Raw genomic sequence first — 57,671 nt, forward strand, 5'->3', positions numbered from 1 at the left:
GCTCACCAGCTCCTCGGCCGCCAGCTTGAGGTCGCGGGTCATCAGATCCCACACCTCAACCTCGCCAAATTCAGGCGCAAGAACCTGGTCGGTCAAGCTCTATAATTCCCGATTATCTTTCGACCACGGCTCGAACCTAGAGCGTCCCCGGCTTGGAAAGAAGTCGGAAAAGTATCTCCGTTATGGACTGATCGCGGGAGCCGCTTCGGCCCGTCGAATCCGGAGGTCGAGTTGATAGTTACACCCACAAGCACGGCTGCCTATGTGCGACACCTCAAGGCGACGCGCGCGCCTTCTGAGCACACGCTGCGTGCGTACCAATCCGATCTACGCGACTTCGACAAGTTCCTTAGGCGCCGAGAACTGTGTCCCAAGGATTCCGAAACGCTCGTCGCCTATGCCGCGCATCTGGCTGACGAGCGGCTCGCAGCGCCTCAGACCTTGCGACGCAGAATGGCGTGCCTGCGTGGCTTCTATCGAAATCTCGTTCAATCTGGCGTGATCCACAAATCGCCTTTTGCAAACGTCGAAATGCACCTGCCCCGGCCGCGGTCACTGCCTCGAGCGCTCACTCGGGGTGAGGCGCGACGACTGACGGCTGCAGCTGCCAGGGCGTGTTTCCAAACGCGGCGACCCCTGTCGCAACGCGCTTTTCCCGCTGCGGTGCTCCTCTTCGTTTCTGTGGGGCTGCGGGTCAGCGAGCTTGTGAGCCTTCGCTCGAGCGACTTCGATCCGGAGACTGGCGCGCTGCGAGTCCGCGGCAAAGGCCGGCGGGAGCGATGCGTGTTCGTCGTGGATGCTCGATTGCAAGAGATTATGGCGCAACTCGCGGCGAGACCCGGAATGACCTCGCTCCTCGCGCCGTCGCCGAAAGCATGGTCGACGCAATCGGTGCGCCGCGAGCTTGCACGCTTTGCCGCTGAGACGGGTTTGGAACGCAAGGTGACGCCGCACATGTTGCGCCATACGTGCGCGACGTTGCTGCTCGAGGACGGGGTCGACCTGAGGTTCCTGCAACGCCTGCTCGGCCACGAAAATATCGCCACGACGACCATTTATGCACATGTCGGGGACGCCGGCTTGAGGCGCGCGCTCGAGAGCGCAGGACTTCTGTCTAGGCTCGAAGCAGATGTCGGCCCGAGGAGTGGGCCGGCGCGACACAGGCGCTAGAGCACTTGAACGCGAATCCCGGGTTCGAGCGCGATGTTCATCGCGTCGTCGGCTCAGGGCTCACGTCGAGACCGACTGCACGCGTACGAGATGGCCGGCGTGAGGGTTTCCTCAGACGCGAGCCGCCAGAGTGTCTCACCAGCAACCGTAAAAGGCGGGCTCCGCGCGCGGGACGAGTGTGGGGGTCGGGGGAACGCTAAGTCGTCCTCAGCAGGCATTCTCGATGTCAAGCAGGAGCGCGTCCCTGCGGAGCGGCTCGACGAGCTTCAGTGCCAAGTGACGCCATCGGTATCGCCAGCGAGCTGGACGTCTGGGCGGGCGGCCATAAGCTTGTCCCATTTCGGAAGGCAGTTTTGTGCACTTGGAGCCGCCCGGGACCATCAGGCTCTCAGAGCTGTCGTTGAAAGATCGCAGTGAGGCGGTCTTTCCTCTCGGACCATGGCGCCTCGATTAGCTCATCCAGCTCTCCGCGGTGCAAGGTGAGCATCTTCGTGTCCGCCGGGTGAGTTTGCTGCAGAATCCTGAATCCGCTGCTCGCCCGCACCCAGGAAACCATGATTCCGACCCGGCACCCGTTCTTGGCCTGCACCTTGGTCATGAAGACCGAGAAGTCGCTGGTTTCGGGCGGTGCCTTTCGGTTCTTGCACTCGACGATGATGTGAAACGAGCCCAGCTCTCTCCAGAAAGGAAGATCGACGGCGTTTTCGAAGATCAGATCGATCTCCCCGAGGGGCTTGTTCAGGTTGTTCCCGACGAGCGTCATCCCGTCCACGGAGGACAGGATGTTGGCGACCAGCATCTCGAACAGCTGGCCCTTCTTCTGCTCATCCGCTTCTTCAAGGCGCAGCCTAAGCTCGCGGATCGTCTCTTCACGCGCCCGGTGCGGATCGCCGAGATCGCCATAAACGCGGGCAGCGATGAGCAGCTGCTCCGGTTCCGTGAACTTCGGGATAAGACCTAGCGCGCCGAGCTGGACGCATCTTATGCAATCCTCCACGGAAATGTCGCCGTGGGTGAAGATCAGAATCTTTGCCGAGGGGGTATAGGTCCGTGCCACCGGCATCAGATCAACCGCGGTGGTTATCGTCCCATCCGGCCGTTTCTCCAGGTTCATGTCGAAGAACATAACTTTGACTTTTCGAAATTCGTCCGCGCGCGCTCGCTGAACAAAGTCTTTCGCGCTGGTAGAGCCGATCGCCGAAATGCCGGCGCGCTTCAATCGCTCGACGATCAGGTTGACGAACGACTCTGCGTCGTCAAGCACCAGGATGGTCACCAACTCTCTCCTACCACGTGAGCGGGCGGCCGCATCAGCCGCCGCCGAAATTCTTTCGAAGACAGCCAGCTTGCTCGACCACGGCCAGGGTAAGTCCCCCCTTCGTTCGCTCATAAAGGACGGGCGCCGTCTCGACCCCACGATGTTGAGTGATTTCCGAATTGCTTCCGCACAGGGCCATCCGGACGGCGCACCCTTGCCCTTTGGACCAGTAGAGTCCCGTCAAGCAGTCCGGTGAGGCCGGTTTGAGTCCGCGATTCGACTCGTCATTGGACGGCACCAGAGGAGCCAACCACTTGCAGGCGTCGAGCAGGAGATCGCGTAGAACCGTGAAGCCGCCGCTGAAGGTGGTGCCCTCCAGGATTTGGTGGACGAAGCCGGATTCCGTCTTGTCGGGCGCCAGCGCCGCCGCAAGGGAATGCCAGTCCCGCCCTTGGAGCGGGGGGCGGCTGGCGGCGAGCGTGTCCTTGACCGTCGTCAAAAAATAAGCAGACTCTCGTTCTGCCCGCTCTTTGCTAATATAGCCGTCCGCGCCGTGCTCTCGCAAGATTTCCGCGACGAGGTCGGGATCCGACTGGCCGCTGAGCACGAGGGTCTTTGTTCCTTCGCGAGCAGCGTTGATTTGCTTCAGCACGTCAATTCCGTCGCGGTTGGCCCGGTCCTGTGGTCCAGAAAGCATGATGTCGATCAGCGCCAGGTCGAAACGCAGAGCGCCGATCGCGGCGGTGGCGTCTCGCAGACTGCCGCACGTCTCCACCCGAACGCCCAGCCGCTTCAGAAAGGCGGCATAGATCAAGCGCGGCGGCTCCTCGTCCTCCACCACCAATATCTTCTGGCGCCTGTCCATCAGTCGCTTCCTTCGCTCATGGGCCGAACCTCATTGTGAATCCTTGGTTTATACGCTGCGAAGTGAAGCGCCACTTCGAAATACTCCTGCCCTACCGAATCGAGCTCCACCCGACCTCCGATAGAGGCGATGTAACGCTGTGCCGCAACCAGCCCATAGCCGCTCCCGCCGGCCTTGAAGGTTACGCCAGGATCGAATTTCCTCAGAGCAACGAGTTGCTCCTGGGTGACGCCGTGGCCGTTGTCCCGTATCCGTACGATCCACCCTTCGTTCAGCTCCTGTTCCTGACCCTTCGGGATCACCTCCTCGCTAAGCGTAACAGTGATCCGCCCTGGTCGGCCATCCTCCTTCATGCGTGCCACGGTCGCTTCTACTGCGTTGTCGAAAACCGTATAAAGATGCTGCTTGATCAGCGTAGAGCAATAAATATTCGCCGAGTCAGCTTCCTCGCTAGCGACGATATCAATCGTTATATATTTGGCATCGCCAGCAAGGAGGCAATTGTAGGCAAGATGCACCGCTGATTCCACGACGGTTCGCAAAGCGAGTTGAGTTTCTACGGCATATCCAGATATATCGTCAATGAATCCACGAGAGTAGCTCGCGATCGTTTCGTGGACAGCCAAGACTTGAACTTGAGTGTGCCGTAAGTCCTCGATATTTACCGCGATCTCCGCCGCCGCATTCCCAGCTAGATCTTGCTGCGCAACCCACCGGCTGACATCCTCTATCTGTTGCTCAAGTAATTCAGCACCTAGTTTTTGCGCCGAAAGCGGTGTCCTGATGCCGTGCCGGTAGGTCTTCGCGAGTGCGTCTAGATATTTCTGTGTCGAAGTCGAGATGGAATTCTGCATCGCGGTATTCATCCGCATTCGATCCTCGAAGACGGCGGCGAGGCGACCGAACGTATCCGCCAGCTCAAGCAGTGTTTGGCGATGGAGGAAGGAGAAGGCGTCGGGATAGCGCGACTCGATGTTGATGATGCCCACGGACGAGTTATCGACGTTCATGCGGACCGCCAATTCGGTTCGGGCCTCGTGCTCCGGGTCGTCGAAATAGTTCTTATACCGTTCACTATACTGGGGATAGGTCGGATCGCCGCAGAAGAAGGGAAGATCTGGATACTCGATTAGCAGACCCGAAATAGACCGCCTAACGGCGACCCGCGTGGAGGACTGCATCGAACCCGTCATAGCACGAATGACGAGATAATCCGGCGGCACGCCAACCGCCGTTTCCGGGACCATCAATATTTGGCTGCTCGGCGTGCGATCGACGGCACCGAGCGGACCGAAAGTGGGCAAGAATTCAGGGATCCGCCGGGCGAGGCTTCGAAAGCAGGCGGAGGGAGAGAGGTCGTTGGCGACGAACTCGCCCCACAGAGCCTGCATACGCGCATGACGCCCGGCACGCTCGAACTGGCGGTAGGCGATCGAGAGCTGCGCGGCGATGTCGGCAACCGCTTCCTGGAAGGCCGGGCGGCGGAGCTGGCGCCGATCCGTCTCCGTTTCGGCCGCTGCAACCAGCAGGCAGAGCAGGTCTCCGGCCGGTGTGTGGATCGGCGCGAGCAGACATGAGCTCGCGCCCACAAAGACTTCGAACAGGCGGGTATCGTCGGCCGCCTCGACGAGGCGGCTCGGCCCCGAGCCGCCATTGGTCACGAATGTGGCGAGGGTCGGAGTAACGGGAACCGGCTCGAAGGGCGGCGGGTCACCCGACCTCACCAGCGGCTGGAACTCGCTCTCCATATAGACCAAGAACCCCGCCGGGCCGGCAAATGCGTGGACAGATCGCAGGTCTGCTGCAATCTCGACGAACAGCTCTTCCACCTCCTGAACCGGGGTATCGTCATTGAATCCCAGGATCCTATGGTCGATCTTCCGCAAGAGCGCGCGTTCTCCCGCGGCTATGACCGCGTCTGCCGCTACGGCGCTCAACCGATCCTCTGTTTCCATTTCTTGGCCTTTATTTCACCATACAATGCATCACAGATGCGACGGCTACTGGCAATCCCGAAGTCGGCCGGCACTGGGAACGCCAACATTCGTCTCGGCAAGGAAGGCGGCTGTGCCTCGTGCTGAAGCCCGTTCAAGGACCGATCGAGCTCTGGGATACTGACGAGTTGATTGGGGCGATCAACACCTGCTTGCGGGGTAAATTGCGCCTCAGCCGTTGCCCGTCCGGATTACACGAATATGCTCAAGTCGTGACGCCGATCGATGTCCTCCACTTCGCCCGAGGCAGACTCAACGCCCAACGCGCGGCAAAGGCTGTCTATGGAGGGCGGCTCGCGCCCGATTTCCCGATGTTCGACTTCGTCGGTACCGCGGAGGGCGGGCTGTCGCGTGTGATCGCCTGGCTCCTCGACCCGGGCGGCACCCACGCACAAGGCGCGAGGTTCCTCGCAGCCTTTCTCGAAAGGCTTGGTCTCGATGACGAATGGATGAGCAGTGCCCCTAAAGCGCGGGTCTGGACGGAGATGTCGACTGGGACCCTCGCCGACGTGGGTTACTTGGACATCCTCATCCGCCTCGGCAGCCGTTCCCTCGCGATCGAGAATAAGCCCTCCGCACCAGACCAGCCAAGGCAGGTGGATCGGTATCTCAATTCCCTGGCCGAGAATTGCCCAGCGGGTCATTGCCTCCTCTACGTCTCCGGATCGGGTGATGGTCCTTCCGCATTGAGCATCGATGAGGAGCGGGCCGAGACGGAGATCGCCCGCGGGACGCTGATCGTGCGCGGGTACTCGGCGCTGATCCCTTGGCTGGATGTTTGCGTCTCGGTCTGCCGTGCGCCGAGCGTGGCGGTGGCTGTCGAAGGACTGATCGGCCACATCAGAGAGGAGTTTATTGGCGTGAGCGACGTCTACGAAGCCTTGGACTTGGCGACGGCCGTATGTGCCGATCCTGCAATGCTCGACGCCACGCTGGCCCTTCTTGAAGCCGAGCAGCCGATCCGGGGGCGCATTCTGGCGCGCTTTCAGCAAACCGTCCGAGACAGGATTGCCGATCGTAATCACTGGCACGTGATCCGCAGTGACTTCGGTCCGGAACGGCACTCCGCATTCCTCATCGGTTTTGCACCTGCGACAGAGGTCGGCTTCGGCTTTCAGTTCGACAAGCCGCGCTATAGTTCGCTCTTCTACGGTGTCGCCAGTGAACAAGGTCGGCCCATTCCTGCGCGCCCAAAGACAGCCCTTAAACGGTTCTTGGAATCGGCATCAGGGACCGACTACTGGCCGGTCTGGAAGAGCGTGGGACCGAACGACCGCTACTTCACGCTTGCCAGACATGCCGACCGCGAGTTCTGGCTCGCCGCATACGATGGTCGGCTAGCCGAGATGCTGATCTCGTTTGTCGCGGACGCGGAAGCGGCGTTGCGCCGCGCCGGGCTTTGGGACGCGATCCGATCATTGTGAAGCGCGGCCGCTAGCGAATACGGTTGGGCAAGCGTGCAGACAGGACTTGCCGCCTTTGCGGCACTGCCTCCGGGTCGGCCGTGACTATGGAGCGACGGTGCTCGATCCGTACTGGCGTCACGGCACGTCTCACCGCCGGATCGTTGAAGAAGGGACGTAGCGCTTCGATGTCGCGGTCGCTTACTTTCGGCTCTAGACCCGCCATGGCACGATAGAGTGCCTGCACGGGGACCGTGACCGTCCCGACGACTTGGTCCACGTCCCTTTCGAACCCGACGGGAAGTACCGACAGGCAGTCATGATGTAATTGCCGCACATCCATCTGCACGACCTGACCGCTTTCCCGCTGTTCGATCCTCCACGAGCGCAGCATGGTCCATAACGCCCGAGCCACTTCGCAACGTGGCTCTCGAGATCCTCGCCACTCTGCGTCTCCGGCCTCACGTAATACCGGTCCAGCTGAGACGTCTCATGGGCCAACACTAAGTCGCGGAGGTACGCGTCGAGAAGGAGGAGGCGGCGCTGCAACTCAGTGAATGTGAGGATCTGCATCCCTCGTTGTCCCACTGCCACGTCACGTCCAGCGGTCGAAATAGGGCCTCGCGAGATGAGCCATGCCTGATCGACCTCACCTCTCGCAAGAAGAGGCCCATAATCGCTAGCGAACTGAGTAGCCTCCTTCAGCGGGAGCGTGCCCGCGAAGTCCTTCATCTCGAATACATAGCGTTGTGGGCCCGCTATCTCATCACGGGTCCAGATAGCTGCCACGTCAACGTTCTTATAGACGACGTGCGCCTCGCTCCTCGTGTGAAAGCCGGCGGCCGAGAGCACCCCCTCGACCAAGTCCCTGAACGCATTCCCCCTCGCCGAGCTGTTGCTGCTTGTCATTCTGTCACCATAGCAAGGCGCCGCCACCGGGGCGATGGGACGCCTCCGCCTCAGGACAGCTTCGGGCTCTTCGCCCGAACTGCGTTTCGCGCTCCGATCAAAGGCCGTGCTCGGCGCGGGCAGGACACGGTGCTGAAGCCAGCCGGACTACCTTTTCGCGCCAGGACGACGCGGGACTGTGGGTCCCCGCGTCTCGTGCCCGCATAGGGCAGGGCCCGCGGGGCATAGCGTTATCGCCGGTCCAGCCGCGGGCGGCACGGTCTTCGCCACGGGCAGCGTCGCCAGCGGAGGCTTCGCGGTTGCGCTGCGTCTGCCACCGGTCGGCACGGACGAATCCACTTGCACATTAACGCTTTAGCGGTTCACAGACCGCTCCGCAGGGGGGACTAGGGGGAGGGCTCTTGACACTGCACACCTGCTCGCCGCCGAAAGCGGCGTTGAAACGCTGGCTGAAGGACTTTCCCAGCGAGACTGGATCCTATGGGCATCTGCTGCTTGAGCAGCAAAGCCCATGCGACGACCAGCTGATTGCGGAACTCGTTCCCTACTTCGAATCCGCTCATGGAGACGCTCGCGCCTTTTTCCACGAGCAGATGGGGATCGATCTTCATCCCGACGCCGACGCGCCGGGCGCGCATGCGACCTATCCCTCGTGCCTGCCCCCCATCTCCCGCCGCGGTCTCTTCGGCGAGGTCATGGCAGGGCTCGTGACGGAGAGTTTCGCTTTTGTGGGCGGCCACGAGTGGCGGATTCCGGTCTTCCTGTTCCGCTTTCATGAGGATGCCGAGCAATACCTGTTCGCCCTCGCCCGCGAAGAGGGGCGCAAGCGCCAGGTTTACGGCCGGCGCGGGTCAGACTTCCTGGGCGTCGCTCTCAACGATGAAGGAGAGGTCGTCCGAATCATCGTCGGGGAGGCGAAGTGGCGCAAGGCCCTGCAGAAGGCCATCGTGCACGAGCTGATGTACGGAAAGGACGTCACAAACAAGAAGACGGGGATAACCAAAAACGACGGGCATGGGATATGGGCCCAGATCAATAAGGATGTTCCCGTGCCCCACGGTCTGAGGCAGCTGCAGCGGCTCATACGCGAGCTTGATCCAGAAACCTTCTCCGCGGCGATCCTGTCGCTCGACCGGGTGCTGATCGTTCGCGACGCGGAACCGCTCCCGCGAACGAACCTGATCTTCATTTCGGGGAACGACGTGCCGAGCCGCGGCGCGGCCGTCTCGCTGATCCCCTGGCAGGAAATGCCTGAAGATTATACCGCCGGGCACGACCTGCAGGTCGTCGAAATGATCCTGACCGACGGGGAGGAGGTTATCGACGGCGTCTACGACGCCCTTTGGCCGGCGTCCTGATGCCCGCTCACGATCAGGGGCGACTTGACGTCGCCAACGGCGCCCGCATCGGCCTTGCGCTGGAGAACGAGCTCTCCGCCGGCCAAGCCCGCTCCTATGTTCGCTGCCTGCAGATCGGCTGGAACGTCCCGACCATCGCGTGGAGGCCCGGGGACTCCCGGGCGCAGCTGGCGGATGCCCGCCGCTTGTTGCTAGCGGCTGAGATCTTTGTAGAAATCGAGGGCGCCAACTCTCCGAAGGCGCTCGACTGTTATCGCCGCGCCGGCGAGATTCTCGAATGGTTGGCGAGGGCCGCCGACGACACGCGGCGGCTCGCCCCCATCGAGCTACTGGCAGGAGCCGCCTTTCAGCTCGGTGGCTTGCCCGCGATGGCGTCGGGCCTCCTCGCCCAGGTCGGACCGGAGGGCGATGGAAACGCTCTATTCGCGAATTTCCTTCGGGCGGATTTCGATGAAGTGCTCGTCCACGTAGCTGCTTTCTGGCGGGACAATCCAAGTCTCACCGAAGTGGACGCCGCGCGTCGCCTTCTCACCGAGGACAGCGACGATCGTCTCGCTTGGTACTTCACGGTGGAATTGGTGCGTGCCCTGGGCCTGTTCGCGGATTCGTTGCGCCGCGGAGAAGAAGGGCGCCTGGAAAAGGCATTCGTCAAGCTGAAGGCGCTCGACGATACGGCCGTTCGCACCTTCAGCGACGATGTCTCGCTCTTGGTTACGCTGTTGCGGCAGGTGGCCCAAAGCTACCTCGCCGCAAGCATCTACGGCCCGATGCGCGAGCTCGGGCGCCTCAACCCCGAGCGGATGCCGCGCATGCTCGCATTTGCGCGGGATCAGTTTGCCCGCGGCCGAGGCATCCTCTGGTCGTCGCAACGCGCGGGCCTTCGCCGTCTGCTCCAAAATTCCTCCTTCGCGCTTTGTACCCCGACCGGGTCCGGCAAGACTCTGGTGGCAAATCTAGGCCTCGTGAAGGAACTGCTACTGCGCGACCATGGCGGGATCGCGCCGCTCGCACTCTATCTCGTCCCGTCCCGGGCGTTAGCCGGTGAAGTCGAGGCAAAGCTGACCGCGGAGTTGGGACGGGATCTCGTCATCACCGGGCTTTACGGTGGGTCCGACTGGGGTATCACCGACTACTGGCTCAACGCCGATCGGCCGACCGTCCTTATTGCGACGGTCGAAAAGGCGGACGCGTTGATGCGCTATCTCGCCCCGCTGCTGCTGGGCCGGCTTCGGTTGCTCATCGTGGACGAGGCGCATCAGGTTCTCCCGGAAGACAATGACAACGGGCGGGTCGCTTTTGCCGATCACAGCAGCCGCGCGCTTCGTCTCGAGGGCTTCGTCTCTCGCCTCATCGCTCAATCTCCCGACATCGTGCGGATCGCCCTGACCGCAGTTGCCGGCGGCGCGGCCGGGCCGGTTGCGCGCTGGATCGAAGGCCGCGAGGACTCCGAGGCGATCGGCACCCGGTATCGGAGCACGCGGCAGGTCATCGGTGTGCTTGAAACGGCGCCGCAACGACGGTCTACGATGCTTCTGGAGCTGATGAACGGCCGTCCGCTTTACGTGCAGGACCGGCCGGAGCCGGTCTATCTCAACCTGCAAATTCCAGCGATGCCGCAACTGCCGGCGGGGATGCGCTCGAGCCTCAACCGATTCAACCAGGTGACCGTGTTGTGGACGGCGCTCCATCTCGCCGAGGCCGATCGCCGTATTCTCATCTCCCTCGCACAGGAACCGGAACAGACGATGCGCTGGTATGCCGAAGCGCTCGCCTTGCCGACCTGGACCGGCTTCCCCGCTTTCCAAGTGCCGGAAGGATGGCGGGGCGAGCTCTTCGCCGAGGCGCGGGAGACGTGCCTCGACTATTGCGGAGAGGACTCCTACGAAACCCGCCTGCTTGATCGAGGCATCGCTACGAGCCACGGCCAGATGCCACAGCGGCTCCGCCGCCTTATGACCGCGCTCATCGAATCGAAGGTGTGCCCCATAACCGTGGCGACGGCCACGTTGACTGAAGGGGTCAACCTGCCGTTCGACATCATATTCGTCACATCGCTCAAGCGAAGCGCTTACGACAATGCGCAGCAGCGCCCAGTGATCACGCCCTTCACGTCTGCCGAATTCCGCAACCTCGCCGGTAGGGCCGGGCGGCCGGGCGCGACAAAGGGGATGGAGGGCCTAACGTTGGTCGCACTTCCGACCTCCATCGCGACCACTGCTGCCGGCCAGAAAGCGACGCAACGCGATCAAATGGCGGGCCTGCGCGACGACTACGACAAATTGCGCGAAGCGCTTCGCCTCGACGAACTCGGCGGCGACGCATCGCTCAGCCCGCTCGCTATGCTGCTGGGCGAGCTGCGGGCAAAGGCCCGGATCTATTTCCGACAGTTCTCCGACGAAGCCTTTCTCGACTGGCTGGAGCGGGTGGAGCCGGAGGATGTGAGCGCCGAGGCCGGCACGGGCTCGAGCGACGGTTATTCGCGGCTGGCGGACACAGTCGACGAACTTGACGCCTTTTTGGTGACCGCGCTTCAAGAATTGACCTTGCTGGATGAGGAGCTTGACGGCGCGCAGGCGGAGGCGCAGCTCGCGCGCCTTTGGCGAAAGACGTTCACGGTCGCGGCCGCCGCCCAGGAGGCATGGCTCGAACAGGCCGTGCTGCGCCGCGGGCGAGCCATCGTCGAGACGATCTATCCGGACGTGGAGGAGCGCCGTCGGCTCTATCAATACGGCTTTTCGCCCTATGTCGGCCGACGCTTCGAGGCTATCGCCCCTGCGATATTGAAGCAGCTGGAGGCCGCTGGCGACTATGGAAGCGAGGATGCGCAGGAGCGGGTTGCCCATTTCGTCGCGATCGGGGATCTTCTGAAGGGCGACCGGGGCTTCGGTTTCCGGGTACGCGAGACCCAGACGGACGAGCGAATGCTGCGGGATTGGATCGGAATTCTTGATTGGTGGATGCGGGTTCCGGGCGCCCACCAGCCGGCTGCCGGCGATCTGCGGGCGCGCCAGCGCTTCGTTTCTGACAATCTGGAGTTTCGCCTCGGCGTGGCAGTCGGAGCAGTTGTCGCGCAGAGATGGTCGGCCGGCGCGGGCGATCCGCTGACGATTCCCTCGCTTGCCGATTGGAAGTCCACAACGGGATTGCCGTGGTTCGGCTTCTGGGCCCGAGAGCTGCTGCGGTGGGGGACGCTGGATCCGTTTGTCGCCTTCGCTCTCGCCCAGGGGCGCGCGAAAACGCGCGAGGAGGCCGAGGGCCTCCGTAGGCATTTCGAGAGTTGGCTGGAGGATGAGCTTGGAGCCCCGGAGTCAGAGGATTTGATCGACCCCCAGCATTTCTTGGCCTGGGAACGCTCGTTGCCGCGGCGAGTCCGGGATCAGGCGGAAGTCTCGCCAGATGAGGCTCGTCTCACCGGGACCACGGGCGCCCGCCCGCGCTACAATGTGCTGCCGATCCCCAGTGACGATGAGGTGATTTGGATCGACGCTGCTGGTTATGAGCTCGCGCGGTCGCCGGACGAACTCGGCCTTTACAGCGTCCGCGAATCCGCAAACGACTACATTCTGGACGCGGCAGGCGCACCCGTTGTTCGCCGCGTCTTCCAGAAGGCCGCGCGCAGAGGATAATAGTCCCGGTTACTCCACGGCCGAGGCGGGCGCACCGGGAGCCGGGCACTACAGGAACTTGGCTATGTCTCGGATCTGGCCTTCACGTCGCCCCTTGACGGCTGGAGGGGGTAGGTGGACCATCATGAAGTGGGGACCTGCGTGGGGGGGACAGTGGCAGCGACGCAAGGGCGAAATCTCGTCGTCTGCTGCGACGGCACCAACAACGAAATCGGGCGGCTCCTCTCGAACGTCCTGAAGCTCTATCGGATCTCGGAAAAGAGTGACCGGCAGGTGGTCTATTACAACCCCGGGATCGGGACCGTCGGGATGAGGCGAACCTGGGGGAGGAGCCGTCAGGACCTCTCATCGCTCTTCGAAATGGCGACAGGGCATGGACTCGATCGAGACGCTCTCAATGCCTACTGCTTCCTGTGCCGGCACTACAAAGCGGGCGACAGCATCTACCTCTTCGGCTTCTCGCGAGGAGCCTACACAGTCCGGGTCGTAGCGGGGCTGGTTTACCTGATCGGCCTTCTGCGCGAACATCAAGTCGGCTTCGCCGATTATGCCCTAAAGGCGTATAAGGGGGCCAAGGCGGGGGACGATTATGCGCTGGCTCGCCAGTTCCAGCGGGTTGTGACCCCGCAATGTGTACCGATCCGTTTCCTGGGCTTGTGGGACACCGTCTCCTCCGTGATCGTCCCCAGGCACTTCCCGTTCATACGGTTTCGGCTGGAAGAACTTCCGTTCACCTCGGAGAATCCCGCGGTTCAGGTGGTGCGACACGCCATCGCGATTGACGAGTTCCGCCGCATGTTCCGGCCGAGACTCTGGGTGGAAGGGCAGGAATTTCGGCACAATCCATTTTCGCAACGACAAGCGGTCATTGCGCAGGACTGTCGGCAGGTCTGGTTCGCCGGCTGTCATTCCGACGTGGGCGGGGGATTTGTCGAGGAGGAGAGCGGCCTCTCCAAGTACCCGCTGATTTGGATGCTGGAGCAAGCAAGAGCGAATGGCTTGCTGGTGCGGACGCAGATGATCAACCATATCGCGCGAGGTCAGCCGCGGGTGGGCGCGCGGGATTACGCGAAACCGGATCCTACCGCGACGCTTCACCGTTCGATGAACTTGGGCTGGGGTCTCCTCGAGGTGTTCCCGAAGTCAACCGCATACCAGGAGTGGCCGGCTCGCCGGCGGCTCGCCGGACTTTACCTGCCGCGGGCAGAGCCGAGGTACATACCCCCGCGCAGCCTCCTTCACACGTCGGTTGTCGAAAGAATCCGCAAAATCCCGCAGTATGCGCCGGTGAACGTCACCGCCGACTACCTCACTGAATCGATGAGTGGACCACTCCCGAAGCCAAAGCCGAAGGGAAGGCGGGCGCCATAGGAGATTCTCAGATCAATCGAGGGTGTCGCCCTTCCCCCCTCAGACATGGCTGGCGGGCAATGTGATCAGGATGGTCGGACGTCGGGATCAGCAAGCAGCCGCAGCGAGGATCTGACCAAATCGGCGGCGTGGCCTGGCAGGTGGCTCCGGCGCACTTGCCGACGATCGACTCTGCTGGTGGAGATACAGGTCGCTCAATACTCCACGCGACAGCTGGATAGATGATCCGCTTCGACATTCTGCCATCGAACCGATGGTCCTTGTTCGTGATTACCTAGGGCACTATCACTCGCGGCTGCCCAGCACGAACCCAGGCAGCGATTTCCAATCCAAGAGAATTCTTGAGCGTTGGCCACACCGCAAATTCGAACATGGAAGCTTGGTGGATAGCGCCCAAAAAGTAAGGTGACGAGCACGTCAGCTTACGGCAAGCTCTAGAGGAGGTGGGGTAAACGGTGGGCCGCAAGCTCGACAATCTGCTTTTCGAACTCGGCCGTTCGGTACGGCGGCTAGTCGGTGGCGATTCCGCGAGCGACGCAAGGCTGGACCCTCGTCCCGCCAGGCGCGATTCGGGCTGCCTTCCGGGGGCGTCGCGGCCCAGGAGCGGTGATGATGTCGAGCCGACCCGTGACGGCCGATTCCGAGCTGGCGGCTACATTTTCACGTCGGAGGGTCAGGCTCGCCAGTTCCTGGAGCGATCACCGGTTCCAAAGGCTTCTCGTCCGGTTTCACCTCCACCTCCACCTCCACCTCCACCCCCCGCCTCTCGCCCGGCGCCGTGCTCATCGCCCCGGTCGGAAGTGCCTCTCACCGCCTCGGAGCGGGAGTTGATGGCGGTCTACGGTGTTTCTGCGAAGGATGGCGGCTTCAGTGTTCGCGGCTTCGTCTTCAAGACGCTCGATCAAGCTGTGAGTTGGGCCAAGAGGAGCGCCCGACCTGTGCCGCCTGGCCCGAGGTTGCCGATCGGCGCGGACGCCAGGTTTCGCTGGCCGGTCCGTGAATCGCCTGCGCCTGCCCGGGCGCCCGTCCCGCGGCCAGCAGTTCGCCGAGCGTCTTCCTGGGCTGCGTCGCCTCCACTCGCGCCGAAGTCGAGCGACAAGCCGAAGTGGATTGGGTCCCCGACTCAGCTTGAGATCGGGGGCGTCTCATTCACTGCCGAGATGGTCTACGTCGGGGCGGCGCATCCTTACGAATATCCGCGCAACAATTCCTTGATCGATTCCGCGCTGCCCGTCGCACAGTGCGGCGACCCGGAAGGGTCAACGCTGTCGTATTGGGGATGCTATCAGAACCTTCACCCATCCGCCCGCCGCACCTATCTGGAGTGGCTCCGCGCCGGGCGAAGCGATCCTTCGGTGCCGATCGGTTATGTGTTCATCTTCTTCTATGGACTGGAGTGGCGGCTTCTTCGCGAGGAAAAGCGTGACGAAGCGGCCGTCCTTGGCGCCGAGGTTCGCCGGTTGCTTGGGGTCTACGGCGCCAATCACTCTTTCCGCGGCTACGCGGAACGCTTCCTTGATGTCGCCACTTTGCTCGCCGAAGGCACCATGGAGCCCATCGAGCCGACGCTGGCGCTGGCGAGGCACTGGGAGATGCCGCTCCGCGTCCGAGTCTACCTGGGTTCACTCGTCGGGCAGGGCAAACCGCTCGACGCCGACGCGGCTCTTCTGTGGCTGCTCGGCACGCCGGGCGCCTCGTTGAGGACCCCTGCCACCCGGTGTTTTGCGGAGCTGCGCGAGCTCTGGGCGATCCGTTTTCGCGAGACCTATCCTCAGGGGCTGGCAGTGAGGCAGCCAAAGGCGCGCATCAAGCACGCCTATCGGGCGGCCAGCGGCGCTTTCACCAACAGCGTCTCGATCGATGAATTGCCGGACATTACAACGGTCTCGGCACCGCTCGGGCGACTGCGGGCTTTGCTCGAGGCGTGCACCGACGAACTCGATCCGCTCAGCCGCCTGCTCGGCCGTCAGCCGGAAGCACGGGGCAGCATTGCGGCCGCTGCAGCGGCGCCCCAAGCTTTGTTGAACGGACCGCTCGGGGAGGGACTGCGTGCCTGCGGGCGAGCGATCGCGAAACACGTGGGGGACCGAGCGGCTGCGATACCCGTCCGGGAGGTCTTGGACCTCCTTGAGATCGATTGTCCCAGGCTCGAAGGGAGGCTCCCGGCCGGTACGCTTCGCCAGGTGGCAGCGCTTCTCGACAGCATCGGTTTCGGGTTCGAGCCTGACCGTCGCTATGGGTCTGGCCTGGCGGTGACGGGAGCTTCGAAGCTCTTCCTATTCCCCGCCCCTGGCGGAGGACGGGTTGATGCGGAACGGCCGGCGTACGACGCGGCCAGAACGACGGTCGAGATCGCGGCCTTGGCGGCTCTGGCTGACGGGGAGGCCTTGCCGGTGGAGCTTCAGTCGATCTGGAGGGACCTCGCTTCGCTGCCCGATCTCGACGAGGTCGAGCGGTCGCGGCTGAGCGTTTATGCCGAGGCCCTTTTTGCTGATCCTCCAAAGCGGAAGGACGCGATCGCTCGTATGGTGGGGCTGCCGCTCAGGGAGCGACGCCGGGTCATCAGGTCCGTGGTCGCGGCTATCCTGGCAGATGGACGTGTGTTGCCGGCTGAGGTGCGCTTCCTCGAGCATCTTCACGCAGCGCTTGGGCTTCCTCAGGAGGACGTCTATTCCGCCCTCCATCGCGGCTCGGTGGAGGAAGACCTCCTTCGGCCAGTTGGTGACGAGGATGCCCCCAGGGTTCGATCCGGCCCATCGCCCGGTAAAGCTGTCAGGATAGATGCCGCGCGTCTCGAGAGGATACGAGGCGAGACCTCTGCAGTGTCGAGCCTTCTGGCCGGTATCTTTGTCGAGAACGAGGAGGCGGAGGCACCGGCGCCGCCGGCCCCTACAGCCGTGGCTCGGTTTGACGGTCTCGACACGGCTCATGCCGAGCTCTTGTGGGTTCTCCTCCGGCGACCTTTGGCATGGGATGAGTTCGACGAGTTGGCGAGAGCAAGCAGATTGCTGCCAGCCGGCGCGATCGAGACGATCAACGAATGGGGGTTTGAGATGCTCGGAGAGCCGGTCATCGAGGAGGAGGATCCGGTCGCGGTCGCGAGCCACGTGGCTGAGCAGCTTGCGGCCATGGGAGCGGGGGCGTGACCGTGATACCGGCGATCCGCCAGCGCGATCGGGACACGATCCTGCAGGCTCTGGCCGCCGGCGTGGTGCCGCGAGTGGGGCTGCAGCATATTCAGGTCGGGCGCGCTCGGGAGATCGCAGCTCTGGTCCAGGATATTGACCGCGTTGCGGATGGTGGAGCGGCAATCCGTTTCGTCATCGGGGAGTATGGCGCCGGCAAGACCTTTTTCCTGAACCTGGTGAGGTTGATTGCGCTGGAGCGCCGCTGCGTGACGATCCAGGCCGATCTGGCACCGGATCGCCGGATCCACGCGACCGGCGGCCAGGCAAGGGGTCTTTACGCCGAGGCCGTTCGCAACATGGCCACCCGTACCAAGGCGGAAGGTGGCGCGCTGACCAGCATTGTCGAGCGCTTCATCACTGAATGCGTGAAAGCCGCCGAGAGTGGGGGCGGCAGCGTCGAGAAGGCGATCGACGAGCGGCTGCGGCCGCTTCAGGATCATGTAGGTGGCCACGATTATGCGACCGTCCTCAAGACCTACTGGCGTGCGAATGAGGATGGCGACGAGGCGCTCAAGGCCGCGGCCTTGCGATGGCTGCGCGCGGAATATCCCACCAAAACTGAGGCGCGTCAGGCTCTCGGCGTCAGGAGCATCATCGACGACGGTGACGTCTACGACAGCTTAAAGCTGCTGGCCGTTTTCGTGAGGCTGGCAGGATATGCAGGGGTCGTCGTCGTCTTCGATGAGATGGTCAACATCTACAAGCTCCAGAGCTCGCAGGCTCGGAACCAGAATTTCGAGCAGATCCTGCGCATCCTCAACGACGTGCTGCAGGGCGGAGTCGAAGGCCTCGGATTCCTGTTTGGGGGCACCCCGGAATTCCTTATGGATAGCCGGCGGGGGCTCTACAGCTACCAAGCGCTCCAGAGTCGCCTGATCGAAAACAGCTTCGCCACCGGCGGCCTCGTCGACATGACGGGACCCGTCTTGCGGCTTCAGAACTTGACGCCCGAGGAGCTGCTGGTCCTGCTCGGCAACTTGCGCTCGGTGTTCGCCTGCGGTGACGAGACGAAGCACCTGGTGCCTGACGAGGCGCTCACGGCGTTCATGGAGCATTGCAACCGGCGGATCGGCGAAGCTTATTTCCGCACGCCCCGGAACACGATCAAGGCATTCGTGCAGTTCTTGCGGGTGCTCGAGCAGAATCCGGGGGTCCAGTGGCAGGAGCTGCTCGGCGAGGTCCTTCTGGAGCGGGAGGAGCCCGAACCTGTCGATGAACCGGTTGAGGGGGACGATGACCTCGCCACCCTCAAGCTCTGAGGGTCTCGCCACCTTCGATCGGCTGCATCCGGAGGTCCGCCGCTGGATCAGGGACGAAGGCTGGACCGAGCTTCGCGATATCCAGGACCGCGCGATTGCCGAGATCTTGGACCACGAGGACGACGTCATCATCGCCGCGGCGACGGCCGCGGGCAAGACCGAGGCTGCCTTCCTGCCGCTTTTGACGAAGGTGGCGGGGAGGCGGGAGCCGGGCCTCGACATCCTCTACGTGAGCCCTTTGAAGGCGCTGATCAACGACCAATTCCGCCGGCTGGACCTGCTCTGCGAGCGTATGGAAGTTGCCGTGGTGCGCTGGCACGGCGACGCACCGCAAGGCGCAAAGCGCCGGACGATCGCCGACCCCCGCGGCATCGCCCTGATTACGCCGGAGTCGATTGAGGCGCTGTTCATCCGCCGTCCCAGCGATGCCTATCGACTGCTCGGGTCGCTCGACGCGATCGTGATCGACGAGCTGCACGCCTTCCTGCAGGGACCGCGGGGCCTTCACCTGGCGAGTCTCCTCCAGCGGATTGACGCCGCTGCCGGGCGCCGGTGCCGGCGTGTCGCTCTTTCAGCGACCATCGGTGACTTCTCGGCGGCTAAGGCCTGGCTCAACCCGAGATGTCCGGATGACGTCCGTCTGCTTGAGGCAGCGGGGAAAGGTGCTGAGCTGCGCCTTCAGATCCGCGGCTACGTCGAGCCGCCCGAGGAGAGTGGCTCCGATCAGCTGGAGGATGAAGGTACATCCGACGCATTGAGCCGTATCGCGGATCATATGTTCGCGACTCTGCGCGGTTCGAACAATCTCGTCTTCGCCGGATCGAGGCGGACGGTCGAGGCTCTCTCGGATCGTCTCCGGCGACGGTCCGAAAAGGCAGGGGTGCCGGAGGAATTCTTCCCGCATCACGGCAGCCTCTCCAAAGAGCTGCGCGAGGATTTGGAACGGCGCCTCAAGGCGGGAAACCTCCCGACCACCGCTGTCGCGACGACGACGCTTGAGCTCGGCATAGATTTGGGATCGGTCAAATCGGTCGCGCAGGTCGGAGCGCCGCGGTCGCTGGCATCGCTTCGCCAGCGGCTCGGTCGCAGCGGCCGGCGCCGCGGGACGCCGGCGGTTTTGCGGATCTATCAGCGCGAGAAGTATCTGATCGGCGACGACGATGTCTTGGACCGTCTGCGGCTTGGGACCGTCCGGGCGGTCGCGGCGGTTCGCCTGCTGCTTCGTAACTTCGTCGAGCCGCCTGTTGGAGATCCCTCTCTGTTGACGGTCGCGCTCCACCAGGTCCTCTCGATTATCGCTGAGGAAGGGGGCGCTCGAGCCGAGCGACTGTACGCGCTGATTTGCCAGCCGGGACCTTTCGCGGCCCTCGACCGCAGCGACTTCGTGGCCCTCCTACGATGCGCCGCAGCGGAAGAAGCCGAGCTCATCGAGCAGGCGCCGGACGGGACGATCATGCTAGGGCGTATGGGAGAGCGGCTCGTCGCCGGCAAGGACTTCTATGCCGTTTTCGAAACCGACGAAGAATGGCGTCTGGTTGCGGGAGGAACGGCCTTGGGCACGCTCCCGATCGTCAATGTTCTGGGCGTCGGGAGCATTGTCGGATTTGCTGGGAGAAGGTGGCGTGTGACGGGCGTAGACGATTTGGCGAAGGTGCTGGATGTCGTCCCTCATCCCGCCGGGCGCGTGCCCGTCTTCGATCGGCTTTCCTCGGAGCCTCTTCATGATCGGCTCGTGGCCGAGATGTTTGCGACATATCAGAAAGTTGACATCCCGGCCTATCTGGATCCAGTCGCGCGGGAGATGCTGGCAGAGGGGAGGGCGGCCTTTGGCGAGCGCGATCTTGGCCGTCAGCGGGTTATCGAGTCCGGCAGGAACGTCCACGTTCTGCTCTGGCGAGGCACTGCGATCAACTCGATCGCCGCGGTAATCCTGATCTGTGCCGGCTTCGAGTGTGAGGCTCACGACATGGGGCTGACAGTCCTCGACGCGGAGATCGAGACCGTGCGCTCATTCCTCGACGGACTAGCTGGGATACCTCCGCCCGAGGTTGTGGCTCAATTCGCCGAGAATCTGCGGACCGCGAAGTACGACAGCTACCTCTCCGACGACCTTCTGCGGCGCGCCTGGGTAAAGCGAAACGAGGGACTTTGGCCAAACGTCGAGGCGGCGCTGCTCAGTGTGTCGAACCCTTCCCGTGCCGGGCCGCCATCGCCGTGAGAACGCCGTGGGCAATGCCAAGAGCCGCTCCTCGTCCGCGCGGCCGAGCCGGGGGTGCCCTGGGGACCTCTCGTAGTGGTCTTAACGGAGCCGCCGGCATCGGCCCGGCGGGGCTGTGTTTTGTTCGCCGTCGGAGCTAGGGTCGATCCCAATGCGATCCGATCTCGACCATCTCCCCGTCAGCAAGCAGCGCGAGCTTCAGCACGTCGTCAGGGTGTTGTTCGAGGAGTTCGAGGCAGCACTGAAGAACGCGACCCAGCCCTGGAAGAAACAGGGGCGCATCCTGAAGCTGGTCCTCTACGGCTCCTACGCCCGCGGCGACTGGGTGGAGGATCATGCCGGCGGCTATGTGTCGGATTACGACATCCTTGTGGTCGTCAATGATGATCGGCTGACTGACGTTGTCGACTATTGGTCAGCAGCCGAGGATAGGCTCACCCGTGAGACAACCATCACCGGAGCGCTCGGCGCTCCGGTCAGCTTCATAGTGCACTGCCTCACCGACGTGAACCGACAGCTCGAGAAGGGGAGACCGTTCTTCACCGACATCGTTCGTCAGGGGATCGCGCTGTACGAGGCTGACGGTTTCGCGTTCGTTCCGCCTAGGCCCCTTCCGCACGAGGAGGCGAAGGTGGAGGCCCAAGGTTATTTCGATAAATGGCTTCCCAGCAGCCGCGCCTTCCTCAGCATGGGCAGGCACGCCGCAGATGAGGGTCACTCCAATGAAGCTGCGTTCGCACTGCATCAGTCAGCTGAACGCGCTTACCATTGTGCATTGCTCGTCCTCACGCTCTACAGCCCCAAGTCGCACAAGCTGAATTTTCTTCGCTCTCAAGCGGAGCAGATCGCGCCCGAGCTGATCGCCGCGTGGCCTCGCGAGGCAAAGTTCGAGAAGCGCTGCTTCGAGCTACTACGATTGGCATACGTGAACGCCCGCTACTCGCCCGAGTACCGGATCACGACGCAAGAACTGGAATGGCTCAGCGGGCGCCTTTCTGAATTGCAGCGGCTCGTTCAGACAGTCTGCGAGCGGCGGCTCGCGCCGCCCGATCGCTGATCGCGCCGGCTGAGGCTTGATCGGGCGGAACTCGGGCCTTTAGCTTCGCTTCGCTGCACGACCGCGCCCGCGCCCGCGCCAGCGCTCGAGCGGCCTCGGAGCCTGCGGCTACCTTTCGTTTATCGTCGGAATGTCGAAGAGCCTCCGAAACGTCCGGTTAGCGCCAATTACGGTCGCTCTCGATGGCAATCGGTTTGCCCGAAAGCGGACGGCGGTTAGGAGAGACCAAAACGCCAACTGCGCCCGTATCGTGATCAGCCCAGCGCTATCGCCGAGACCCTCTACCAAGCTTGGACTTGTTGTTCACATCCGCAGGCTTCTTGATTGATTCGGTGGGCGCTGGCGCCGGCGCCGGCCCGAACGGTCCGAAGTTCATCGTCGAGAACATCGTCCTGGCGGAGAGCGCCTCGGCCCTGACGAAATAGCCGAAGGCTTCGGGGAAGCCGGTGCTATGCGCACCGGGAAACCAGATCCGGAACATGCCCGACCTGCCGCTCCCGTCTTCGTCGAAATCGATGAACTTGCGCGCTTCGAGCAAGCGCACCTCGGCCATGAAATTGGGCATGCTGCTGCACATCGCTTGCAGATAGTCGGCGTTCATCTCGAGCCCCTGCCCGCCTATGCCCTGGCGCAGGTCAGATTCGTCGATCATCCATCCGAAGAATTCGCGCGTCAGCCGCGGTAACCGCGCCAGCGCATCGATGAACGCATCGAGCGCCGCGCGCGCCTCCTCCGCGTCGTCAAACAGCCCCTCCACATCCGGATGCGCCGCGAGCAGGCTGGCGTCCGAGCGCGTGACGCTCGGTTTCTGCTCGATGAACTGCATCACGCTGGTCGAGTAGCTGCCGTCGGGGAGCTGCGGTTCCAGCTCGATCCGGATCCGCCGCTGCTCGTCGGCGATCTTGCGGTGTACCGCCTGGAGGTCGCCGAGCGGCAGATCGATGATTTCGCGACAGAGCTCAGTCGTGCCGAGAATGCGCGACTCGTCGAACTTACACCTTTGCGCCTGTGCCGGGTCGAGCGCATAGGTCTTCTGGCGCTTGCCAATGATCAAGACAAAGACCTTCGGGTAGCTCGCCAGCTGCGCGGCGCTGATCTTCTCAAGTGTTTCGTTGATCTTCTTTGAGCCGCCCTGCGAGGTGATCTGGAATGCCATGCCGCCGACCGCATCGCCGAGATCGAGCCCCGGCGCGTTCAGCCGGTCCTTGTTGAGGTTCTGCAGATTGATGCCGTAGGTGAGGTTCAGCACTTCCTTGAAGAAGTCCTCGAGCACCCGGTTGAGGTCGGTGTAGCCGAGCGCACAGCGCTGTTCGACCTTGCTAGCGATCGCATCGAGATCGTCCACGACCTGGCCGATGAAATGTCCTCTGCTCGACACCTTCGTCTCCAACTTCTCGCGCTGCTCATCGATGTCGAGCAGGCCGCCGTTCCGCAGCTCCGCGCATCCTCCGCAAGCGGATAGCCAATCGCATGCAACGTTCCACAAGAAAATCAGCGAACACCACTGGCGAGTGCGCGAAGGAGGTTTAAACGTATCCGGGATGAGTGAGCGGGAGGCGATAAGCGAAATAGCGCCGGACGACTTTGCCAGGCGCTTTTCAATGCGTCCCGCGAAGCTGATGTGGTTCCTCGGCGCAGGCGTCTCCGCCGCCGCCGGGATCCAGACCGCGTGGGATATGATCTGGCGCTTCAAGCGCGAGCTCTATGTGAGTCAGCGAAAGGCCTCGCCGCAATCGGTCGCCGACGTGTCACAAGCCGCGGTCCGTGCGGTCCTCGATGCCTTCGTCGCCGAGTCCGACACCTTGCCGCGGCCGGGAGCGCCCGAGGAATACTCGGCATTGTTCGAGGCAACCTACCCCCAGGAACAAGACCGGCGGACCTATATCGACCACATGATCCGCGGCATGAAGCCGACCCAGGGCCATCTGGCGCTGGCGGCATTGCTGCGCGCTCGCCACAGCAACATCGTCTGGACCACTAATTTCGATCATCTTCTCGCCGATGCCTGCGCGCGCACGTTCGAAACCACAGCTGCGCTGAACTCGGCTTCGCTCGACGGGGCTTCTCTCGCGGGCGAGTTCATCTCTGAGCAGCAATGGCCGATCGAGGTCAAGCTGCATGGCGACTTCCGCTCGCGCCGCCTCAAGAATACGAGCGAGGAGCTCCGTCACCAGGACGCCCAGTTCCGGACCCAGCTCGTCGATGCTTGTCGCCGCTTCGGACTGGTCGTCGCGGGTTATAGCGGGCGGGACGATTCGGTCATGGGTGCGCTCGAGGATGCCCTCCAGGAACCCGGTGGGTACCCGAACGGCCTTTTCTGGATGCATCGCGGCGATGATCCGCCGCTTGACCGCGTGACCCGGTTGCTCGAACGCGCCCAGGCCGCGGGCGTCGAGGCCGGCGTCGTCCCCATCGAGAATTTCGACGAGGCGATGATCGACCTGCTGCGGCTACTGCCTGACATCGATATCACGCAGCTTCGCGCCGAGGGCCAGGAGCGGCGCCGATTCTCGCCGGCGCCCGCGCCCTTGGGGAAGAAGTCCTGGCCGGTGCTGCGGATGAATGCGGTCAGCGTCACCCGCCCGGTCAATTGCCGGAAAATCGTCTGTGGGATCGGTGGCGGCAAGGAGGTGCGCGACGCCGTGGCGGCAGCCGAGGGCAAGCTGGTCGTGGCACGCACTCGTGCCGGAGTGCTGGGCTTCGGCAGCGACGACGAATTCCGGCGGGTGTTCGGCTCGTTCGGCATTACCGAGTTCGGCATCGCTACGTTCGAGGATCACCGACTGCGCTACGATTCGCAGGAGCGCGGACTGCTGCGGCGCGCCCTCGTCGCGGCAGTCGCGCGGACGCACGACATGGATGTCCGCTCGCGCGGAACCAGCGACATCCTCGCTCCCAGGACGCCAGCCGACGCGGCGTGGCGGGCGCTCCGCGACATCGTCGGCGCGATCAGTGGCACCGTCCCGAAGAAGCGCGACATCGGCTGGCGGGAAGGGGTGGGCCTGCGGCTTGACTGGGCCAGCGACCAGCTTTGGCTGCTGATCGAGCCGAGGATCATCTTCGATGGCGGCAGCGAGGAAACCAAGGCGATCACATCAGACTTCGCGCGTGAGCGCACCGTGCGCCGCTACAACCAAATGCTCGACAAGCTCATCCATTATTGGTCGGGCGTCGTCGCCGGGAAGGACCTGCGCGCGTTCGCAATCGGGGACGGGCTCGACGCCATCTTCGACATCGATTCCCGCTCGGCGCATTCCTGGGCGGCGAAGCCATGACCGGTCAGCTGCAGCATCATGTCCGGCTGGCCGAGCCGCAGCTCCTGTTCCATCCGGACCGGTTGACCGATCGCGATATGCATCCGTTGCGCGGTCTGGCTAGGTTCGGCCCCTATTCGAGCGGCTTCACGCCATCGCCAATCCGGGTGGCGACGCTCACCGCGGCAGGGGAGTCGCGGCGGCTCTATGACTTCCTGCGGGAGCTCAACCAGCCGGCCAAGCCGCAGGAGCGGGCCGATTATCTGCCGGAGTGGAGCAGCTTCAACAGCGTCTTCCAGACCCACCTTGCCCCTGCCCCGAACCATTGCCGCCGCGAGCTCGACGCGGATCTCGACAGCGCGCTCAAGGACAGTCCCGCGCCCGCCTTGCTGCTGGCCGAGCGGCTGATCCGCGCGATCCAGCTGCTCGACGCCAACCGTGCCGAGTTCGACGTCCTGTTCGTCTATCTACCCGAACGCTGGTCGCACGGCTTCTACGGCGAAGACGATTTCGACCTGCATCATCAACTCAAGGCCTTCACCGCCGGCCGCCAGCTGCCCATCCAGATCGTGCGCGAGGGCAGCGCTCTGTCCTATCGATGCCGCGCCAGCGTGATGTGGCGCATCGGATTGGCGCTCTACGCCAAGGCCGGGGGCGTGCCGTGGAAGCTCGCCGATGTCGAGCCCGACACCGCCTATATCGGCATCTCCTACGCACTGCGTCCGGTGGAGTCCGAGCTGAACCGCTTCGTGACCTGTTGCAGCCAAGTATTCGACGCCGACGGCGCGGGCCTCGAATTCGTCGCCTATGACACCGCCGACGTCAACGTTCAGCGCGAGAACCCGTTTCTCTCCCACACCGAGATGTTTCGCGTGATCACACGCTCGCTGGAGCTGTATCGGCGCCGCCACGCAGGCCGGCCTCCGAGGAGGGTGATGATTCACAAGTCGACCGAGTTCAAGGAGGCCGAGGTTGAAGGCTGCTTTGAGGCGCTCAAGCACATTGAATCTGTCGATCTCGTCCAGGTCGTCGACGACAATGGCTGGCAGGCCGCGCGGTGGGAGCAGGACCGCAACGACCCGACGAAGTCGCAGGCGGACGGCTATCCGGTGAAGCGCGGCACGCTGCTCGGCCTGACCGGCAAGGATGCCCTGCTGTGGATGCATGGCGCGGTGGATGGGCTCGGGCGGCGCCCCTACTTCCAGGGCGGAAAGGGCACCCCGCGGCCGCTTCGCCTGGTTCGCCACGCCGGTCACGGCACGTGGGACGACACCGCGCGCGCGGCGCTGGCGCTGTCGAAGATGAACTGGAACAATGACGGGCTCTACGACCCGCTCCCGGTGACGATGAGCTATGCGAAGACGCTCGCGCAGGTGATCAAGCGCATGCCCGCGATGGGGAAGGGGACCTATCAGTTCCGCTTCTTCATGTAAGAGCGCCAAGGCCGTTTATCCCGTCTCGAATCGTTCTGCGGGAGGCGTCGGCATTGGGATCGAACCTACGATCTAAACCGGCCGAAGCTGCTTACTAATGGCGGCTTCTAAGCTTCAAGTTCCGATATGCCGCCGGTCCGCAACCGGCCAGCCTCTGCCGTTCCGCTGAGCGCCAATCCCGGTCATTCGCCTGTTCGGCTCGCGAACCCCAAAGCCGCCACCCCTTCATAGGTGGCGATCGGCACGCTTTGGCGTAAGCGGCCTATCCGGTTACCGACGGCACGCCGGCGGAAGCGGCCGATCACTCACTTGGGAGGGGAATGGGAAGCCGGAGCGGTCGAAATGAGTTGCGGTGTCGCTCGCGAAGCATAGCTATATCCTCGACCGATGGAGCGGCTTTGCGCTGTTTACATTTCTAGGGACGGGCTGAAGGTGATCGAGCGTTTCAAGGGTGAGCATGGACGCAGGCTGTTGCTCGAGACATTGCGGAGTCATCACGTGCTAGGCGGCGTTGATGCGCTGATCGAAATGGTTGCCGATCGAGGCGAGCTTCTCCCCATCGCTGCGGGTGAGAGTTTCATCGAGCAGGCGAGCGACGCTAACGACGTGTTTCTCATAGTCTCCGGTACCTGCGACGTCGCCGTGAACGGGCGTAAGATCGCCGTCAGGGGGGCTGGAGACCTTGTGGGCGAGATGGCCGATGGCCGCGCTGCAGCCGGCGCAGGCCCGCGCGGCAACGGTGACCGCCGCCGAGCCGATGGTGCTAGTGCGGCTTGACGAGCCCACCTTCGCGGACATCGCGGGACAGTACCCGCAGGTGTACCGTTCCATCGCGCAGGAGCTCGCCAGACGGCTTCTTGAGCGGAACAGATCGGTCGGTGCCTTCCGCGATCAGATCCGCGTCTTCATCATCTGCTCTGTCGAGGCCCTCCCCATCGCGCGTATCATCTCGAACGCTTTCGAATATGACCCATTCGCAGTGGAGATCTGGAACGAGGGCTGCTTCAAGGTAGCGAACTATACCATCCAAGACCTTGAGGCGGCCGTGGACAACTCAGACTTTGCGATCGCCATCGCCCACGCTGACGACGTGAACTCCAGCCGCAACGGGGAATGGCCAGCCCCGCGGGACAACGTCATCTTCGAGCTTGGGCTCTTCATGGGGCGCCTAGGTCGTTCTCGGGCCGTCCTGATGGAGCCTCGGGACAAGGACGTTAAGCTTCCCAGCGACCTGGCAGGCGTCACGACGATCGCCTACCGCTTCCACAGGGGCGGGGAAAACGCGCGGCTCATGGGGCCGGCTTGCAACCGCCTGCGCGATCACATCCTCGAGCTCGGCCCGAATAATGGATAGTGAGCCGAACGCCGCCAAGCTCGGCTGCGAACCACTCGAGCCTAGAGCCGAGTCTCCGCGGCCGACCACATCCGGAGGGCGCTCGGGTCGGCGCGCCAAGCGCCTTATGGCTTCTTCCAGTGGTTTGACTTGTAGACGGTCTCGGTTTTGTTGGCGAACTCGAAGGTAGCGCTCGACCACATGTTCTTCCCGTCCTCCGCGAACTTGGCCACTTCGCTGAGCTTGTTGTAAACTCGACTTGAAACGTAAGTGTGGTTCCCGACGTCACGTACGTCCGAGAGCTTGGCCGAGAAGCTGGCCGCCTTTCCGATCCAGATGAGATCGTTGTTGTCGCGGATGCCCGACCGGACCGCACGGACTTCCCCTGTGTCTATGCCGACGCCATGTCGAATTTCAATCCCGTTGTCCCTGATCGACTTGAAGCGCTCATGGGCCTTGGGGTGAATCACCTTTCGAACTGCCCAATGGATCTCCCGGCCGCAGATGGAGGCGGAGCTGTTCTTGGAGTCACCCATGAAGACGCCCATGACCCGGTCGCCGTCGAAGCTGCGTATGTGGCCGCCATGCTTCACGATGAGCCGCGTTGCGCAATCTAGAAAGGCCCTGATCACCTTAGCGGTGGTTGTCCACGCGCATGAGTCTGAGAGCTTCGCCGAGCCCGCCAGGTCGGCGTATAGGAAGGTGGCGTCAATCTTCACCGCGCCGTTTTTGAGTGCGACATCCGCTGTCGTCGGGACCACGCGACCATCTCGCTGGTCGAAGTTCGTGTCGAACAGCGTGTCGACTCGGTCTGCAAGGAAGGCTTCGTTCACCGTCATTTCACTGGTCCCGTGTTGCCGATGTATTCCGGATGTTTTCTGACGGGCGGCGCGGTCACATCATCTACGGGCCTATGACGGCGCACCTATACCAGATGTGGCAATTGCGTCGCCATCTATTCATCGCCCCTAGCAACCGGCCCCGCGAGCGGAGCAACTGCAGTCGAATAGACCCATGCGCGCGCTAGCTGGTTCGACAGCGGATCACGAAACAGGACCTTGCGCCAGCGACCCTTGATCTCCTCGACCGCGATTTCAGTGCCCTTGGGCGCCTTCAACACCACGGCTCCCTCGCGGGCAGGGGCGTTCCGGAGCGTCGCATCACGCCTCAGATACGCGCGCGCATGCTGCGCCAAATATGCTGCCTCAGTTTCTGCGGCTGTTTCGTGGTAACGACGATGCTCCGCCTGAGCGCTGTCGATTTTCTGATTGAGCGCGGCGAAGGCTGCTTTCTCCTGCTGGGTCATAGTCGGCTGCTGCGGAATCAGCGCATAAGCGCCGAGCACGGTGAGGATGAAACTGACGAACCCCACCAGGCCCATACGCTGCAGCTCGGGCATCGTGTTGGGACCCAGGCTCTGGAAAAAGGTGAGGACCAGACCGAACAACGAGCCTTGCAGGCGAGCGGCCTCTTCATCGCTCTCGGCCGTCGCGATCGCTTCCGCGACCTGCCGCATCTCGATTACTGAACGCGCCGCAAACGCAGTCGCGGTCTCCGCTTCATCGACGCTCGCGCGCAGCGTCATCGTGTCGATCACGAGCATCCGCTCGGCGATGGCACTGAACGTCGAGAACCGCGGCAGAGACTCGGCGATCATGCGTCTGTAGGCATGGCCGGCGCTCGCAGCCTCGATTGCCGATGCCACGAGCGATTTGTTAGCGACGAACGCCCGCGCCGTCTCGAGCAGCGATATCCCCAGATGCCGCTGCTGCTCGACTAACCCCTGGTTCTGTTCGGCAAGCTTGCGCGCGGTTTCGGTTACCGACATTGCCCAAGCATTGGTAGCAAGGCTTTCGAACGCCTTCTTGCTCGCGCGTTCCCGTTCCAGCGTGTCGAGCATGCCGCGATAGGGTGCGTCGAAATCGACCCCGCGCAGCAATTCCCTGGCCGTCGTCGCCTGCTTGACCGCGTCCATGATTACACTGCCGCCAAGCGCGGTGCGATAGAGATCCGCGCGCTGGCGCTCTTCACGCATGAAGCGCTCCGCGGCGCTCTCAGGCAGTCCAAAGGGATTGTTTCTCATGCAGCCATTATTGTCAGATCGGCGCGTTCGCCGCGACCAACATCTTGGGCAACCACTTTGCACCGGGCGCTTGGCTTTCGACACGCCGCATCCCTCCGCGCGGGACCGACCTCTGATCCCGCAGCATTCACCGCTATGGAGAGCATGTACTCTGAACCAGAGTAGTCGACTCACTGGCGGATTGGGCGACCGGCATTCGTCAGGAGCGGCATCGCTGCTTGGCACCGCAGATCGCCAGCCGCGGCGGCTTATGATCGCCGGCGGCGACGGCTGGACGTTCGTCATGCATCCGCTGATGGGGTAGCCACGCTGGTTGAGGATCCTGTTGGTTCCGAATGAACGAGGGTCCCAAGCAGGGGAGCGGGTGAGACGGTCTGAACGACCGGTTGTCTGTCGAAGCTGCCGTGCCGAGTGTGCAGCCGGTCGCATAGCGTGGGCGCAGCCCGGACGAGCAGCGCGAATGAAGGATCCGCTTTGCCGATTTCAGTATGGAGATCAGACTGTCTGCTCACGGCCAGCTTCGGCCGGTCCGCTGAGCGCCAATATCCGTCGTTCCGGAGGGCGAGCGATATGAAGGACGCAGCGCCCGTCCCCATCAGCGGTTCTCGAATGTCTCGCGGAGGCAAAGAGGCTGCCGAGGCCGCGACCCGCATCGGCAGCAAACTCGCGAGGTTACGGCGCCTCAGGCGCTAGAGACCGTCAGGCGCAACCAGGGCCGCCTGAGAAAACCTAGATCAAATCAAAGCTGGTCGAGCAGCGCCGAGGCGGCGCCCCGATGTTTCCGACGTTCCTCCACAAGCGGACGAATCTGAGCCGGAAGGCCGTCATTATAGGCGTCAATCTGCACCCTCTGCTGAGCCAGATATTGGCCAATTTCCTGAATCGTGCGGTCGATGTGTGTCTTGGCCTCCGCCGCCTGGTTGGTGCGAACCACCATGCCCACCACCAGCTTGTTCCCGCTTACCTCGCCCTGCGGCATACTTGTGCTCCAGGTTCCGGTGCCGACAGTCCACAGTCCCGCATCGCCGGTAAAGGGGATGCTCTTGGTGGCGCGCAGCGCGGGGACGCTGATCGGCCCATCACGGAAGCCGAACTGATCGCGCACCTCCACCGTTGTTTCCTGCACGTCCTTTTCCGCCTTTTCGAAATCCACCTCCAAGGAGTCCATCCGCATTTCGGCCGCAACGAGATCCACCACTTCGTCGTCGCTCTTGGCGTCGAACTCGCTCTGTGGAAGTCTCCCGACAGTCTCTCTCAGCTGCCCGTGGAAGTACCGCGCATGGTCGCTCACGCTCGCGCCGTTGCGGTTGTAGAAAAGGACGTCACCAATCACGCTCATAGCCTTGCTCCTAGCGCTGCCGAGGTAGGAAGCGGTGCGCCCGGCGTCGAGGCGGGCGCCTGAGAAAAATTGCCCTGGATTAATTTTTTCTGTGGTTAATCCCTGGCATCGGCGAGGAGGGAGCCCCACATGTCCTCCCGTCCCGAGGGCGGCAAGCGAAAGGGAGGCGAAAGCCATGGACTTTGAAAAGGGCGATCTCGTCCGCCTCAAATCGGGCGGTCCCGTGATGACGGTCGAGAATGTCGGCGAGCTGCATTTGAGCGGTGAGGAGTCGGTCTGGTGCGTCTGGTTCGAGAAGGCCGGCAACAAGCAGGTGATCGGCCGTGATAGCTTCCCGCCCTTCACCCTTGAGAAGGCACAGAGGCCGGGAGTCGCCTCCTTTGCAGTCGTTCGCGGCTGAGCCATGATGTGGAGCGGTTTCGCAGGTAGCCGGGCGCCAAGTGCTTAAGCCGGCACCCCGGCCTGCGTCGCCGCCGCCGTGTCGATCGGCTCGTCCGATTTGAACTCCGAAAAGGCAATTCTCGGGGTGAGTTCGGTCATGGCGTAGTGGACAAACTGCTTGCCAAGGTCGGTGAGTTCATAGCCTTCCTCATTGTCGAATGCCGAAACCATTGTCCGCGACCCTGACCCTTTCGGTACGCTCTTAGTCTGCTTCTTGACGAAGTTTCCATAGTAGTCCGTTTCGCGATGCTGGCGGATCACGCCGCCCATGCTGAGGTCGCGAACCAGAAGCTTGTAAAGGTCGGCCTCGGCGGAATCCTCGCGCGCTGCGGGCTTATTCAGATTTCGCCAGATGGCTCCGCGCGTGACGCCGGGCTTGCGGTAAATCTCTCCGATCACTTCAAAGTGGAAGTCGGAGTAGAGGTCGATCCAATCGATGAAGAGCTTCACCACATCGTCGGAGGTGAGGCGGGTCGCGGCTGCGTTGGCCAGGATGTTGCGGATTTTTTCCCGCTTGCTCTCGGAATCGATCGACGACCAGTTGCGGAACGCCTTCTTGAGAATGGACTGATATTCCTCGGATTCGATGCGGCTAGATACCTCCTCGTCCTTCATATTTAGCCGTGCCATCACCTCGGCAATCGTCTTCCCCTTTTCCCTGAGTTCGTCCTCCAGCATCTGGATCCACTGTCGGAGCATGTTGTTCGCGTGCTCCTGCTCCGCCTCGCTCCAGTAGCCAGCAGCGGCAGAAAGCAATCCTCCAACGAACGGTATCGCCCCGCTGGCGACGTTCAATCCAGCGCGGCCGAATTTGCCGAGCTTGCCTCCCGAGGATTCCATGGTGCCTCCCTTGATCGGAAGATGCTCATGAAGTGCGAGGATGGCAAGCCGAGGCTTCCTGCACTTCTGATCCCAACGCCGGAGTGCTACTCGGCGCTAGCCGTCCAGCCCACGGCCTCGATATTGGTGCCATGCTGGCGCGGGATGCCACGACCCGGAAGCAGTCGCCTCCTCTCGGCCAATTCGGACAGCCTTGATCCTCTGGTTTACACGAGAGGCTTGGCGATTCCCGCACCAAGATGTTCCAGCGCCGTAAGATGATGCAGTCGGCTGAAGGAAAGCCGACGCTGCGCGCGGGGAGCAATGTGACCTCGAGCGGAACGCCGTGTGCTTTTCTGCCCTAGCCATACGCTTACGTAAGGACCGTTCGGCGACCTCCCGGGAGCCAAGTCAGGGCCAAAAAAAGGCGATGACGAGCCGCTGCAATCTCAAGCTGCTCCGCGGTTCGCCATCTTCCGGGCCGAAGTGGTGCGGGGTTGCGCTTCGCTCAAGCTGCGGGTCGTTTGCAAATGGAGACAGCTTGTTTCGCCGAGTGGGCTGGGACCCAATTCAGTAGCGGCTAAGCGCCCGGAAGCGCGCGCAGACCCGTTCGATCTCGGCATTATAGCCGGCCCGATCAGCCGTCGGATCTGCATCGCGGAGGGCAACTAGCTCGGCGGCCCGGTGCAGCAACCAGCGGCCGTGCGTGTTGCAACTCTGGACCATTTTCTCGCGCCGGACCAGCACAGGCCCAAGCCCGCGCCGGCGCCGCTCGATCCGGCTGACGGAGCCGGCGGAATCGAGCACATAAAGCGCCCAGCGGCGCGGATCGGCCAGTTCGCGCCCGGAGATGCGCCGCGCAATTTCGACGAGGAAGATCATCGAGAGGCCCGTCCGGCGGAGCAGAGCGTCGAGGAAGGCGGGATCAGCGTCGATCCGCCAGCCGGAGCCATGGCCGGGCTCCTCATCGCCCCAATACGGGAGTCTCAGCGCTTCGCTGCCATCGCCGTCGACCCACGCCGAACGGTTGAGGTCGAACGCGAGCTCTTTCGTCTCCGGCCAGAGCCTCATCGGCTGGATGGGAAAGCCGGAGACCGCCCCCCGGCGCTCGTCATGCCGGTCCGCCCCCGGTTCCGGATGGAGGTCGCTGAGCCAACGCTTCCACACGAAACCGGCCTCGTCGATCTCCTCATCTTCGTCCCGCGGAAAGCAAAAATCCATATGGTCGCGGACGGTCAGCAAAGCTTGGCCGAGCGAGGCGGCGGTGTCGGGGCTGACCAGAGCGGAGCTCACCCAGACCGAATGGCTCCGCCGGCCACGCTCCAGCCGGAAGTCAGCGGCGACGATGAAGCGGCCATCCGCAGCCTTGAGCTCCGCATCAAACACAGCTGGCGTGATCGATAGTCCCCAGCCGGACGGCCGCTCCTGATGCGCTTCTGCCTCGTCCTCCGACGCAAGCTCGTCATACTCCACGCCGGCATCGGCATCCAGAATGGCCTGGGGCACGCCATGGCCCCAGAAGCGCGGCTCGAGCGGCGCCGGGCGGCGAAGATCGGCCAGCCAGAAGGGGTCCAGTGTGGGCACGTTGCTTTTCAGCCATTCCGCGAGTGTATGCCCATAAGTGCGGGTGACGATTGGCATGGTCTCGATCAGCTCGCCGACGGCGCAGCACATGCCGTGCCACTCGACATAGCGACTCAGCCGCTCGACCGGTGGGTGGCCGCCATGACGATGGGAGGTTCCCCGCTCATTCTGCCGCAGCCGCTCGAGCCGCGGCTCCTCGAGCCAGTGGCTGTCAGTCTCGACGAAGCCCCAGCGGCCATGCACCCAGGCTTCGACGCGATCGAGAAAGCCCTCCATGGAGAGTCCGAACAGCTCAGCCGGCGTATCGTACCAATAGGGAATCGTGTCGGTCGTATCGAAGCGGAACGCCCGTGCCTTGCGCTCATCATGAAAATGCGCGCGCGGATGCGAGCGGCGGGCGACCTTGACCGGCCGGTGCACGCTGCGGTTAAGCGACGCGACGAAGGCCTTGTCCTCGGCGCTCAGCTCGAGCCCGCCCTCGGCCTCCAGCCCCAGCAGGATTTCCCGTCCAAGCTCACGGACGGTGACGTGCGGCTCGACGCGCAGGCGCGCGAGCAGCGCGGGGGCGTGGCCGACGACGGCCTCCGAAACCTCCGCGGCCGCCCGCCGCAGGGTGACGAGCAGCATCTCGAGGGCAGCGTAAAGGTAGAAAGGTGCAGTCGCGAACACGGCTTCGCCGGGTGAGGCGACCTGCCGGGCGAGTGCCTCGCCGGCGGGATCGCCTGCGCGGAGCAGCAGCAGGCCCGCGTGGGCCGCCCGCCAGCGCATCGCCACCTCCATGTCGCCCATCCCCGCGAACAGCAGGCGCCCGACACATTCGGCCTCATCGGAGGGCGCATCGACGCCGATCATGGCAAGCCGCGGCGGCTGGTCGGCCCGTTCGTCGAGCCGGTTCAAGAGGCCGAGTAGGATGTCGTTGCGCGCCTCGACCGGCGCCCGCGCCGCGACTACCCCTACAAGGGCGAAGATCAGACTCGCGCCGGCGGCATCGGCGTGGCGTTCGAGGCCCTCAAGCACGATACCGACCTGGGCTTCAGCGGGCAGTCTCGTCGCCTCAAGCAGGCTAGTGAAGAGCCCCGTGTCGTCATAGTTCCAGTGGAACAGATGCGGCAGCGCCGCAGCAAGATACTCGGGAAGCTCGTCGCGCAGCCAGTCGCGAACCGGCGGGTAATCGTTCCAACCGGCGAGGATCTGAGGCAGCGCCAGGCCGAGCTTGCCGCGCTCTCCGTCGAGCCGCTTCGACGCGGCCAGGAACGGCACCCGAAGCGCCCGCGACGCGAGCCGCGCCGCCACATCTTCGTGCCTCAGGCACAGCACATTCGGATCGTAGCTGGGCCGGCAGTTCGTGACCGCGGCTTCCAACGTCTCGCGATCGCTGATCGGCGCCTCATCAGGGTGCGGCGTCCGCCGAGCTGGCTTGGGAAAGGCCTCTTCAGCCGTCGGCGCTTCGGCCTCCGACCAGCTATCGAATAGCATCTTCGCCGCCCGCGCCTTATCGAGCGCTGGACTATCACCGTCCCGCTCCAGGATAGCGTCTATCGCGCCCACCAAGCCGTTCTTGTCACCGCCGTCCAGCCGGCGCCTCAACTCGTCCGCGATGACCAGCGGCGGCACGGCCTCGTCCGCGCCATACAGCTCGAACAGGCTTGGCCGATCCGCACCGGCCAGCAGGCTTAGTGCATAGCGCTGGACGCCGGTCAGTCGCTGAAGTGGCGGCTCCTGGAGCAGCTGGGGGAGGGTCAGCTCGAGCCCGGCGACACCCCGGTCCTGCCAGCGCGCCGCGACCGCGAGGCCGGTGGGCAGGTCCACGGCGGCAACCCACCCCAAGGCTTTCGGCCAATCATAGTCCATGCCGAGGCTGAGGGTCTGGACCACTCGGTCAGCGGCCTCGGCGAGCCGCTCCGCCAGCGATCTGCGAGCGTCCCGATTGCCTCCAAGCCCAGCCTGGGCGATCGCGCCGCAGGCGGAGAGCGCGCCGAGCGCGTCATAATCCACAATCGCCGTGACGCGGACCGCCCGGTCGAACAGGCTCCGGGCAAGCGACTCATCGAGCGGAAGAGCGGCCCGGGCCAGCTTGCAGAGCTGCTCCGACTTCTGCGAGGCGCCGCCGGCATCCTGCTCGATCTCGCTGGCCAGAGCGGTGAGAAGGCCGAGCGCTGCATCGTGACCGCCCGGGATGAGCGCGAGCGTCTGCGAAAGGTCGGTCATGGCGGCGATCGAATCCCCGTGCCATTTGCGCAGCGTCCGCCGCACGCGCTCCACCGGCGGCGACAGCCCGGCCAGGGTGGCGTGCAGCGTCCCGGCGCGCAGCAGCAAGGTCGCCCCGTTTTCCTCCCGCGGGGTCCGTTTATGCGTGAAGGAAAGGTTGAGCGTTCGGGCGAGCGCATCGACGCCGTCCGCCGCGGGAACCGCGCTGGTGACGAGCTGCAGGGTCGCGCGGGCCGCCGCGAGGAACCGGTTCAGCAGGGCCTGGGTCTCGCCAAGCGCGTCATTCCAGGCTTTTTCGTCCGAGGTCCGGCGCTGGCCCGCTCGGGCTCGTTGCCGGCGCTTCACCTGTGGCTCCTGGCGAAGCGGCGGCAACCAGTCCTTCATCACCGCAGGGGCGCCAGAGCAGGTTTCGGCGAGCGCCAGTGCGCGGGCATAGAAGGCGGCGGACAATCGGAGCCTGAACAGGTCCGAAGGGTCCTTCGGGGCGGGCTGCGGCGCCAGCCGGGGCAGGATCTTGGCTACGAGCGGACGTAGAGCCGGGTCGGCGACGGCCCGTTCGCAGACGAACAGGACGGCCTCCTGGACGTCCAGAAATTCCTTGAGCTCGTGCGAGATGCCCGCCGCCTCGGGCCAGCGCGCGGCGCTGGCTGAAGCGAGCCGGCCGAGCGCGTCCTGGAGGATTGGCTCGGCGAAAGTCGCGCCGGCGAGCAGAGCGACGGCCATCATGGGCGCCAGCGCCGCCGGCGGCCAGGCCCGCGACGAAACCAAATCAAGCGCAGGGGCGGGCGAACGCCCGCCTTGCTGGACAGCGATCAGGCCGAGGGCCTTCGCCACGATAGGCTTGGGCCGCCAGCGGAACAGGTCGTTCAGCGCGGCGCTCTCGCCATTCAGCACAGTGACGACATGATGCTCGGCGGCGAGATCGCGAGCATCGACATCCGGGCGCCGCTCGTCCCGATATTTCAGGTCGGCCAGATATTGACGCCACCAGTGGAAATGGAGCTGAGCCGCGGCCCGCCGATCGGGCACCGCGGCCCGGGCCAGACTGATCCGAAGCCGCGCCCGCTTCTTCACATGATTCTGGCCCACCATAACCAGCCGGATCGCCTCGTCAGGCGCGTAGAGCGCGGCGAGGTCCAGATGCCCGACGATCAGTTTCTCGAGCACCTCTTGACGCTGGCGCCCCTCGGCCGCGGCGACAAGCAACCGGCTGACCGTCACAAGATCGGAGGCTTGGCGCGCACAGCGGATCGCGAGCGCCAGCCGGCGGGCGCGGACGAACTGGGCCTCCAGCTGGCTGAGAACGGGCGGGTTCTCGCCGCCCTCGGCGACCAGAGCATAAAGGGCGTCGAGCCGCTGCGCTTCAACCAGGATCTCGGCCAATGATGTCGCCGCGTAGCGGCTGGTCATCTGCTCGGCGATCAGCAGCTCCGCTGCCTGGCTGACCAGGCCCACCGCCAGCGCCTCCGTCCGCGTGGCCGCGAAGTGCTCGAAATCCTCGTCGCAGAAGGTCCAGCCCTGTTCATGCTCCACGATGCCGCCGACGTCGGTGGCGATATCCACGATATCGGCGGCACTGAGCTGGAGTAACTTTTCCAGGACGTCCGCTGGGACCGGCCGCGGCAGCCTCGCGAGCGCTGCGAGCAGGCGCCAAGCCGCCTCGCCGTCGCCGAGCCTGACGCCAGCCTCGGCCACCCTTTTCTCGAAGAGGGGGTCGATCCCCTCGCCCTTGGGCAGCAAGCGCGCAATCGCCGCTTGAGCCTCGCCAGGGCCGAGCCCCTCCATCGCATAGATCATCCGGCGCGGATTGCCGCCGGTCAGCTCCCGCATCTGGCGGGCGAGCGCTGTGCTCCAGGCCGGCTGCCAGGACGTCACAAGGTCTCGGGCTTCAGCTTGGCCGAACGCCGGCACCTCAAACTCGGCATAAAGCGCCGCCGGGCCCACTTCATCCCGCCGTGCGGTCCGGCAGGTCATCACGATGCGCACGTTGGAGGGCCAGCCCGAGGCCGAAGCGAGCTCATCGATGAAGCAGGGCTCGACCCAATGCGCTGCACCGGTCCGCGCATTGTCGACGGCATCGAAGCACAAGATGAGCAGGGCGTCCGGTCCCCGATCGGCGATCAGCTCGGCCGCCGCCGCGACGCGTCGCCGAAACGCTTCGAACGGGCTGGCGCTGCCGCCGCGCCGCAGCAGGAACGGGGTCTTCAGCCGAACGGCGAGCTCATTCGCCACCTGCCCAAAGGCACGCTCGGGCAAGTGGCGCCTTTGATCCGAGGTGAGGAAGAGCCCGCCGCCATAGCAATCATAGGTGATAAGCTCAGACCCCGGCGGCAGCTCGTCAGGAAGACCGCAGACCAAGCTGGTCTTGCCGCAGCCGCCGGCGGCATGAAGGCGAAGCGGCCGCGTCATCGGCGCCTTGAGCCAGGCGAGCAGCGGGTCCACCACGGGCCGGCGGATATAAGGGTCTGCCGGCGACAGCCGCGACGGCGCGGGATACAATGCTTCGTCGGTGCCGATCCCCAGCCAAATCATCAGGGTCTCGCGGGTCAGGGGTGGAAGCGTCCGGCTCTCGGGAAGCACCAGCTCGCTGACCCGCTGTTGCAGGAGGTCCGCGTCCGTGCGCGCGTCGGCATCGGTCATTGCCGACAGGCGGCGGATCACCTCGGTTTCCATCTGGAGCCGGGTGACGGAGCTGAATCCGTCGAGATCCCACGCTTTCAGAAACTTGATCAGGCCGGCTTCATCGAGCCCGAGCCTGTTGGTTAGCCGGCCGATCAGCGCTCTATCGCGGGTCCTCTGCGCGCCGTCGTTCGCGATCAGCCGGGCGACATCCGAGGCGACTTTGTCGGCGAGCGGCTGATTCGTGACGATCGAAAAGCGGCCTTCGAAGAAGATCGCCTCCATAAGGCCGGCGAGCTTGCCGAGAACGGACTTCGTCGGGTCGGTCTTGGACCCCGACGTGTACAGCCGCGACCAATCCCATGGCTCTGCAGGGCGCGACGGGGAGTATTTGAGCTGAAGATACTGGTAAGACCGCTTCCCCTCTTCCTCGAGCGTCAATGCGACGTCGACGGCTTGGCAATGCTCGCCCAGCCCATGATGAAAGTCGTCAGTCGGCAATCCCTCCACCTTGATCGCAACGACATGACCCGCCGGGTCGAGCAGGCGCAGCAGAGCGCGCGCCGCCCAGCGCTCGTGGAAATCATCACCCGTGCTGGAGGCGACGGCGCCAAGAAAGCTTTCGCTGGTCAATCCATGCCTTTCCGGATTCGGGCCGCGGCGGAGGTGTCGAGTATGGCGGCCCGTTAAGCATAACTTATCCGCTGGCCGGGCTGTCGTCTGCAATGTTCGGCAATGATTTGGAAATCAGCGGCAGCGTCCGGTCCGCGAAAGGCCATGAGCGGCCGTCAAGGCGCCGCCTCCGTCACGGGGAACTCCCGCTCCCTCCTTGGGTCCCGATCCATATCGGCCGTGCCGGAGGCGTTTGACGCCACGAGGACCCCAGTGGATCGGGGGCGTTCCACAAACCCCAACTCGGGACGGGGGGCATCTATGAAGACGCTGTTTCAGACGAAGGACCGTCGAACGGTAGAGATTGAGGTTGATGAATTCGACTGGACCGTTCGCGTGAGGACCGTCACTGGAGGCGATGAGATCGGCCGGATGAGCTTCGAGGAGCATGAATGTGCCGACGGTCGCTCCTCCGCCCTTTATCTCACTTGGTGCTTTCTGGACCGAATTCCTGGCTGGACGGGTGTGGGCATTGGCCGCGAGTGCCTCCGCCTGGCCGGAGAGGTGTCGGCATCGCCGATTACCGCCGCCGCCGACGACGGAATGAAGCGAGAAGATGGAAGCCATCTAACCGGCGATGCGCCTGGCTTCGTGCAGAGGATGCGCGAGGAAGGATTGATCATTGGCCGCAGCCGAGAACGAGACCCGGACGAAGACTGACGTCCGGAGTGACAGCGCGTGGGGTCGCCTCGTCTTCCAGCCTCTGCCGTGCACCACTTGATCGCGATAGCTTCGGCAGGATGAGTGGCCGCCTGAGGAGGAAGGTCGAGGAGGGCGGCTGAGTGAGAATGCGTGCAGGAGCAAGCCCGACGTTGAAACCTTGAGCTTGCTTCACCGCTGAACCTTGCGCCCGGGCCGCGGCGTCGGGGATGAGGCTGCGCGGCGGCATCGAGGGATCGTGATGGCGTAGCCGAGCTCCAGCGTCGGCGGGGCTTGGTCGCCGAGTTCTTTCTTCTGGACGGTGAGCGGCCAATAAAGTCACTGCTTCTCGCTGGCGCGGGCGCTCACGGACGACTAGCGGGGAGGGCGGGACGGCAGCTACGGCTGGATGTGCCTGACAGGTGCTGAGGAATAGGCAGGTGGCGTGGGCACGAAGGGTTCATCTCAAGGGAAGGTGTCCGCGAAGCGGCGCACGGTGGCGACCGGCGGCGAGCCGGCGGAACGGCTCCGTCGCAAGACCGGGAACGCGGGTTACGCCGGCTACGAATATCAGATCACCGTAAGCGTATGGGTCGGGCTTGACCTGATGCTCGTGAAGGGCGCCGCCGACCAGATCACCATTGAGCCGCGCTCCGACGAGGACTTAGAGGCTGCCATCGCCGATCCGGAGAGCGGTCTGCTCGAAGCCGCCGCCGCAGGCGACGGCTTCGAGCTCGTCCTGCAGGCGAAGACCCGCTCCGGAGCACCTTGGACCGCCACTGCCATCGCCGACGTCCTGCTCGGCAAGGACAACGACACCGCCGGGAAGGGCGGGAAGCGGAGTCGCCCGCTCGAGATGCTCGAGGTCGATAGCCGGCGGCGTTACGTCTTTGTGACCAATGAAGCATCGGCCGAGGCGCTAAGGGCGCACGAGGGCGAGCATCTCTTCGACTTTCCCGAGCCCAGCGACCTTCCACCCCATGCCCGGGACGGCCGTGAGCCCCATGTCCGGACGGCTCTGGCGAAGCGGGTGCTGCTGCTTACCGGCCTTACCGACGAGGTTCTCCTGGGTCGCATCTCTGCCCAGCTCGAGCAGCACGGACATGTGCCACAGGCCCGTCACGCCGATTGCATGCGCGACCTGCGCGACCTCGTTCGCGACCGCGTCCGCGGTGGCCAGGACGGCGTCTGGACCCGGGACGAGCTGATCGCGTTGCTTGTGACGCATGGCGGTTCGATCGCCCCGAGACGCGACATGGACCATTATGTTCAGCCGGCATCATTTGAGGCGATCCGGCGTAAGCTGGAGCTGGAGCACGCCGTCGTCATCGCAGGACCGTCGGGGACCGGAAAGACGCTGACCGCCGACATCCTCGAGCTCGAGCTGCGCGGCGGCGTCCCGGCGTTCGAGGTGGTCGGCGAGGAGCATGGTCCGGGGCCGGTCCGGCGTTCGCTGTCCGAGGCGCGTTCGCTTTTGTTCCACCTCCGCGATCCCTGGGGTGGGAACCGCCTGACGCCGGGTGCCGATCGTTGGAGCAGCGAGCTGCCGAAGCTGCTCGAGCTCGCCGGCCCCGGCAAGAAGTTCCTCGTGACCTCCCGATCCGACGTGCTGGAAAGCGCGGGCATTCAGCTCACCCGCGAGCTTGAGCCCTTCATCGAGCAGATTCGACTGGAGGACTACGGCGCAGATCAGCTGGGGGAGATTTACGACGGGCTCGCGTCCGACCTGAGGGGACACGCGAGCGTGCTTGCGGTGACCTATCGAAATGACGCGCTCGCCCAGCTGAAGAGGCCCTACGAGATCAGGCGGTTCCTCAGCGCGCTTGTGCGGGACACAGTCGAGGCGCCGACAAACGTCTCGGATCTGATTGCCCGATCGCAAATCGACGCGATCTCCTCCGTCATCGCCGACCAGCTCGCCCCCCTGGGTGTGGACGGCGCGCAGAGCGCGGCCGTTATCTGGTCAATGCTGGTCGCTAGGGGGGCCCTTCCCGACAAGGTGCTCGCCCAACTGACTCGGCGGCTGCGCAGTTCGGACCCCTCTTTGCGGCTGGACGTGCAGGGTCTCGTCGATTTCCTCGTCGCTGGCGAAAACCTGAAGCGGGATGGTCCCGCGCTGTCGTTCGCGCATCCTCGCGTCGAGGACGGCTTGCGGATGGCCTTCATGCGACGTGCGGAGGACGCCAACGAGGCGCTCCGCGCGGTGGTCGACCAGCTAATAGGTTGGGACGAAGGGGACGGCGACTGGGGACGAGAGACCGCGCTGGCCGTCATGAGGCGCAGTGGCGCGCTTGAAGGCCTAGAGGTGGCACCGTCGGCTTTGGCATGGAGCCGGCTGGACGAGTATCTGCTCTCCGTCGTGCGCAACATCGAAGGGCATTATGACGTCACGTCTGCGTTGCGTGACCTCGCGCGTTTCGGATCCAATGATTACGTGCCCAGCCGCTTGGCAAAGCATCTCATGGACGGTCTCCGCATGGAAGTTAGGCCGTCCTTCGGACCACACTGGCAGGCCCCCGAGATTCCCAAAGAGGAAGCGTCGCGCCTGCGGGAGCATCCAGACACGCGCCTTCTCATCGAACGCTTCGTCCTCAAGGTGCTGCCGTACTCGCACGACGACTACGACCGAGGGCTCGTGCCATTCCTGGAAGCTTTGGCGCCCGACCTCAGCAACGTCTTCTGGCGGGCCCTCGCTGCAGGTGCGCATGCTGGCGCGTCGAGCCTGAACTTAGACGTGATCGTCGAGGGCGCAGTCTTCGGCGAAACTCCCGACTATGAGCGCGCGATCGATCTCTTCGCCCGAGCCGAAGATGACGCGGACAAATGGATGCGGCAAAACGCCGACTACCTCCGCGAGGCCGAGGAGCACGAAATTGACGCTGACGCCGCTGATCACGCCCTGGAGCAGCCGGAGGAGCAGTACTACGTCGGGCGCAGGGGGATGGAGTCGGTCGTGCGCATCCGCCGATCGCATGAGGGAAGCGCCTTCATCGAGGGACATCGGCACGCACAGCTCCTGGTGAGGGCGCTCGCATATCTGCTCAACCTCACTCGCAAGTCGGTGGATGCCGCGGAGTTGCGGATGATGCTTGACGTGGCGGAGGGCTGGACCCGCTACGACGTCTGGCGGGCCGTCGCAGCCCACTGGGACGCATCGTTGCAATCTGAACTCGAGGCCGAGTTCGCGCGCAGCGACGATGGGATGGATCACATCCGCAGAGTGTTGATTGAGATCGCGTCGCGCGACGCCTCTGAGGAGGACCTCGTCTCGATGCTGTCGCGCGTCGCAGGTTCTTGCAGTCCCGAACGACGTATCGAGCTGCTCCGGAACGTCGTGGCGCAGGGGATCGAAGGCGACCCGCGGGGGAGTGACGGCGTCGCCGCCCGCGGCCTCCGCGCGGCCGCGCTCGCGGCGACATATCCCGCCAACGAACGCGAACTTGGCATCGCGTTCGCGAAGGTTGTCGCAGGGGACGAGATCGGAGCGACATCGGCCCTGCTTTCGCCACCGTCGCGTGATCATCTCCAGCGGACCCTGACACAGGTTCCGCCGCCGGTGGCGGGCCCGCTCGCCCTTCTGGGCGCGGCCGCCGGTAGCGACGTGCGCCCTGCTTGCGAGAAGCTCCTTGCGACGGGGGAGCCGGACGACGGCCTGGTGGCGCTTCAAGCGATCGCTATCCAGGATCCGCCGGACCGCCGCGCCAGGCTAATGGCTGCGCTCGATCATTGCCGCTTCCACGTTCGGTCGCGCGCGCTCGAGATGCTTGTCCCTGAGATTTCTGACGCGGGCGAGCGGCGCTCCATCGCAGCCACGGCGGCTGGCGACCGCAGCGCAGACGTGCGCCTCTCGTTTGCGAGGGCGATGGCCGAGCACCGCTGGCCCGAGGCCATGGAGCCACTGGTCACACTGCTCGGCGACGAGCGCGACTTCTCACACCATCTATCTTCCGCCTCGCGAGGCTCCAGCTTCCTCGTGGCACGGTCGGCAGCCGACGCCCTCGCTGCTTACGACGAGCTTCCGGCCGAGGCTGTTGATGCCCTGCTGGAAGCCGCGAAGGCGCCGTGCAGGGATCCGCTGGTTCCTTGCCGGGCATTGGCGGCGCTTGCGTGCGCGGACGACGCCCGCGTGGAGGGCGTCCTCGCTGACGCCCTCGCAGCTCCTGCCCTGCGGCAGTCTCCGGCTCACCGACCGGTGGCGCAGACCGCGGCATGGGCAATTCTGGATCGCGTCATCGCCGACAAGCTGCACACTCTCGGACGGACAACCGAGCTTGCGCGGACGCAGCCCGCTCCCATCGCCGGGCCACTCCTGCTCGCCGCGGGGTTGCTGGAAGGCGCGGAACGCAGGTCGCTAATCGACCTGCTGGAGCGTGACGGCGAGCTGGACCGCCGCGACTTGGTGGTCCTCGCCGCCGCGGCGGCCGGTCGTACAGGTGGCCTGCAGGTCGGTGAGCGCGAGCGGCTCATCGGCGAACTCGTCGCGTCCGGATCCACCGCCGACCTAGACGCCAGCGACCGGGGAGAATTGGAGGCCTGGAGCCTGTCGCTGGACGTCGATGGCGAGTTCTCCCGTTATGCCGCCTGGCTGGCCCATGATCTCCTGGACCTGCCTTTGAGCGCCGACGTCGGCGACATCAGGGATCCCGACCTGCCGAGCGCTACGCCGGTGATGACGATGCGGTCGCTCTCGCGGTATCGAGAGGAGCCAGGTGTGGATGGCTGACGGCCGCCGACGCATCTTTCGGAAACCGTCGAGGCGTTGGCACCCACACCGCTTCGCCAGCCCTGCGTAGGGCATCAGCGGTCCGCCCTCACCTCCACGTCGGGCTGGCCATCGCTGTCTTCTTGGCACCGCGGATTAGGTGGGATGCGAAGGTGCTGGGCAGGTTCGTCTAACCGCCGAGCTTCCAACAGTCGCTCCGCCGGCCGGGGATAAGCGATGGCCATTCAGCCAAAATTGCCGAGGCGAAAGACCGACTGTGATAAATGCGGTGTTAGACAGCCCGGAACGCTGGCGGAAATGAAGGTCAAGGCCGGATCAATTTCGTCGGACGCGCGCGGCGCGGCGGCCATGCCGTTCAGTGATTCCGGGCCACCCGCCGAACTAAAGACCCGACCTAATGCGGGCACTCAAGGGCATCCTCAGAAATTTCGCTTCCTCCGGATTGTCTTGCAGGAATTTGTCGTACGCGCGCTGAGCGCGGGCCGCTTCGGCAGCAACTTGCGCTTGTCGCTCAAGCGATTCCGCGTATTCGAACAGGTCGTATTGATCCGGTTCCCCCTCAAGACTCTCGCGCCAGGCGCCGAAGAAGACCAATGGCACGATGGCGGCGATCAGAAAGAGCAGCCCCCAGGCCGAGGACGTCAGAAGCGCCTGAATCGTGAGGATGGCAGACGCGCCTGTGGCGAAATAGAACCCGAGATTGGCGATCGCCAGCAGCGTTGATCGTTGCGCGAGGATCTTGATGCGGTGGCGCAGCTCCAGCGTCGCATAGACCGAGGAGGTTATGGCGAGGGTCGTAAGTCCCGCGTCGAGATAGCTCAACGGCGCTCCCTTTTCGTAGAGCTCGAAGGCGTTTTTTCCCATTTCGCAGAAGCTGACGAGGATCGCGACGATCGTCGAAATAGCGAGGCCATAGGTTCGCTTTCCTAGCGCGGGCGGCGTCGTCACATCATGCCTCGATCCGCTGGCTGGTCGGCGGGGGCGATACGACGGACATTCTAAGTGGCCTTCCGTTCGCGCACTGAGGCGATACTCGCCGCTTTCCGAAGCTGATCCCAATCGACAAAGGAGAGGTCAAGCTTCTCCAGCTCGCGGGCGATCAGCTCCACGGATGCACCAAGGCCGTACCGTCCCCCAACAGTAGTCGGCGAGTGACCGGTGATGCGGTCGTGCACTCTAGTGGAGATTGTGGCCTCGGCGCGGTCCTTGAACTCGTGCCGGAGCGAATGGAATACGAAGCGAGGATCGTCAGTCACAACGCGGTCCACGTAGCGGTTAACCCGGCGGCTGAGCTCCTTCGTCCATTTTCCGGTCGGGGACTGCTTAAGATCGAAGAGACGGGCGGCGCCGGCAGCGCGACGCCGCTTCACGTACTCGAGGAAGCCGAGCTCGAGGAGCCGAGGGTGTACGACGATAACGCGGGCGGACTCTTCGTTCTTGATGCTCTCGCCTTCGCCCGTGCCGGTCACGTAGATTGCGACGATCGGCGCCTCCCCGGGGCGTTCGATCACCTCGATGTCGTCCAGGCGGATCTGGCCGACCTCCTCGAGCCTGGGCCCCGAGGTCGCACCGAACAGGAAGCTCCAGTAGAGCTCGTCCTGATAAACGTGCTTGCCCGGCCGCGTCCGCTCGATGTCAGCGCGGCCTTCGCAGCCGGTGAATAGGGGCGATGCGAAGAGGGTCTGCATCATCGACGGGCGAAGCGGGAGGCGCGGCCGTCGCTGCCCGCGCCGCGTCTTCCCATAACCTGCGATGGGGATCCCCGACGAGACATTATCAGGAATCCAGCCCTCGTTCTTCAGCAGACCGAGGATCGCGCCGAGAGCGCCGACATCCTTCTTCACCGCGCCGGGCGAAAGGGTCCTGACCGTTTCTGAGTGCCCCTTCCCGAGCGCAGCTTCGACGGCCTTTCGAAGGGGGGTGCCGGAGGCCTTCACCTTCTCAAGGTTGATGTTCGTCGGCATGCCCGTGATGAAATCCCTGAAGTCCAGGATGTCGTCGCGAGTGATCTGCCCGACGGAAAGGTCGCCGTTGAGAAGTATGAACCGGTCGACCGCGCGCCGGGCTTCCACGAGACTTTGCGGCCTCGGCGCGCGCAGTTGAGCCCAGTGTCGCAAACCGGCCGACAAGGGACGACCCGACTTTCCCGCGGCGGGCTGGCGGCGTGACACGGCTGGTTGTTCCGGCTGAGGGACCGAAACCGGGGGATACTCCTCCGGCTTGCCAGGAAGGTAGCGTCTGGGCAGGGCAGCAAGCCTGGCTGCATCTTCTGAGGAGAGCTGCTGTTCGACCAGTCGATGCAGCAGCGCCTCGGCGACGGTGTTGAAGAGCAGCGATCCTTGGGGAGCGGAGATACCGGTGTGTTCCTCGACCAGAGCCACCTCGGGCCAGACGACATCCCATCTGCGGGCGGCGAGGAGCCATTCGATCGCTTCGGCAAAGCCGACGCCGAGGAGGTTCTCGTCACGGTGGAGGATGTCGACACGGGAGACGACCTCCTCCCTCGCATCGACGGGGATGATGTCAGCATCCTGGGCGGCGGGGCCACCTTCCCAAAGCTGGGGGTCCGGGTGGAGACGCAGGGCTCGATAAGCATTCAACGCCTCGAACTCCGCCTCGGCCCACGCGAGCAAGAGACGGCTCGCGATGAAAGATCGGAGGCCATAGATCACGTTGTGGAGGCTACCGTTCCGCTCGGCCATGATTTCGAGGAAGCGGGCCACAACCGTCGGCGCTTGAGCTGCGGCCTCGTTCTCGATCTCCCGATCAAGCGCCTGGAAGTAGGAGCGCCACTTCGCCTGCTGGCGGGCCTGCTGAATCTTTGCCTCGGTGGCATCAGAGGTGCCGAGAGAGATTTTGATTTCGCGTTTGCCGACTTTCCCGCGAAGCCGCTCAGGCACCGCCATGCGAAACCACAGGTTTGAGGATCTGGGATGGGTTGTCGGCCCCGGCATTCGTAGCCCCATTTTGTACCACCCTTTTGTACCACCGGGCGGCTAGGAAGCTACTGATTTTCGCCAACTTTTTGAAAAGATGTAACTTTTCAGTGCCTTGGTGACCCCTACGGGACTCGAACCCGTGTTTTCGCCGTGAGAGGGCGACGTCCTGGACCGCTAGACGAAGGGGCCTTCGCGCGAAGGTGTGGCGCATATGGGGGAGGGGGCGCGGCTGTCAAGCTGGCGTTCACGGCGCCCGCCCGATAGCAGCGCCCGGATGTGCAACGACTATCGCAGCCGCGTCGAGCTCGGGACGATCGAGCAGGAGTTCAATGACCTGCGCATTCCGCTCCGCTTCCCGGAGGGGCTGCCGAACATGGAGCCGCGCGACGACATCCGGATTACCGACCGGGCGGCGATCGTGCGTTGGGGCGGCGACGCGGCGGAGCTCGTCCAGCGCCGCTGGTCGTGGCCGGGGCAGGGGGGCAAGCCCGTCTACAATTTCCGCGGCGAGGGGCGCGAGTTCCGCACCGGCCGCTGCCTGATCGTCGCCGACGGCTTCTACGAATTCACCACGCCCAAGGCGCCGCGCGCCGACAAGCGCAAGGACAAGTGGCTGTTCACGGTGGCGGGCGAGACCTGGTTCTGCATCGCCGGCCTGTGGCGCGACAGCTCTGTCGGCGAGGCCTTCACCATGCTGACGACGCCGCCGGGGCCGGACGTCGCGCCCTATCACAACCGCCAGATCGCGATCATGCCGAAGGCCCGGTGGGCGGCCTGGCTCGGCCACCAGGTGCCGGCGTCCGAACTCATCGCGCCGTGCCCCGCGGGCATGCTCCACGTCGAGAAGGCCGGTTGACCGGGCGCGGCGATGGGTGGAGGTAAGCGCCTGTGAAAAGCCTGTTTCCCCACAGCGCGACGACCAGTGACATCACCGTGCGCGTCGCCGTCAGCTTCCTGCCCGAACAGTCCGAGCCGGCGCGCGGCCGCTGGTTCTGGGCCTATCATGTCCGCATCGAGAATGGCGGGCGCAGCGCCGTGCAGCTGATGGAGCGGACCTGGACGATTTCGGACGGGCGCGGCGCCAAGAGCGAGGTACAGGGCGAAGGCGTGGTCGGCGAGCAGCCCGTGATCGAGCCGGGCGGCGCCTTCGACTATGTGTCCGGCTGCCCGCTGCCGACGCCGACCGGCTATATGGAAGGCCAGTATCTGATGGTCAGTGAGCAGGGGCGCAGCTTCGCCGCGGCGATCCCGCGCTTCCCGCTGGTCGCCCCGGCCGTCACCACCTGATGTTCCCCAAGGAGAAGTTTATGCGAATGCCCCTCATCGCCGCGGCGGCGCTGGCCGGCGCCGCGCTGCCGGCGGGCGCCGCTCTGGCGCAGGGCGGCAGCGCCCGCCAGACGATGACTTGCCCGATCGGCGGCGTCAGCTTCGACTATGTGGTGCCGGTCACCACCCCGCCGCTCGGCGACCGGCCCGACGGCAAGCCGTACGGCAGCTCGGCGCCGACGCCGCTCCCCGAATGCCCGACCAACGGCCTCGTCCTCTACAAGGATTATACGCCCGACGAAGTGGCGAAGCTCGAGCCGCTGGTCGCCTCGGACCGCTACAAGGCGCTGCGCAAGAACGACACGCAATATTACCGCGCCTATTGGCTGATGAAGGAGATGGGGGTGCCGGCGCAGCTGTCGCTGCTCGCCCTTCTCCAGGCCGGATGGGAGACGGACGGCAAGCCGGCGCTGCGCGAGCGCTACCTCGCCGAGTTCGCCGAGGCCTCGGCGACGGCGGAGAAGCGGCCGAACGACCTGCGCTGGATCGGCATGGAGGCGCGCGCGGTAAACGCGCTGCGCGAGCTCGGCAAGTTCGACGAGGCAAAGGCGCGGCTGGCGGAAATTCCGATCGCGTCGCTCGACGTCAAGGTTCCGGAAGGGCCGCCGACCGACAAGAAGGTCGGCGAAGCGCGGGTGCGGCGCGCCTGGTTTACCTTCCTTAGCGCGATGGGCCCGGCGATCGACCGCAAGGACAATAGCCGCGAGCCCTTCGACCTCCTGCCGCGCAGCCTCGCCCTCGGCCGCTGCCTTGAGGAGGGGACCAAGCTCGGCGAGCAGCAGAAGGCGTTCTGCGAAAAGGAGAAGGAGGAGGTCGACTCCCTCCGCGTCGCGCGCGCCAAGGCGGAGGCGGAGATGAAGGCGCTGGCCCGCTCGCGCGAGCAGAGCGGGCGGTGAGGCCTGGTTAAGGCTTGGCCGCGCGCGAGGGGTCGGCGGTGAGGTCGATGAACTGGATGTCGGGCCTGGGCTCGCGCGCGATCCCGTGCGCGCGGACAATTTCTACCCACCGCGCGAGATAGGAGTAGCGGTCGACGCGGTAGCTGCCGGTCGGCGCGTCGACCGGGGCGTAGATGCGGCCGCGGATCGCGGTGAGCATCGCGGACGTCCAGCCCGTGGCTCCTTCGCTGCGAAGCAGTTCGGCGTCGCGAACCTTGCCGTCAGGGCCGATCCAAAACTCGATGTCCACCCAATTGCCGTTGAGGTTCTTTCGGCCGGTATATTGCCTGGTGGACGGCGCTCCGCTTTCGCGAACGATGCGATCCAGGTCCACCGATGGCGCGTAGAGGAGCGCAGCATGCGCCATATGGGCGTTGCGCAACTCCTCGATCAATGCGTCGGTGCTCTGCCGCTTGCCGGCCCGGCGATCGAGGGTGGCGAGGAGGAAGGGGGCGGCGAGCCGGCCGACCTTGGCGTCGGGATTGGGTCGGCGGCGATCTTCTCCAGCGCCTGCCGGGCGAAGCCGACGTCGCCGGTCTGCTGGAACAGCCAGGCGGCGCGGACGCGGGCGATCGCCGCAAGGTCGGCACGGCCGGCCGCGCGGGCGTGGCGCTCCGTCTCCTCGTAAATGTGGCGGGCAAGCTCTTCACGCCCGACCAGCACGTACATGTCGCCGCGCTCGACATCCGCCGCGAGGACTCGCGGAACGTCTTTCCCGAAGGCGGAGGAGAGGGTGCCATACATCGCCCCGACCGACAGTTCCTGCTCGTGCGCCTCCCCGATATGGGCGGCGAGCCGGCCGTTGGCGCGAAAGAGGTCGGAGACGTCGACCGGCAGCTCCTTCCGGTAGCGCTTGTTGCGGCCGACCGCCGCCGCCGTCACCGCCTGCGTATCGCGGTAGCGGCCGGCGACGAACAGATTCTCGGCGTGGGCGAGGCGCGTATATCCTCGGCCGGCGCGCAATGGCGGGCGAGGCAGGCGTTCAGGCCTTTTCCGTGTCGGAGAGGCGCGTGCCGGTGACGACGATGGTCTGGCCGGCTGCCGGTGGCGGCTGCTGCACGGGCTGGGTCGTCGGCACGAGGAGCAGGAGCGGGGCCAGCGGCAAGTGGCGGTCCAGGCCTAGGGTGCCGGCGCGGGCGGCGGCGAGGGCTCGTTGGTGAGGTCGAGATATTCGATCTGAACGTTGGGCGAGCGCTGGCGGATGTGGCTGCCGGTGACATCGCGCAGCCACCGCGCGGTGTAGGTGTAGCGCTCGATCCGATAGGTGCCGCCGGGCTCCTCGATCGGCGTGTAGATCCGGCCGGAAATCTGGCGCAGCAGCTGGCCCGCCCAGTCCAGGCTGCCGTGGCTGCGCAGCACCTCCGCGTCGCTGACCTTGCCCTGCGGCGTGATCCAGAAGCCGATATCGACCCAGCGCTCGGTGAAATTGTTGCCGGCGAGCATCGAGATGGCCGAGACCTGCTGCCCCGTCGCCGCATCGCCCTCGGCGAGCCCGTGCGGCAGGTCCAGCGCCGGCGCGTAGATCAGCACCGGCTTTTTGGCATGAAGCGATCGCATCACCTCGACCAGTTCGTTCGAGCTGGAGGCGTTGCCATGCTTGCGGTCGAGGCGCGCCAGCAGGACGAGCGCGGACAGCCGCCCGATCCGGTTCGGCTCCGAGGCATCGGCCGCGATCGTGTGCAAAGCGCGCTGCGCGGCGCCCGTCTCCCCTTGCAGCTCGAACGTGAAGGCGGAGCGGACGCGCGCGATGCCCGCGAGATCGGGACGGGCGCCCTTTGCGGCGCGCGCGGCAACGCTGTCGTAGAGCTCCCGGGCGCGGTCGAAGCGGCCCATCGAGGCATACATGTCGGCCCATTCGACATCGGCCATCAGCACCTTGGCATCGGTCTTGCCGAAGGCGTCGCCGAGAATGCCGCGCATGATGCCGGTCGAAAGCTCGTAATCCTGGCCCTCGCCGAGATGGACGGCGATGCGGCCGTTAGCGCGGTAGAGGTCGGAAACGTCGACCGGCAGCTCCTTGCGGTAGCGGTGATTGCGGCCGATCGAGGCGCGGGTGACGCCGCGCGCGTCGCGGTAGCGGCCGGCGACGAACAGGTTCTCCGCATGGGCGAGGGTCGCCTGGATGTCCTCCTTGGGCGGGCAGTGACGCGCGATGCACTCGCGCAGCGCCTTTTCGGTGTCGGAAATCCGGTTGCCGGTGACGACGATGGTCTGGCCGGCAGCAACCGGCGGCGCGGCCGGTGCAGCCGTGAGCAGGAGAAAGAGCAGCGGTGTCACCGTGAATTCCTTGGATCAGCGGGCTGGGCTTGGCGCCTGCCCCCCGCCGGCCGGGGAGGGGGAGGGCCCCGGCGCCGGATCGTTGGTCAGGTCGAGGAATTCAAGCCTCACGTTGGGCGAGCGCTGGCGCATGTGGCTTCCCGACACGCTCTCCATGAACCGCGAGGTGAGCGTGTAGCGCTCGATCCTGTACGATCCGTCCGGGTCCACGCTCGGCGTGTAGATGCGGCCGGAGATCGAGCGGAGCAGCGTCTTGGTCCACTCGCGCGTGCCTTCGCCGCGGAGGATTTCAGGTTCGCTGACCTTCCCCTCCGACGTCACCCAGAAACCGACGTCCACCCAATGCTTCTCGAAATAGGCATTACCCGTCTTAAGCCGCATTTCCGGCAACGCAAAAGAGGGATCCGCCTCCCATTTGGCTTCGTCGCCCTCAGGGAGGATGCCGGGCAAATCGAGCCGCGGCGAAAAGAGCAGAACCGGCCGCTTCGCCCGGACGGAGCGCAATTCCGTGAACAGGGCCTCTGAAGCCTTGCCGGTCTTGCCCTCATTGCGGTCGAGCCGCGCGAGCAGCACCAGCGACGACAGGCGTCCGATCCGCGCCTCCGGCGCCGACTGGGCTGCGATCCTTTCGAGCGCCTTGCGGGCGAGGGCGATCTCGCCGTCCATCGCATAGGTCCAAGCGCTGCGCACCCGGGCGACGTCGGCGATGCTCGCGAAGCCGGCGGCGCGGGCGCGCTTCTCGGCCGCGTCGTAGGTCGTGCGCGCCTGGACGAACTGCCCTTGCTTGGCGAACATGTCGCCGACTTCGACATCGGCCTTCAGCACCCGCGCATCGTCCTTGCCGAAGGCGTTGCCGAGGATGCCGCGCATCAAAGCCGTCGAGAGCTGGAAGTCGGCGACTTCGCCGAGATGCTCGGCGATGCGGCCGTTGCCTCGATAGAGATCCGAGACCGCGACCGGATATTCGCCGCGGAAACGATTGTTGCGGCCGATCGAGGCCTTGGTGACGTCGCGTGCGTCGCGGTAGCGGCCGGCGACGAACAAATTCTCTGCATCGGCGAGCGAGGCCTTGATGTCTTCCTCGGGCGGGCAGTGGCGGGAAAGGCACTCCCGAAGCGCCTTCTCGCTGTCCGAGAGGCGGGTGCCGGTGACGACGATGGTCTGGGACGGCGCCGCGGCGGGCGGGGGTGCGGACGCCGTGGCGGCGGCGAGGATCAGGAACAGGCTCATGTCAGTCCTCCCACGAGGTGATGGCGCGAAGCTACTGCGCTTCAATACTTTTGTCACGCGATTGCGCGCGCCGCCGCCGGTCAGCGCAGGAACGTCAGAAGCGGGGACATGAGGGCCCCCAGCCGCGCCTCCGCGACAGGCGCCGCCGGATCGTTCCAAACCGCGGCGGCGCCGACCCAGCTGCCGTCCTTGCGCCGGGCGAGAAAGGCCATGGCCAGAACGCCCGACTCGGAGCCGCCTTTGTATCCGAGATAGACGAAGTTGCCCGCCGCCGCCGGCAGCCCGGCGTTGATCGCGAGGATGTCCAGCGCAATCTTGTCGCCGCTGCGGCGAATCCAGTCGAGCGTGCGGACGAGATCGTCGGCCGACGCGAACCATTCGACCGCATCGATCGCGATCGGATTGGCGTTGAAGCGGGTGAGATCGAGCCGGTCGACGTCCGCGCCGGCAAGGGTGCGCAATATGGCGCGGCGCCCCTTCTCGTCAGCGGCCCTCCAGGCCTGGAGGAGGGCGGGATCGGCGGCCTTCAGCAGGAATGCCTCGCGCGTCGACAGGAACGGGCGGTTGCGCGGGTCGGGGCGGAGGCTGAGCTCGGGCAGCAAAGCTTCGACCTTCTCCCGCCCGACGAGGGTGAGCAGGGCGTCGGCGGCGGTGTTGTCGCTTTGCGAGATCATCAAAGCGGCAAGGCTGTGGAGGGTGATCGGCGCCCCCTTCGGCCAGCTCTGGAGGATGCCCGACGGCAGCGAGTGCGCCGAGAGCGGCACGACGTCGCTCCACTTGCGCTCCCCCGCCCGCACCTCACGCACAAGCTCCGCGAGGATGAAAAGCTTGAAGTCCGAACCCACCGCGAGCGCTTGGTCCGCGTTGGCCTGTACGAGGCGGTGCTGCGGCTCGTCGTCGAGTGGCCGGGCGGCGAGGCTGATGCGGCCGGGGAGGGCGCGAAAACCGGCGACGAGCGCCTCGGCGCTCTCCGCCTTGGCCTCGATCGCGCTGATCAGGAGGCTGGTGACGAGGTGCGGCGCCGCCGGATCCAGCACCAGCTCCACCCGCGCCGTCGCCTTCGGATAGTCGACGATGAGGATGGCGCTCAGGCCGCTCTTCGCGTCGATCGAGGCGATGCCGGCGGGGCGGCCGTAACTGCCCGAAAGCTGCGCTGCGATCGCCTTCATCCGCTCCGCCGGGATTTGGGCGAGGAAAGCGGGCGCGAGCAATTTCTCCGGCGCCTCTTCGCCGCGCAGCACCTGCAGCAGCTCGGCCGCGCGCTGGCGCAGCTGCGGCGACGGGTCGGCCGCCCGCGCGGCGCCCGGCAAAGCGAGCGCCAGCAGCATCAGCAATTTCAACAACCAGGTCCGCATTCGCCCACCCCCTGGACGCGGATGCTAAGCGTCGATTTCTTCCTCGTCCACCTCGGCGGCGTGGCTCTGGATGAAGGCGAAGCGGTGCTCCGGATTGCGGCCCATCAGCCGGTCGACGAGGTCGCGGACCTTGTGCTGCTGCTGATATTCCTCGGGCAGGGTTACGCGGATCATCGCCCGGGTCTTCGGGTCCATGGTGGTCTCGCGCAGCTGCTGCGGGTTCATCTCGCCCAACCCCTTGAACCGGCTGACATCGACCTTCTTGCCCTTGAACAGGGTCGCCTCGAGCTCGCCCCTGTGGACGTCGTCGCGGGCATAGGCGACGGTTCCGCCGGCCGACAGGCGATAGAGCGGCGGCTGGGCGAGATAGACCATGCCCTGCTCGACGATCTTCGCCATCTCCTGGAAGAAGAAAGTCATCAGCAAGGTGGCGATGTGGGCGCCATCGACGTCGGCGTCGGTCATGATGACGATGCGGTCGTAGCGCAGCTGCGCCGGGTCGCAGCGCTCGCGGATGCCGCAGCCCAGCGCCAGGGTGAGGTCGGCAATCTCCTGGTTGGCGCGGATCTTGTCGGCGGAGGCGGAGGCGACGTTCAATATCTTGCCGCGAATGGGGAGGATGGCCTGCGTCTTCCTGTCCCGTGCCTGCTTGGCCGAGCCGCCGGCGCTGTCGCCCTCGACGATGAACAATTCCGTCCCCGCAGGATCGTCGTTGGCGCAGTCGGTGAGCTTGCCGGGGAGGCGCAGCTTGCGTGGGGAGGTGGCGGTCTTGCGCTTCACCTCGCGCTCGGCCTTGCGCTTCAAGCGGTCGTCCATCCGCTCGAGCACGAAGCCGAGCAGGGCCCGGCCCCGCTCCATATTATCGGCGAGGAAATGGTCGAAATGGTCGCGCACCGCCGCCTCGACGAGGCGGGCGGCGTCGGGGCTGGTCAGCCGGTCCTTGGTCTGGCTCTGAAACTGGGGATCCCGGATGAAGACGGAGAGCATGATCTCCGCCCCGCCGACCGCGTCCTCGGCCTGGATGTCCTTCGCCTTTTTCTGCCCGACTAGCTCTCCAAAGCCGCGCAGGCCTCGGGTGAGGGCGGCGCGCATCCCCTGCTCGTGGGTGCCGCCGTCGGGAGTGGGAATGGTGTTGCAATAATAAGAGGAGCCGTCCTCGCTCCACAAAGGCCAGGCGACGGCCCATTCGACCATGCCGTGGTCGTTAGGGAAATCCTGGCGGCCCTTGAAGAATTCGGTGGTGGCGCAGGCGCGGTCGGCGACCTGCTCCTTCAAATGGTCGGCGAGGCCGCCGGGGAACTGGAACACCGCTTCGGGCGGGGTCTGATCGGAGATGAGAGCGGGATCACACTTCCAGCGTATCTCGACGCCGGCGAACAGATAGGCCTTCGAGCGGGCGAGGCGGTAGAGGCGCGCCGGCTTGAACTTCGCGTCGTCACCGAAGATTTCGAGGTCGGGGACGAAGGAGACGCTGGTGCCGCGGCGGTTCGGAGTCGGGCCGAGCTTCTCGAGCGGCGAGGTGGGTTCGCCGCGGGCGAAGGTCTGGCGGTAGAGCTCCTTGTTGCGGGCGACCTCCACCACCGTCTCGGTGGAGAGCGCGTTGACGACGCTGACGCCGACGCCGTGGAGGCCGCCGGAAGTCGCATAGGCCTTGTTCGAGAATTTGCCGCCCGAATGGAGCTTGGTGAGGATCACCTCGAGCGCGTGCTTGCCCGGATATTTGGGGTGCTCGTCGATCGGCATGCCGCGGCCATTGTCGGTGATGGTGAGGCGGTTGCCCGCCTCCAGCGTCACCTCGATGCGGGTGGCATAGCCGGCAACCGCCTCGTCCATCGAATTGTCGAGCACTTCGGCGGCGAGGTGGTGGAGGGCGCGCTCATCGATGCCGCCGATATACATTCCAGGCCGGCGGCGGACCGGCTCCAGCCCCTCGAGCACCTCGATCGAGGCGGCATCATAGTCGTTGGAGGGGGCGGCGGTGGACGCGAACAGGTCTGACATGGCGAATCTATAGGCGGCGAAGACTCGTGCTGCCAAGCGGCGCGGACAAGGACGCTAGACGCGGAGCGTAATGACGGCTCCGATCACCGCGATCCGTTCGACCTCCGCGTAGGCGGGCTCGTCGAGCTCCTCACCGAAAACGTCCGGGTCGATTTCCTCAATCGAGCAGGTCGCACCGCACTTCGCGCACACCGCCTTCAGCGCGGTCACCAGCGGCGCCTCGCCGCCCGTCACCGCCGCACCGGTATAAAGGAGGATCGAGCCGCCGGGCTTCAGGCCGGACAGCGCCTGCCTGACCCACTGCAGCGCGGTCTCGCCGCCAAGCAGCCCGCCTCCGTCGCGATAGGCCCGTGCCGCGGGATCGATCATGTACGGCGGATTGGCGATCACGAGGTCCGCTCCTGGTGGGACGCTTCCCGATTCCAACGTCTGCGCCTCGACGCCCGCCACTGCCGCGTTCACCCGCGCCAGCCGCGACGCGGCCGGGTTCAGGTCGACCAGCGAAAGCCTGGCCTCCGGCACCATGCGGGCAGCGCAGATGCCGCCTGCGCCGCTGCCCGCGCCCATATCCACCATGCCGGCGGGCCGAGCGAGCTCCGGCAGCCGGACTTGGAGGAAACGCGCGAAGCGGTAGGTGTCGGGGCCGAAGAAGACCGCGTCGGTATCGTCGGTCGGAAAGGCGGAGTGGAAGAAGAGGTCCTCGCCGAGGCTGGCGACCCTCAGCCGGCTGCTGCACCTGTCGCCGTCCCCCTCCAGCACACCCGCGCTCTCCATCAGCATCAGGC

The 57,671-nt window shown here is 64.8% G+C and carries 39 protein-coding genes and 1 tRNA gene (1 of these 40 running past the window's edge); 19 read left to right on the forward strand and 21 right to left on the reverse strand.

All coding sequences use genetic code 11. From position 1 onward, the window contains the following. Positions 1-264: 264 nt before the first annotated feature. Entirely contained in the window at positions 265-1,170 is a 906-nt protein-coding gene (locus VGC56_RS15170) for a tyrosine-type recombinase/integrase (RefSeq protein WP_464126217.1), read from the forward strand. 388 nt (positions 1,171-1,558) lie between these two features. On the opposite strand, the gene VGC56_RS15175 is transcribed toward VGC56_RS15170, so the two are convergent. The 3 genes from VGC56_RS15175 to VGC56_RS15185 are packed head-to-tail and all read right to left on the reverse strand — an operon-like array spanning position 1,559 to position 5,179. Further along, positions 1,559-2,446, reverse strand: a complete 888-nt coding sequence (locus tag VGC56_RS15175) for a response regulator (RefSeq protein WP_464126219.1) — start codon at positions 2,444-2,446, stop codon at positions 1,559-1,561. 34 nt (positions 2,447-2,480) lie between these two features. Continuing rightward, positions 2,481-3,293, reverse strand: a complete 813-nt coding sequence (locus tag VGC56_RS15180; protein ID WP_464126221.1) for a response regulator — start codon at positions 3,291-3,293, stop codon at positions 2,481-2,483. After that, positions 3,293-5,179, reverse strand: a complete 1,887-nt coding sequence (locus VGC56_RS15185) for an ATP-binding protein (RefSeq protein ID WP_464126222.1) — start codon at positions 5,177-5,179, stop codon at positions 3,293-3,295. Before VGC56_RS15185 ends, VGC56_RS15180 begins: the two co-directional genes overlap by 1 nt. A 188-nt stretch (positions 5,180-5,367) precedes the next feature. On the opposite strand from VGC56_RS15185, the gene VGC56_RS15190 reads away from it, so the two are divergent. Next, positions 5,368-6,711, forward strand: a complete 1,344-nt coding sequence (locus VGC56_RS15190) for a PDDEXK-like family protein (RefSeq protein WP_464126224.1) — start codon at positions 5,368-5,370, stop codon at positions 6,709-6,711. Between the two features lie 10 nt (positions 6,712-6,721). On the opposite strand, the gene VGC56_RS15195 is transcribed toward VGC56_RS15190, so the two are convergent. Continuing rightward, positions 6,722-7,084 carry a hypothetical protein gene (locus VGC56_RS15195; protein ID WP_464126226.1) on the reverse strand — a complete coding sequence of 121 codons (363 nt, stop codon included), beginning with the start codon at positions 7,082-7,084 and terminating at the stop codon, positions 6,722-6,724. A 916-nt stretch (positions 7,085-8,000) separates the two neighbouring features. Here VGC56_RS15195 and VGC56_RS15200 point away from each other — a divergent pair. From VGC56_RS15200 to VGC56_RS15230, 7 genes are all read left to right on the forward strand, one after another. Then, positions 8,001-8,957, forward strand: a complete 957-nt coding sequence (locus tag VGC56_RS15200; protein WP_464126227.1) for an aminotransferase — start codon at positions 8,001-8,003, stop codon at positions 8,955-8,957. Beyond that, complete coding sequence (locus tag VGC56_RS15205; protein WP_464126229.1) at positions 8,942-12,583, forward strand: DEAD/DEAH box helicase; 3,642 nt, start codon at positions 8,942-8,944, stop codon at positions 12,581-12,583. Before VGC56_RS15200 ends, VGC56_RS15205 begins: the two co-directional genes overlap by 16 nt. Positions 12,584-12,697: 114 nt before the next feature. Beyond that, the gene (locus VGC56_RS15210; protein ID WP_464126231.1) at positions 12,698-13,954 is read left to right on the forward strand and encodes a DUF2235 domain-containing protein; all 1,257 of its coding nucleotides are present in this window, start codon (positions 12,698-12,700) and stop codon (positions 13,952-13,954) included. Positions 13,955-14,784: 830 nt separating this feature from the next. Continuing rightward, positions 14,785-17,100 carry a tellurite resistance TerB family protein gene (locus tag VGC56_RS15215; protein ID WP_464126232.1) on the forward strand — a complete coding sequence of 772 codons (2,316 nt, stop codon included), beginning with the start codon at positions 14,785-14,787 and terminating at the stop codon, positions 17,098-17,100. Further along, positions 17,097-18,401 carry an ATP-binding protein gene (locus tag VGC56_RS15220; protein ID WP_464126233.1) on the forward strand — a complete coding sequence of 435 codons (1,305 nt, stop codon included), beginning with the start codon at positions 17,097-17,099 and terminating at the stop codon, positions 18,399-18,401. Before VGC56_RS15215 ends, VGC56_RS15220 begins: the two co-directional genes overlap by 4 nt. Further along, complete coding sequence (locus VGC56_RS15225; protein WP_464126234.1) at positions 18,376-20,619, forward strand: DEAD/DEAH box helicase; 2,244 nt, start codon at positions 18,376-18,378, stop codon at positions 20,617-20,619. The genes VGC56_RS15220 and VGC56_RS15225 overlap by 26 nt, the downstream gene beginning before the upstream one ends. Positions 20,620-20,770: 151 nt before the next feature. Further along, on the forward strand, positions 20,771-21,676 hold the full coding sequence (locus VGC56_RS15230) for a HEPN domain-containing protein (protein ID WP_464126235.1): 906 nt from the start codon (positions 20,771-20,773) through the stop codon (positions 21,674-21,676). A gap of 265 nt (positions 21,677-21,941) precedes the next feature. Here the strand turns inward: VGC56_RS15230 and VGC56_RS15235 are convergent, their stop codons facing one another. Beyond that, on the reverse strand, positions 21,942-23,369 hold the full coding sequence (locus VGC56_RS15235; RefSeq protein ID WP_464126237.1) for an SMEK domain-containing protein: 1,428 nt from the start codon (positions 23,367-23,369) through the stop codon (positions 21,942-21,944). On the opposite strand from VGC56_RS15235, the gene VGC56_RS15240 reads away from it, so the two are divergent. The 4 genes from VGC56_RS15240 (at position 23,353) to VGC56_RS15255 (ending at position 27,717) form a co-directional block, all read left to right on the forward strand. Continuing rightward, positions 23,353-24,951, forward strand: a complete 1,599-nt coding sequence (locus tag VGC56_RS15240; RefSeq protein ID WP_464126239.1) for an SIR2 family protein — start codon at positions 23,353-23,355, stop codon at positions 24,949-24,951. The two genes, VGC56_RS15235 and VGC56_RS15240, sit on opposite strands and share 17 nt — an antisense overlap. Further along, positions 24,948-26,363 (forward strand): argonaute/piwi family protein, encoded by a 1,416-nt coding sequence (locus tag VGC56_RS15245; RefSeq protein WP_464126240.1) that lies wholly within the window; start codon positions 24,948-24,950, stop codon positions 26,361-26,363. The genes VGC56_RS15240 and VGC56_RS15245 overlap by 4 nt, the downstream gene beginning before the upstream one ends. 387 nt (positions 26,364-26,750) lie before the next feature. Continuing rightward, positions 26,751-27,140 carry a hypothetical protein gene (locus VGC56_RS15250; protein ID WP_464126241.1) on the forward strand — a complete coding sequence of 130 codons (390 nt, stop codon included), beginning with the start codon at positions 26,751-26,753 and terminating at the stop codon, positions 27,138-27,140. After that, the gene (locus tag VGC56_RS15255) at positions 27,064-27,717 is read left to right on the forward strand and encodes a TIR domain-containing protein (RefSeq protein WP_464126243.1); all 654 of its coding nucleotides are present in this window, start codon (positions 27,064-27,066) and stop codon (positions 27,715-27,717) included. Before VGC56_RS15250 ends, VGC56_RS15255 begins: the two co-directional genes overlap by 77 nt. 104 nt (positions 27,718-27,821) lie before the next feature. Here VGC56_RS15255 and VGC56_RS15260 read toward each other — a convergent pair whose 3' ends face one another. The 3 genes from VGC56_RS15260 to VGC56_RS15270 all read right to left on the reverse strand — a co-directional run bounded on the left by VGC56_RS15260 (position 27,822) and on the right by VGC56_RS15270 (position 31,118). Continuing rightward, positions 27,822-28,535 carry an adenylate/guanylate cyclase domain-containing protein gene (locus VGC56_RS15260; protein ID WP_464126245.1) on the reverse strand — a complete coding sequence of 238 codons (714 nt, stop codon included), beginning with the start codon at positions 28,533-28,535 and terminating at the stop codon, positions 27,822-27,824. Between the two features lie 116 nt (positions 28,536-28,651). Then, on the reverse strand, positions 28,652-29,779 hold the full coding sequence (locus VGC56_RS15265; protein WP_464126246.1) for an SH3 domain-containing protein: 1,128 nt from the start codon (positions 29,777-29,779) through the stop codon (positions 28,652-28,654). Between the two features lie 739 nt (positions 29,780-30,518). Beyond that, on the reverse strand, positions 30,519-31,118 hold the full coding sequence (locus VGC56_RS15270) for a hypothetical protein (protein ID WP_464126247.1): 600 nt from the start codon (positions 31,116-31,118) through the stop codon (positions 30,519-30,521). Between the two features lie 175 nt (positions 31,119-31,293). Here VGC56_RS15270 and VGC56_RS15275 point away from each other — a divergent pair, with 175 nt between their 5' ends. Continuing rightward, positions 31,294-31,518 carry a YodC family protein gene (locus VGC56_RS15275; protein ID WP_464126249.1) on the forward strand — a complete coding sequence of 75 codons (225 nt, stop codon included), beginning with the start codon at positions 31,294-31,296 and terminating at the stop codon, positions 31,516-31,518. Positions 31,519-31,562: 44 nt separating this feature from the next. Here VGC56_RS15275 and VGC56_RS15280 read toward each other — a convergent pair whose 3' ends face one another. Further along, entirely contained in the window at positions 31,563-32,399 is an 837-nt protein-coding gene (locus tag VGC56_RS15280) for a hypothetical protein (RefSeq protein WP_464126250.1), read from the reverse strand. 549 nt (positions 32,400-32,948) lie between these two features. After that, complete coding sequence (locus VGC56_RS15285) at positions 32,949-39,422, reverse strand: hypothetical protein (protein ID WP_464126251.1); 6,474 nt, start codon at positions 39,420-39,422, stop codon at positions 32,949-32,951. Positions 39,423-39,722: 300 nt separating this feature from the next. Between VGC56_RS15285 and VGC56_RS15290 the strand changes: the two genes are divergently transcribed. Beyond that, the gene (locus VGC56_RS15290) at positions 39,723-40,121 is read left to right on the forward strand and encodes a hypothetical protein (protein ID WP_464126252.1); all 399 of its coding nucleotides are present in this window, start codon (positions 39,723-39,725) and stop codon (positions 40,119-40,121) included. 475 nt (positions 40,122-40,596) lie between these two features. Further along, positions 40,597-44,823, forward strand: a complete 4,227-nt coding sequence (locus VGC56_RS15295; protein ID WP_464126254.1) for a HEAT repeat domain-containing protein — start codon at positions 40,597-40,599, stop codon at positions 44,821-44,823. A 381-nt stretch (positions 44,824-45,204) separates the two neighbouring features. Here the strand turns inward: VGC56_RS15295 and VGC56_RS15300 are convergent, their stop codons facing one another. The 3 genes from VGC56_RS15300 to VGC56_RS15310 form a co-directional block, all read right to left on the reverse strand. Beyond that, positions 45,205-45,771, reverse strand: a complete 567-nt coding sequence (locus tag VGC56_RS15300) for a hypothetical protein (protein WP_464126256.1) — start codon at positions 45,769-45,771, stop codon at positions 45,205-45,207. Between the two features lie 50 nt (positions 45,772-45,821). Further along, on the reverse strand, positions 45,822-47,789 hold the full coding sequence (locus tag VGC56_RS15305) for a DUF6538 domain-containing protein (RefSeq protein ID WP_464126257.1): 1,968 nt from the start codon (positions 47,787-47,789) through the stop codon (positions 45,822-45,824). Between the two features lie 86 nt (positions 47,790-47,875). Further along, positions 47,876-47,951, reverse strand: a tRNA-Glu gene (locus VGC56_RS15310). Between the two features lie 85 nt (positions 47,952-48,036). On the opposite strand from VGC56_RS15310, the gene VGC56_RS15315 reads away from it, so the two are divergent. The 3 genes from VGC56_RS15315 to VGC56_RS15325 are packed head-to-tail and all read left to right on the forward strand — an operon-like array spanning position 48,037 to position 49,984. Beyond that, complete coding sequence (locus VGC56_RS15315) at positions 48,037-48,618, forward strand: SOS response-associated peptidase family protein (protein ID WP_464126259.1); 582 nt, start codon at positions 48,037-48,039, stop codon at positions 48,616-48,618. Between the two features lie 32 nt (positions 48,619-48,650). Then, positions 48,651-49,049 carry a Co2+/Mg2+ efflux protein ApaG gene (apaG, locus tag VGC56_RS15320; protein ID WP_464126260.1) on the forward strand — a complete coding sequence of 133 codons (399 nt, stop codon included), beginning with the start codon at positions 48,651-48,653 and terminating at the stop codon, positions 49,047-49,049. Between the two features lie 20 nt (positions 49,050-49,069). Then, on the forward strand, positions 49,070-49,984 hold the full coding sequence (locus VGC56_RS15325; RefSeq protein ID WP_464126261.1) for a hypothetical protein: 915 nt from the start codon (positions 49,070-49,072) through the stop codon (positions 49,982-49,984). Positions 49,985-49,991: 7 nt separating this feature from the next. Here VGC56_RS15325 and VGC56_RS15330 read toward each other — a convergent pair whose 3' ends face one another. The 8 genes from VGC56_RS15330 to VGC56_RS15365 all read right to left on the reverse strand — a co-directional run. Beyond that, a complete protein-coding gene (locus VGC56_RS15330; protein WP_464126262.1) occupies positions 49,992-50,417 on the reverse strand; it encodes an energy transducer TonB in 426 nt (141 codons plus the stop codon). Beyond that, on the reverse strand, positions 50,414-50,986 hold the full coding sequence (locus VGC56_RS15335) for a hypothetical protein (protein ID WP_464126263.1): 573 nt from the start codon (positions 50,984-50,986) through the stop codon (positions 50,414-50,416). Before VGC56_RS15335 ends, VGC56_RS15330 begins: the two co-directional genes overlap by 4 nt. Before the next feature lie 19 nt (positions 50,987-51,005). Further along, positions 51,006-51,128, reverse strand: a complete 123-nt coding sequence (locus VGC56_RS15340; RefSeq protein WP_464126264.1) for a hypothetical protein — start codon at positions 51,126-51,128, stop codon at positions 51,006-51,008. Positions 51,129-51,142: 14 nt separating this feature from the next. Beyond that, entirely contained in the window at positions 51,143-52,300 is a 1,158-nt protein-coding gene (locus VGC56_RS15345; RefSeq protein WP_464126266.1) for a hypothetical protein, read from the reverse strand. 15 nt (positions 52,301-52,315) lie between these two features. Then, positions 52,316-53,530, reverse strand: a complete 1,215-nt coding sequence (locus VGC56_RS15350; protein WP_464126268.1) for a hypothetical protein — start codon at positions 53,528-53,530, stop codon at positions 52,316-52,318. A gap of 80 nt (positions 53,531-53,610) precedes the next feature. Next, a complete protein-coding gene (locus VGC56_RS15355; protein WP_464126269.1) occupies positions 53,611-54,885 on the reverse strand; it encodes a serine hydrolase in 1,275 nt (424 codons plus the stop codon). Between the two features lie 24 nt (positions 54,886-54,909). Next, positions 54,910-56,886, reverse strand: a complete 1,977-nt coding sequence (gene parE / locus VGC56_RS15360; protein ID WP_464126271.1) for a DNA topoisomerase IV subunit B — start codon at positions 56,884-56,886, stop codon at positions 54,910-54,912. A 54-nt stretch (positions 56,887-56,940) separates the two neighbouring features. Beyond that, positions 56,941-57,671, reverse strand: partial view of a methyltransferase gene (locus tag VGC56_RS15365; RefSeq protein WP_464126272.1) — the 3' portion only. It continues 199 nt past the right edge of the window; only the last 731 of its 930 coding nucleotides appear in the window; its start codon lies beyond the right edge, outside the window — the gene reads right to left on this strand; the stop codon is at positions 56,941-56,943.

Origin of the sequence: Allosphingosinicella sp., assembly GCF_036403745.1 — a bacterium.
Classification (GTDB): Bacteria; Pseudomonadota; Alphaproteobacteria; order Sphingomonadales; family Sphingomonadaceae; genus Allosphingosinicella.

What these genes read in the sequence shown, in the direction of transcription:
- VGC56_RS15180 (WP_464126221.1), bottom strand. Translation starts at nt 3,293, where the DNA reads ATGGACAGGCGCCAGAAGATATTGGTGGTGGAGGACGAGGAGCCGCCG.
- VGC56_RS15195 (WP_464126226.1), bottom strand. Translation starts at nt 7,084, where the DNA reads ATGCTGCGCTCGTGGAGGATCGAACAGCGGGAAAGCGGTCAGGTCGTG.
- VGC56_RS15215 (WP_464126232.1), top strand. Translation starts at nt 14,785, where the DNA reads ATGGCGGTCTACGGTGTTTCTGCGAAGGATGGCGGCTTCAGTGTTCGC.
- VGC56_RS15225 (WP_464126234.1), top strand. Translation starts at nt 18,376, where the DNA reads ATGACCTCGCCACCCTCAAGCTCTGAGGGTCTCGCCACCTTCGATCGG.
- VGC56_RS15230 (WP_464126235.1), top strand. Translation starts at nt 20,771, where the DNA reads ATGCGATCCGATCTCGACCATCTCCCCGTCAGCAAGCAGCGCGAGCTT.
- VGC56_RS15240 (WP_464126239.1), top strand. Translation starts at nt 23,353, where the DNA reads ATGATCTGGCGCTTCAAGCGCGAGCTCTATGTGAGTCAGCGAAAGGCC.
- VGC56_RS15245 (WP_464126240.1), top strand. Translation starts at nt 24,948, where the DNA reads ATGACCGGTCAGCTGCAGCATCATGTCCGGCTGGCCGAGCCGCAGCTC.
- VGC56_RS15250 (WP_464126241.1), top strand. Translation starts at nt 26,751, where the DNA reads ATGGAGCGGCTTTGCGCTGTTTACATTTCTAGGGACGGGCTGAAGGTG.
- VGC56_RS15255 (WP_464126243.1), top strand. Translation starts at nt 27,064, where the DNA reads ATGGCCGCGCTGCAGCCGGCGCAGGCCCGCGCGGCAACGGTGACCGCC.
- VGC56_RS15260 (WP_464126245.1), bottom strand. Translation starts at nt 28,535, where the DNA reads ATGACGGTGAACGAAGCCTTCCTTGCAGACCGAGTCGACACGCTGTTC.
- VGC56_RS15265 (WP_464126246.1), bottom strand. Translation starts at nt 29,779, where the DNA reads ATGAGAAACAATCCCTTTGGACTGCCTGAGAGCGCCGCGGAGCGCTTC.
- VGC56_RS15270 (WP_464126247.1), bottom strand. Translation starts at nt 31,118, where the DNA reads ATGAGCGTGATTGGTGACGTCCTTTTCTACAACCGCAACGGCGCGAGC.
- VGC56_RS15275 (WP_464126249.1), top strand. Translation starts at nt 31,294, where the DNA reads ATGGACTTTGAAAAGGGCGATCTCGTCCGCCTCAAATCGGGCGGTCCC.
- VGC56_RS15280 (WP_464126250.1), bottom strand. Translation starts at nt 32,399, where the DNA reads ATGGAATCCTCGGGAGGCAAGCTCGGCAAATTCGGCCGCGCTGGATTG.
- VGC56_RS15290 (WP_464126252.1), top strand. Translation starts at nt 39,723, where the DNA reads ATGAAGACGCTGTTTCAGACGAAGGACCGTCGAACGGTAGAGATTGAG.
- VGC56_RS15305 (WP_464126257.1), bottom strand. Translation starts at nt 47,789, where the DNA reads ATGGGGCTACGAATGCCGGGGCCGACAACCCATCCCAGATCCTCAAAC.
- VGC56_RS15315 (WP_464126259.1), top strand. Translation starts at nt 48,037, where the DNA reads ATGTGCAACGACTATCGCAGCCGCGTCGAGCTCGGGACGATCGAGCAG.
- VGC56_RS15325 (WP_464126261.1), top strand. Translation starts at nt 49,070, where the DNA reads ATGCGAATGCCCCTCATCGCCGCGGCGGCGCTGGCCGGCGCCGCGCTG.
- VGC56_RS15350 (WP_464126268.1), bottom strand. Translation starts at nt 53,530, where the DNA reads ATGAGCCTGTTCCTGATCCTCGCCGCCGCCACGGCGTCCGCACCCCCG.
- VGC56_RS15355 (WP_464126269.1), bottom strand. Translation starts at nt 54,885, where the DNA reads ATGCGGACCTGGTTGTTGAAATTGCTGATGCTGCTGGCGCTCGCTTTG.
- parE (WP_464126271.1), bottom strand. Translation starts at nt 56,886, where the DNA reads ATGTCAGACCTGTTCGCGTCCACCGCCGCCCCCTCCAACGACTATGAT.